This window comes from Mariniflexile sp., from assembly GCF_041583155.1.
Taxonomy (GTDB): Bacteria; Bacteroidota; Bacteroidia; order Flavobacteriales; family Flavobacteriaceae; genus Mariniflexile.
On sequence record NZ_JBFHGK010000032.1, the window covers coordinates 1 to 47,613 of the forward strand.

The 47,613-nt window shown below is 32.7% G+C and carries 45 protein-coding genes, 1 pseudogene and 1 riboswitch; of the genes and pseudogenes, 21 read left to right on the forward strand and 25 right to left on the reverse strand.

The window, feature by feature from the left end; translation table 11 throughout:
- On the reverse strand, nt 1-395 hold a 395-nt coding region (locus ABYI63_RS11965), incomplete at its 3' end, for a TonB-dependent receptor (protein ID WP_372756587.1).
- Nucleotides 396-424: 29 nt separating this feature from the next.
- Nucleotides 425-717, reverse strand: a riboswitch (cobalamin riboswitch).
- 207 nt (nt 718-924) lie between these two features.
- On the opposite strand from ABYI63_RS11965, the gene ABYI63_RS11970 reads away from it, so the two are divergent.
- The 7 genes from ABYI63_RS11970 to ABYI63_RS12000 all read left to right on the forward strand — a co-directional run bounded on the left by ABYI63_RS11970 (nt 925) and on the right by ABYI63_RS12000 (nt 7,439).
- On the forward strand, nt 925-2,073 hold the full coding sequence (locus tag ABYI63_RS11970; protein WP_372756588.1) for an ABC transporter substrate-binding protein: 1,149 nt from the start codon (nt 925-927) through the stop codon (nt 2,071-2,073).
- 45 nt (nt 2,074-2,118) lie between these two features.
- Nucleotides 2,119-3,105, forward strand: a complete 987-nt coding sequence (locus ABYI63_RS11975; protein ID WP_372756589.1) for a FecCD family ABC transporter permease — start codon at nt 2,119-2,121, stop codon at nt 3,103-3,105.
- A 47-nt stretch (nt 3,106-3,152) separates the two neighbouring features.
- Nucleotides 3,153-3,947: an ABC transporter ATP-binding protein gene (locus tag ABYI63_RS11980; protein WP_372756590.1), complete on the forward strand. Its 795-nt coding sequence runs from the start codon at nt 3,153-3,155 to the stop codon at nt 3,945-3,947.
- A 146-nt stretch (nt 3,948-4,093) separates the two neighbouring features.
- Entirely contained in the window at nt 4,094-5,476 is a 1,383-nt protein-coding gene (locus tag ABYI63_RS11985; protein WP_372756591.1) for a DNA recombination protein RmuC, read from the forward strand.
- Between the two features lie 100 nt (nt 5,477-5,576).
- Nucleotides 5,577-6,188, forward strand: coding sequence for a transcriptional regulator (locus tag ABYI63_RS11990; RefSeq protein ID WP_372756592.1), 612 nt, complete (start codon nt 5,577-5,579; stop codon nt 6,186-6,188).
- Complete coding sequence (locus tag ABYI63_RS11995) at nt 6,185-6,901, forward strand: DUF3307 domain-containing protein (RefSeq protein ID WP_372756593.1); 717 nt, start codon at nt 6,185-6,187, stop codon at nt 6,899-6,901. Before ABYI63_RS11990 ends, ABYI63_RS11995 begins: the two co-directional genes overlap by 4 nt.
- Entirely contained in the window at nt 6,894-7,439 is a 546-nt protein-coding gene (locus ABYI63_RS12000) for an acyl-CoA thioesterase (RefSeq protein ID WP_372756594.1), read from the forward strand. Before ABYI63_RS11995 ends, ABYI63_RS12000 begins: the two co-directional genes overlap by 8 nt.
- A 54-nt stretch (nt 7,440-7,493) precedes the next feature.
- On the opposite strand, the gene carB is transcribed toward ABYI63_RS12000, so the two are convergent.
- Both carB and rpmH read right to left on the reverse strand, forming a co-directional pair.
- Complete coding sequence (gene carB, locus ABYI63_RS12005) at nt 7,494-10,346, reverse strand: carbamoyl-phosphate synthase large subunit (RefSeq protein ID WP_372756595.1); 2,853 nt, start codon at nt 10,344-10,346, stop codon at nt 7,494-7,496.
- A gap of 111 nt (nt 10,347-10,457) precedes the next feature.
- Nucleotides 10,458-10,619 (reverse strand): 50S ribosomal protein L34, encoded by a 162-nt coding sequence (gene rpmH, locus ABYI63_RS12010; RefSeq protein WP_038527912.1) that lies wholly within the window; start codon nt 10,617-10,619, stop codon nt 10,458-10,460.
- 294 nt (nt 10,620-10,913) lie between these two features.
- Between rpmH and ABYI63_RS12015 the strand changes: the two genes are divergently transcribed.
- From ABYI63_RS12015 to ABYI63_RS12025, 3 genes are all read left to right on the forward strand, one after another.
- Nucleotides 10,914-11,489, forward strand: a complete 576-nt coding sequence (locus ABYI63_RS12015) for a DUF2892 domain-containing protein (RefSeq protein ID WP_372756596.1) — start codon at nt 10,914-10,916, stop codon at nt 11,487-11,489.
- Between the two features lie 274 nt (nt 11,490-11,763).
- On the forward strand, nt 11,764-14,142 hold the full coding sequence (locus ABYI63_RS12020; protein WP_372756597.1) for a TonB-dependent siderophore receptor: 2,379 nt from the start codon (nt 11,764-11,766) through the stop codon (nt 14,140-14,142).
- Between the two features lie 77 nt (nt 14,143-14,219).
- A complete protein-coding gene (locus tag ABYI63_RS12025; protein ID WP_372756598.1) occupies nt 14,220-15,347 on the forward strand; it encodes a PepSY-associated TM helix domain-containing protein in 1,128 nt (375 codons plus the stop codon).
- 73 nt (nt 15,348-15,420) lie between these two features.
- Here ABYI63_RS12025 and ABYI63_RS12030 read toward each other — a convergent pair whose 3' ends face one another.
- Together ABYI63_RS12030 and ABYI63_RS12035 are read right to left on the reverse strand one after the other, a co-directional pair.
- Nucleotides 15,421-16,347, reverse strand: coding sequence for a lytic transglycosylase domain-containing protein (locus tag ABYI63_RS12030; RefSeq protein WP_372756599.1), 927 nt, complete (start codon nt 16,345-16,347; stop codon nt 15,421-15,423).
- Between the two features lie 36 nt (nt 16,348-16,383).
- Entirely contained in the window at nt 16,384-17,049 is a 666-nt protein-coding gene (locus tag ABYI63_RS12035) for an alpha/beta hydrolase (RefSeq protein ID WP_372756600.1), read from the reverse strand.
- Between the two features lie 161 nt (nt 17,050-17,210).
- Here ABYI63_RS12035 and ABYI63_RS12040 point away from each other — a divergent pair, with 161 nt between their 5' ends.
- Complete coding sequence (locus tag ABYI63_RS12040) at nt 17,211-17,507, forward strand: N-acetyltransferase (RefSeq protein WP_372756601.1); 297 nt, start codon at nt 17,211-17,213, stop codon at nt 17,505-17,507.
- 76 nt (nt 17,508-17,583) lie between these two features.
- On the opposite strand, the gene ABYI63_RS12045 is transcribed toward ABYI63_RS12040, so the two are convergent.
- Entirely contained in the window at nt 17,584-18,084 is a 501-nt protein-coding gene (locus tag ABYI63_RS12045; protein WP_372756602.1) for a hypothetical protein, read from the reverse strand.
- Between the two features lie 112 nt (nt 18,085-18,196).
- A complete protein-coding gene (gene mtaB, locus ABYI63_RS12050; protein WP_372756603.1) occupies nt 18,197-19,525 on the reverse strand; it encodes a tRNA (N(6)-L-threonylcarbamoyladenosine(37)-C(2))-methylthiotransferase MtaB in 1,329 nt (442 codons plus the stop codon).
- Nucleotides 19,526-19,644: 119 nt separating this feature from the next.
- On the opposite strand from mtaB, the gene ABYI63_RS12055 reads away from it, so the two are divergent.
- Complete coding sequence (locus tag ABYI63_RS12055) at nt 19,645-21,264, forward strand: ABC transporter substrate-binding protein (RefSeq protein WP_372756604.1); 1,620 nt, start codon at nt 19,645-19,647, stop codon at nt 21,262-21,264.
- Here the strand turns inward: ABYI63_RS12055 and ABYI63_RS12060 are convergent.
- The 3 genes from ABYI63_RS12060 to ABYI63_RS12070 all read right to left on the reverse strand — a co-directional run bounded on the left by ABYI63_RS12060 (nt 21,261) and on the right by ABYI63_RS12070 (nt 23,936).
- Nucleotides 21,261-22,160, reverse strand: coding sequence for a TolB family protein (locus tag ABYI63_RS12060; RefSeq protein WP_372756605.1), 900 nt, complete (start codon nt 22,158-22,160; stop codon nt 21,261-21,263). The two genes, ABYI63_RS12055 and ABYI63_RS12060, sit on opposite strands and share 4 nt — an antisense overlap.
- A gap of 195 nt (nt 22,161-22,355) precedes the next feature.
- Nucleotides 22,356-23,531, reverse strand: a complete 1,176-nt coding sequence (locus ABYI63_RS12065) for a GlmU family protein (RefSeq protein WP_372756606.1) — start codon at nt 23,529-23,531, stop codon at nt 22,356-22,358.
- 153 nt (nt 23,532-23,684) lie between these two features.
- On the reverse strand, nt 23,685-23,936 hold the full coding sequence (locus ABYI63_RS12070; protein WP_372756607.1) for a type B 50S ribosomal protein L31: 252 nt from the start codon (nt 23,934-23,936) through the stop codon (nt 23,685-23,687).
- 158 nt (nt 23,937-24,094) lie between these two features.
- Here ABYI63_RS12070 and ABYI63_RS12075 point away from each other — a divergent pair, with 158 nt between their 5' ends.
- The 7 genes from ABYI63_RS12075 (at nt 24,095) to ABYI63_RS12105 (ending at nt 31,395) form a co-directional block, all read left to right on the forward strand.
- Nucleotides 24,095-24,628: a DUF4199 domain-containing protein gene (locus tag ABYI63_RS12075; protein WP_372756608.1), complete on the forward strand. Its 534-nt coding sequence runs from the start codon at nt 24,095-24,097 to the stop codon at nt 24,626-24,628.
- Nucleotides 24,629-24,669: 41 nt separating this feature from the next.
- The gene (locus ABYI63_RS12080; protein WP_372756609.1) at nt 24,670-25,620 is read left to right on the forward strand and encodes a glycosyltransferase family 2 protein; all 951 of its coding nucleotides are present in this window, start codon (nt 24,670-24,672) and stop codon (nt 25,618-25,620) included.
- Nucleotides 25,621-25,855: 235 nt separating this feature from the next.
- Entirely contained in the window at nt 25,856-27,586 is a 1,731-nt protein-coding gene (locus ABYI63_RS12085; protein WP_372756610.1) for a phospho-sugar mutase, read from the forward strand.
- An 80-nt stretch (nt 27,587-27,666) separates the two neighbouring features.
- Nucleotides 27,667-29,496 carry an ABC transporter ATP-binding protein gene (locus ABYI63_RS12090; RefSeq protein ID WP_372756611.1) on the forward strand — a complete coding sequence of 610 codons (1,830 nt, stop codon included), beginning with the start codon at nt 27,667-27,669 and terminating at the stop codon, nt 29,494-29,496.
- Nucleotides 29,497-29,799: 303 nt separating this feature from the next.
- A complete protein-coding gene (locus ABYI63_RS12095; protein ID WP_372756612.1) occupies nt 29,800-30,342 on the forward strand; it encodes an RNA polymerase sigma factor in 543 nt (180 codons plus the stop codon).
- A 33-nt stretch (nt 30,343-30,375) separates the two neighbouring features.
- A complete protein-coding gene (locus ABYI63_RS12100; protein WP_372756613.1) occupies nt 30,376-30,879 on the forward strand; it encodes a hypothetical protein in 504 nt (167 codons plus the stop codon).
- Nucleotides 30,880-30,972: 93 nt separating this feature from the next.
- Nucleotides 30,973-31,395, forward strand: a complete 423-nt coding sequence (locus tag ABYI63_RS12105; RefSeq protein ID WP_372756614.1) for a hypothetical protein — start codon at nt 30,973-30,975, stop codon at nt 31,393-31,395.
- Between the two features lie 52 nt (nt 31,396-31,447).
- Here ABYI63_RS12105 and ABYI63_RS12110 read toward each other — a convergent pair whose 3' ends face one another.
- The 15 genes from ABYI63_RS12110 to ABYI63_RS12180 all read right to left on the reverse strand — a co-directional run bounded on the left by ABYI63_RS12110 (nt 31,448) and on the right by ABYI63_RS12180 (nt 45,014).
- Nucleotides 31,448-32,497, reverse strand: coding sequence for a WD40/YVTN/BNR-like repeat-containing protein (locus tag ABYI63_RS12110; RefSeq protein ID WP_372756615.1), 1,050 nt, complete (start codon nt 32,495-32,497; stop codon nt 31,448-31,450).
- 79 nt (nt 32,498-32,576) lie between these two features.
- The gene (locus tag ABYI63_RS12115) at nt 32,577-33,278 is read right to left on the reverse strand and encodes an SCO family protein (protein WP_372756616.1); all 702 of its coding nucleotides are present in this window, start codon (nt 33,276-33,278) and stop codon (nt 32,577-32,579) included.
- Entirely contained in the window at nt 33,256-33,870 is a 615-nt protein-coding gene (locus tag ABYI63_RS12120; protein WP_372756617.1) for a toxin-antitoxin system YwqK family antitoxin, read from the reverse strand. The genes ABYI63_RS12115 and ABYI63_RS12120 overlap by 23 nt, the downstream gene beginning before the upstream one ends.
- Nucleotides 33,870-34,610 carry a YHYH protein gene (locus ABYI63_RS12125; protein ID WP_372756618.1) on the reverse strand — a complete coding sequence of 247 codons (741 nt, stop codon included), beginning with the start codon at nt 34,608-34,610 and terminating at the stop codon, nt 33,870-33,872. The genes ABYI63_RS12120 and ABYI63_RS12125 overlap by 1 nt, the downstream gene beginning before the upstream one ends.
- Nucleotides 34,611-34,779: 169 nt before the next feature.
- Nucleotides 34,780-36,108, reverse strand: a complete 1,329-nt coding sequence (locus ABYI63_RS12130; protein ID WP_372756619.1) for a DUF1566 domain-containing protein — start codon at nt 36,106-36,108, stop codon at nt 34,780-34,782.
- A gap of 254 nt (nt 36,109-36,362) precedes the next feature.
- Nucleotides 36,363-37,637 (reverse strand): arylsulfotransferase family protein, encoded by a 1,275-nt coding sequence (locus tag ABYI63_RS12135; RefSeq protein ID WP_372756620.1) that lies wholly within the window; start codon nt 37,635-37,637, stop codon nt 36,363-36,365.
- Nucleotides 37,638-37,813: 176 nt separating this feature from the next.
- Complete coding sequence (locus ABYI63_RS12140; protein WP_372756621.1) at nt 37,814-39,229, reverse strand: CotH kinase family protein; 1,416 nt, start codon at nt 39,227-39,229, stop codon at nt 37,814-37,816.
- A 17-nt stretch (nt 39,230-39,246) separates the two neighbouring features.
- Nucleotides 39,247-40,965: a carbohydrate-binding domain-containing protein gene (locus ABYI63_RS12145; protein ID WP_372756622.1), complete on the reverse strand. Its 1,719-nt coding sequence runs from the start codon at nt 40,963-40,965 to the stop codon at nt 39,247-39,249.
- Nucleotides 40,965-41,687, reverse strand: coding sequence for a DUF2490 domain-containing protein (locus ABYI63_RS12150; protein ID WP_372756623.1), 723 nt, complete (start codon nt 41,685-41,687; stop codon nt 40,965-40,967). Before ABYI63_RS12150 ends, ABYI63_RS12145 begins: the two co-directional genes overlap by 1 nt.
- 9 nt (nt 41,688-41,696) lie before the next feature.
- Nucleotides 41,697-42,314 carry a DUF4956 domain-containing protein gene (locus ABYI63_RS12155; protein WP_372756624.1) on the reverse strand — a complete coding sequence of 206 codons (618 nt, stop codon included), beginning with the start codon at nt 42,312-42,314 and terminating at the stop codon, nt 41,697-41,699.
- Between the two features lie 13 nt (nt 42,315-42,327).
- Nucleotides 42,328-43,077 carry a polyphosphate polymerase domain-containing protein gene (locus tag ABYI63_RS12160; protein ID WP_372756625.1) on the reverse strand — a complete coding sequence of 250 codons (750 nt, stop codon included), beginning with the start codon at nt 43,075-43,077 and terminating at the stop codon, nt 42,328-42,330.
- 52 nt (nt 43,078-43,129) lie between these two features.
- Nucleotides 43,130-43,414 (reverse strand): EF-hand domain-containing protein, encoded by a 285-nt coding sequence (locus tag ABYI63_RS12165; protein ID WP_372756626.1) that lies wholly within the window; start codon nt 43,412-43,414, stop codon nt 43,130-43,132.
- Nucleotides 43,415-43,533: 119 nt separating this feature from the next.
- Nucleotides 43,534-44,064 (reverse strand): Spy/CpxP family protein refolding chaperone, encoded by a 531-nt coding sequence (locus tag ABYI63_RS12170; protein WP_372756627.1) that lies wholly within the window; start codon nt 44,062-44,064, stop codon nt 43,534-43,536.
- 11 nt (nt 44,065-44,075) lie between these two features.
- Nucleotides 44,076-44,387 (reverse strand): hypothetical protein, encoded by a 312-nt coding sequence (locus tag ABYI63_RS12175; RefSeq protein ID WP_372756628.1) that lies wholly within the window; start codon nt 44,385-44,387, stop codon nt 44,076-44,078.
- A gap of 48 nt (nt 44,388-44,435) precedes the next feature.
- On the reverse strand, nt 44,436-45,014 hold the full coding sequence (locus ABYI63_RS12180; RefSeq protein ID WP_372756629.1) for an RNA polymerase sigma factor: 579 nt from the start codon (nt 45,012-45,014) through the stop codon (nt 44,436-44,438).
- Nucleotides 45,015-45,311: 297 nt separating this feature from the next.
- On the opposite strand from ABYI63_RS12180, the gene ABYI63_RS12185 reads away from it, so the two are divergent.
- Both ABYI63_RS12185 and ABYI63_RS12190 read left to right on the forward strand, forming a co-directional pair.
- Entirely contained in the window at nt 45,312-46,526 is a 1,215-nt protein-coding gene (locus ABYI63_RS12185) for an RsmB/NOP family class I SAM-dependent RNA methyltransferase (RefSeq protein ID WP_372756630.1), read from the forward strand.
- A gap of 138 nt (nt 46,527-46,664) precedes the next feature.
- Nucleotides 46,665-47,613 (forward strand): annotated as a pseudogene (locus tag ABYI63_RS12190) (phosphoribosylformylglycinamidine synthase); the annotation flags it as partial.

The window sequence follows — 47,613 nt, forward strand, 5'->3', positions numbered from 1 at the left end:
CCACCACTTCGAATGGAAATAGAATTGAAATTACTGGAACTTATGGTATTAAAATCTGTTTGACCGTTGAGTTGAGAATTGATATTAATACCATTCCAAATAACAGCGGTTTGTGAAGCATTGGTACCTCGAAACGATGGCGAAGACACCATACCATAGCCGTTTTCTTTAAAATACAAATTGCTGTTAAAAGCTAACAACGTTGTTAAGGATTTTGAATTTTGTTTTAAAACAGAATCATTTAAAACAGTCTGTTTTACTCCTGAAGCATAGTTAATTAGCTTACTATCGCTTAAAACTACTTCATCCAGTAGTTGCACGGTTTCTGTGATAGATTGTGAAAGCCCTGGCAACCAAGTAAAAATAAAACCAAAAATGAATACTATTTTTTTCATAAATCTTTAAGACTCTTTTCCCGAAAGTCGTATTAGATACTGAAAATGGCAGGTCTCCTGACTTGCGTCTTCATGTTCGTCTTCCCAAAGATTTCTCTTCAGTGACTTGAAGTATAACATGAAGCGTTATAGCTTACAGTTGCGGGAACAGTACAAGAATGAAGAAAAACGGGTACAGATTTTTGATTTCAGAATTTTTAATAAAACTCGTTAATCAATAAATATTTAATCGTGAATCTTTTCACTTGATTCCCTTTTAATCGACTCAAATTCCTAAACTTTTCAGGACTTTGATTGTCGAACCAAAATTCGATGTAAATGTAAATATTAACTTTAAAATTGCAACTAAAAACTTACTTTTTCTTAGTCATTTTATAAATCAAATAAATAAATCCAATTAAAAAATGTGCAATTATTACCCCGGCAATTATATATATTGTTAAATTTGAACCGTCGCGCATTGTTAATATTTTCGGCTAAAGTAGCACGCTTCAAAACATCTAAATATGACAATTGTCATCTTATTCGAATGAAATACAAATCACTACTAATTATTATTGCCTTAATTCTTTTTAACTGTAAAAGTGAATCTAAAAAACAAGATATTGAAGTTATAGAAGGCACTTCACTGGATTTAAAATATGCGAAAGGTTTTAAAGTTACAGATTTTGGTAGCTATAAAATATTAGAAATAATTAGTCCATGGCCAAAAGCCGATAAAAGCTATGAATTTGCACTTTTGAAGAAAGGTTACGATGAGTCTTTCTGGAGTACAGAACAAAAACGCTTTGAGGCAGCCATTGAAATCCCTATAAAAAAAATAGTGGTGACTTCAACCACGCACATTCCGGCTTTAGAATTATTAAACGAGGAACAAAATTTGGTTGGATTTCCGGGAACGGATTATATTTCTTTAGAAAAAACAAGAAAAAGGATTGACGAAAACCATGTTAGGGAATTGGGCAAAAATGAAGGTATTAATACAGAAGTTTTATTAGAATTAAAACCAGATGTAGTTGTTGGTTTTGGTATTGATGGTACGAATAGAACGTTTGAAACCATAAAAAAATCTGGAATTCCTGTTGTTTTTAATGGTGATTGGGTTGAAGAATCTCCTTTGGCAAAAGCCGAATGGATTAAGTTTTTTGGAGTCTTATTTAATAAGGAAAAAGAAGCCGACTCTATTTTTAATACGATTGAAAAAAATTATCTGGATGCAAAAGCGCTTGCTAAAAAAATAAAGAATAAGCCAACTATTTTAAGCGGCGCCATGCACAACGATGTTTGGTTTTTACCTAATGGCACCAGTACTGAAGCACAACTTTTAAAAGATGCTAATACCAATTATTTATGGAGCGACTCTCAAGGTACTGGTAGTTTATCACTTAACTTTGAAACAGTTTTCTCTAAGGCAAAAACTGCCGATATTTGGTTAAGTCCATCCAACTATACTAGTAAGGAGGCTCTTAAAAACAGTAATCTCCAACACGCTATGTTTGATGCTTTTAAAAACAACAATATCTATTCATCTATAAACACAAAGGGAGAATCTGGCGGCATTTTATACTTTGAGTTGGGAACCTCACGTCCCGATTTGGTTTTAAAGGATCTTATTAAAATTTGTCACCCAGAACTATTAAAAAATTATGATCTTTACTTTTTCAAACGCTTAAAATAGGTGCCAAATTCATCATCATACAATCTGTCATTTTTAATACTGTTCATGGTATTAATTGTTTGTTTTTTTGCTAATATCAGTTTAGGCTCTGTTTATATACCTATAAAAGAAGTGTTTTATGCTTTAATAGGAAATACCGTAGAACATGAAACCTGGCAACATATTATCCAAAATTATCGACTACCAAAAGCCTTCACAGCCATGTTGGTTGGCTCTGGTTTGGGTATTTCAGGGCTCTTAATGCAAACCCTATTTAAAAATCCTTTGGCAGGTCCGTTTGTTTTAGGTATTAGTTCAGGTGCCAGTTTGGGTGTTGCCCTAATTATTTTAGGCTCATCTGTTTTTGGCGGTGTTTTCGCTACTTTTTTAATTTCAAAGTGGAGTATTGTTATTGCAGCTAGTTTAGGTAGTTTTTTAGTATTACTTGCTGTATTAATGGTATCCATAAAAGTACGAGATACCATGGCTATCCTTATTATTGGACTCATGTTTGCAAGTATTACATCGGCTATTGTTAGTGTACTCTCCTATTTCGGTTCCGCTCAACAACTTCAGCAATACATTTTTTGGGGGTTTGGTAGTTTAGGAAACCTATCATGGGATGAATTATTTGTTTTCTTTATTATTTATGCCCTAGGAATCGTTATAAGTTTAGCGTCAGTAAAATCATTAAACACCTTACTTTTAGGTGATAATTATGCTAAAAGTTTAGGATTGAATATCAATAGAAGTCGCATTGCCATCATACTTTCTACAAGTTTATTGGCTGGAACCATTACGGCTTTTGCTGGCCCTATTGCCTTTATAGGTTTGGCTATCCCGCATTTAACACGACAAGTTTTTAATACTTCTAATCATAAAATATTATTACCAGCCGTATTTTTATTTGGTTCTATCGTCATGCTTATTTGCGATAGTATTGCGCAAATACCAAATAGCGATTATACACTTCCAATAAATGCTATTACCTCATTGGTTGGTGCGCCTGTAGTTATTTGGTTATTAGTACGAAAACGAAAAATGGTGTTTTAAAATCAATTATTTAAAAACATATTTCAAAACACAAGACAAGAATATTAGTGGAGAAAAACGACCAACATATTATTTTAAAAACCAAAGATTTATCTATTGGTTATAAAACTAAAAAAGCACAAAACTTAGTAGCTTCCAATATCAATATTGAATTACATAAGGGAGAATTGGTAGGACTTGTTGGCGGTAATGGTATTGGTAAATCGACACTTTTAAGAACCTTAACCAATGTTCAAAACCCATTAGGAGGCGAAATTATCATAGCCAATAAAAACATAAATCAATTTCCTGAACTAGACTTAGCCAAGGTAATGAGCCTGGTTTTAACCGAAAAGCTGATGTCGAAAAACTTATCGGTTTTTGAGCTAGTAGCTTTAGGAAGACAACCTTACACCAATTGGGTTGGAAACTTATCTGAAAACGACCTAAACATTATTAACCGAGCAATAACCCAAACAAATATTACAGATTTAAAGCTGAAAAAATGTTTTGAGTTAAGTGATGGTCAATTACAAAAAGTAATGATTGCACGTGCTTTGGCACAAGATACAGACCTGATTATACTAGATGAACCCACAACCCATTTGGATATGTATCACAAAGCTTATATTTTGAAACTACTTCAAAGATTAGCTAAAGAAACCAATAAAACAATTCTATTTTCATCTCACGAAGTCGATTTAGCCATCCAATTATGCGATAAATTAATTGTAATGACTAAAGAAAATGTAGTTTCTGATACGCCATGTAACCTAATTTCAAATGGTGTTTTTGACTCCCTTTTCCCTAAAGATTTAATTACATTCGATGTAAAAACGGGTACTTTTAGAGTAAAAAAATAGGGGCTATTTTCAAGTGTAGTTTCCGTTTTCAGCTTCACAATATTACACCAAATAGACGGTTTCAAATTCTGTTTGAATTTAAGAGATTATCAGGCTTCTGTCTTCCTTGCAAAACATTTATATTTGATAAATATCTTTCTAAAAAAATGAGCGACAACATCATACTATTTCTAGCTGTTTTAATCTCTGGAGGTATCGGTACCTTTATCGGGATGACTATTACTAATTTAAAAAATAGAAGTGAACAAAGTACTTTGGAAGAACGTAACTCCAATTTACACCAACAATTAATAGATTTCAAACAGTTTTCAGAATCTGAAAGCGCTAAACAAAATCAGGTTTTCAATACGCAGATTACCGATTTAAAAGATGTCATTTCCAAAATTGAAAGGGAACGAGAAGACATCCGTAGAGAAAAAGAGTTTCTAAATGCCGAATTAACACGTAAAATAACGGAATACAACCAATTACAACAAATAAGTTCTAAACGCGAACAAGAAATTGAAGAGCGCCAAGAACAATTACGTAAAGATTTTGAATTGTTGGCGAATAAGATTTTAGATGAAAAATCGGAAAAATTTACCAGCAAGAATAAAGAAAATTTAGATGCCATTTTAAAACCACTTCAAGAGAAAATAAAAATATTTGAAGATAAGGTAGATTTAACCCAAAAGGAAAGTATAAGTATGCATTCGGCCTTAAAAGAGCAGTTATTGGGTTTAAAAGATCTAAATCAACAAATGACTAAAGAAGCCACCAACCTAACCCGAGCGTTAAAAGGTGATAGTAAAATGCAAGGAAATTGGGGCGAATTGGTTTTAGAACGTGTGTTAGAAAAATCTGGTTTAGAAAAAGACAGAGAGTATTTTGTGCAACAAAGTTTTACACTTGCTAATGGTTCACGTGTGCTGCCAGATGTGGTATTACACCTTCCTGACGGCAAGAAAATGGTAATTGATAGCAAGGTTTCCTTAACCGATTATGAACGTTTGGTGAATGCCGATGACGATGATAAACCTCAATTTTTAAAAGCACATATAAACTCGGTAAGAAAGCACATTGACCAACTTTCGGAAAAAAATTATCAAGATTTATATGATATAGAATCCCCCGATTTTGTTTTAATGTTCATCCCAATAGAACCCGCTTTTGCAGTAGTGGTAAATGATGACAACAGTATTTATAACAAAGCTTTTGAAAAAAACATCGTAATTGTAACACCTTCTACCCTACTAGCTACACTTCGTACCATTGATAGCATGTGGAATAATGAAAAACAACAGCAAAATGCTATTGAAATTGCACGGCAGGCGGGAGCTCTTTATGATAAATTTGAAGGCTTAGTTAGCGATTTAACTGGTGTAGGCAAGAAAATAGATGCAGCAAAAAGTGATTATTCAGCTGCCATGAATAAGTTAGTTGAGGGTAAAGGCAATTTAATTTCTAGTGTTGAAAGATTGAAAAAAATGGGAGCTAAAGCAAAAAAAGCACTTCCTGAAGCCATTTTAAAACGTTCTGAAGAAGAATAAAAAGCCATAACATCACCTAACCTTGTGATAAATTTGTTTATCACTTAATTAAGTGATATATTTGTTTATCACTCAATAAAGTGATATAAAACAAAATATTATGACAAGCGTAATCACTGGAGATATTATCAATTCTAGAAAACAGAAAGAGCCCGATGTTTGGATAAACACCTTAAAAAGAGCCTTATCCTACTTAAGTCCAGATTCTAAATATTGGGAATTATACCGCGGAGATAGTTTTCAAATAGAAATACCAAATTTCACTACCAGTTTTACTGCTGCTATTTACATAAAAGCAAGCATAAAAATGGTAAAGGATTTAGATGTACGTTTAGCTATTGGGGTTGGCACTAAAACTTATGAAGGAAACGATGTAACAGAATCCAATGGAGAAGCTTTTGTGTTTTCTGGCGAGGTTCTAGAAACTTTAAAAAAAGAGAAACAAAACTTAAAGATTAAAACCAAACACAGTACCATAGATACCGAATTAAATTTATATTTTAAATTAGCACTAATAACTATGGATAATTGGAGTGTTAATTCAGCAGAAATTGTAAAATTAAGTATCGAGAATCCAAGCGCTTTACAAAGCGAATTGGGACAATTAATTGGTATTAACCAAAACGCCATAAGTAACCGTCAAAAACGTGCGCATTTAGAAGAAATATTAGAACTAGACCGTATGTACCGACATAAAATGAGTTTATTATGATGATTTTAATAAAACTGTTGTTAGCACATTTTATAGGTGACTTTTTTCTCCAACCCAAAAAATGGGTTAAAGAAAAAGAACAAAACAAGCTAAAATCAAATAAATTGTATCTACATGTTTTGATTCATGTAATACTCACAGGAATTTTACTTTGGGACTTTACGTTATGGGGTATAATTTTAACCATTGGAATCACACACTTTATAATTGATGCTGTAAAACTTATAATTCAAAAGAAAAAAAATAAACGTCTTTTATTTTTTATAGACCAATTAGTTCATATAATTATAATCTTCCTATGTTATTATATTTTTACTGAAAACACTTTCAACTTAGCAAATTACACCACGGAAACCAATTTATTACTCCTAATATGCTTGCTGTTTTTAACCGTTCCAACCTCAATAATTATGAAAACCATATTTTTGAAGTGGAATATTTCAAAACTCACTAAAAATAACAAGTCACTCGAGGATGCAGGGAAATATATTGGTATTTTAGAGCGCATTTTAGTGTTCATATTTATAATAGTGGGACACTGGGAAGCTGTTGGGTTTTTAATTACAGCTAAATCGGTTTTTAGGTTTGGTGATTTAAAAGAGTCAAAACACAGACAACTCACAGAATATATTTTAATAGGAACTTTAATAAGTTTCGGGATTGCGATAATAACAGGTATCATCTTTTCTAAATTAACTTTATTTTATGCTTAGAACAATTGAAGAATCTCAAGTAACAATTACACAATTAATGTTACCATCTAACTCCAATTTTAGTGGTAAAATTCATGGAGGGTATATTTTAAGTCTTATGGACCAAATAGCATTTGCATGTGCTTCTAAACATTCTAGAAATTACTGTGTAACGGCATCGGTAAATAAGGTAGATTTTTTAAATCCTATTGAAGTTGGCGAACTTGTTACGCTTAAAGCTTCCATTAATTATACAGGTAGAACCTCTATGGTTATTGGAGTTCGTGTTGAATCTGAAAATATTCAAACAGGCAAGAAAAAACATTGTAATTCATCTTATTTTACAATGGTTGCTAAAGATTCCGAGGGTAAGAATGCACAGGTACCCGGAATTATTTTAGATACTAAAGATAAGGTAAGACGTTTTGCTAGAAGTATTGCAAGACAAGAACAAGCAAAAAATAGAAGTACAGCCTTTAGAACCTCAGATTTTAAAATAGAATTGTATTTAGATTCTTTGAAAGATCAAAACGCAAAAATTGAATCCATACATTATTAATTTTACTTAATACAATGCTTAAAAAAAGGCCGCTGTAAGCGGCCTTTTCTGTTATTATTTATTCAAGTACATTTTTCGTCTTGAGTATAGTTCGTAAAAATTGTCGTCTTTCAAACTATCAATAAATAGGATGCTCTCTCCTGTACTTTTCATTTCCGGTCCTAATTTCTTATTCACATTATGAAATTTATTGAAAGAAAACACAGGTTGCTTGATGGCAAAGCCTTTTAATTGTGGATTAAAATTAAAATCTTTAACCTTTTTCTCTCCTAACATAACCTTTGTAGCATAGTTTACATAAGGCTCTCCATAAGCTTTCGCTATAAATGGTACGGTACGAGATGCTCTAGGGTTTGCTTCGATGATGTAAACAATATCATCTTTTATTGCAAACTGGATATTTATCAACCCAACTGTATTAAGTGCTAATGCAATTTTTTTAGTATGGTCTTTTATTTGTTGCATTACAAACTCACCTAAGTTGAATGGTGGCAACATAGAATTACTATCTCCAGAGTGGATTCCACATGGCTCAATATGCTCCATGATTCCAATAATATAAACATCCTCTCCATCACAAATGGCATCTGCCTCGGCTTCTATAGCTCCTTCCAAATAATGATCTAAAAGTAATTGGTTACCTGGCATTTGGCTTAACAAATCAACCACATGCTTTTCAAGTTCTGCTTTGTTAATTACAATTTTCATGCCTTGTCCCCCAAGTACATAAGATGGACGCACTAAGATTGGAAAATCTAACACATCAGCTATTGCAGAAGCCTCATCGGCCGTAGTTGCAATATCAAACTGAGGGTAAGGAATGTTATTTTCTTTCAGTAAGTTAGAAAACTGACCTCTATCTTCCGCTAAATCTAAAGATTCAAAACTAGTTCCTATAATTTTAACACCATATCTAGATAATTTTTCAGCAAGCTTTAATGCTGTTTGACCACCTAATTGCACAATAACACCTTCTGGTTTTTCGTGCTTGATGATATCGTAAATATGTTCCCAGAAAACTGGTTCGAAATATAATTTATCTGCAGTATCAAAATCTGTTGAAACTGTTTCTGGATTACAGTTAATCATGATCGTTTCATAACCACACTCAGAGGCTGCTAAAACACCATGCACACAGCAATAATCAAATTCAATTCCTTGTCCTATTCTATTCGGTCCGGAACCAAGAACAATTACTTTCTTTTTATCTGAAACAATACTTTCATTATCAGCATAACGGTTACCATCAGCCGTTTCCATATCACTTTCAAAAGTTGAATAATAATATGGTGTTTTTGCTTTAAACTCGGCAGCGCAAGTATCAACTAATTTGTAAACTCGGTTGATGCCAAATTCTTCACGTTTGCTGTACACCTGACTTTCCAAACAACCCAACATGTGAGCAATTTGTCTGTCTCCATAGCCTTTTTGCTTAGCTTCAAGTAATAATTCTTTTGGTAGTGTATCAATTTTGAAAGTAGAAATTTCCTTCTGCAGTAAAAATAGTTCTTCATACTGCTTCAAGAACCACATATCAATTTTTGTAATTTCATGAATTCTACTTAAAGGAATTCCCATCGCTATTGCATCGTAGATTATGAAAACACGATCCCAAGATGCGTAGGTAAGTTTCTCAATAATTTGATTATAATCTTTATTCTCCTTTCCATCTGCACCTAAACCATTTCGCTTAATTTCAAGAGATTGGGTAGCTTTGTGTAATGCTTCTTGAAACGAACGTCCGATACCCATAACTTCTCCAACCGATTTCATTTGAAGGCCTAAAGTTCTATCAGATCCTTCAAATTTATCAAAATTCCAACGTGGTATTTTAACGATTACATAATCTAAAGTCGGTTCAAATAAAGCTGAAGTAGATTTTGTAATTTGGTTTTGTAATTCATCTAAATGATACCCTAAGGCTAACTTAGCAGCTATTTTTGCAATTGGATACCCTGTAGCTTTACTAGCAAGTGCCGAAGAACGCGATACACGTGGGTTAATTTCAATGGCAATTATTTCTTCGTTTTCATCTGGACTTACCGCAAATTGCACATTACAACCTCCAGCAAAATCGCCTATACTACGCATCATATGGATTGCCATATCACGCATTTTTTGGAAAGTTTTATCGCTAAGGGTCATTGCTGGTGCCACTGTAATAGAATCACCTGTATGGATTCCTATCGGATCCATATTCTCTATAGAACAAATAATTACAACATTATCATTAGCATCACGAAGCAATTCTAACTCGTATTCTTTCCAACCAATTAAGGCCTTATCAATCATAACTTCATGAATTGGAGATACCTCTAATCCACGAGTTAACAATTCATCATAATCTTCTTCTTTATATACAAATGAAGCACCTTCTCCACCGAGAGTAAAAGATGCTCTAATAATTAAAGGAAAACCAAACTCCTGAGCAATTTCTTTTCCTTTTAAATAAGAGGTTGCAGTTGCTTGAGGCGCCATAGGAATCCCTATTTTAAGCATAAGCAATCTAAACTTCTCTCTATCTTCAGTGATATTTATGGCATCAATATCTACACCAATAATTTCAACATTGAAATCTTTCCAAATGCCTTTTTCATCAGCTTCAATACATAAATTCAATGCGGTTTGTCCTCCCATTGTAGGCAGCACAGCATCAATTTGCGGATGTTCCTTTAGTATTTTAATTATTGATTTTGTCGTTAGAGGTAACAAATACACATGATCGGCCATTGCTGGATCGGTCATGATAGTTGCTGGATTAGAATTGATAAGGATAGTTTCAATTCCATCTTCTCTTAAAGATCGTAAAGCTTGTGTTCCTGAATAATCAAATTCGCACGCTTGTCCTATAATAATAGGACCCGAGCCAATAATTAGAATGGATTTAAGTTTTGGATTTTTCGGCATTTTTACTGTTTAAATATTGTATTTTAATAAGTTACAAAAATAATCATTATAAGATATAAAAAAAGGCATTACACTTAAGTAACACCTTATTATATTAACAATTGTTAATCATTATTTTTTATGTCTCGATTCAGATGATACAGACAATTTCTTTCTTCCTTTAGCTCTTCTACGAGCAAGTACTTTTCTTCCATTAGCAGAAGCCATTCTTTCTCTAAAACCGTGTTTGTTTCTTCTTTTTCTTTTTGACGGCTGAAATGTTCTTTTACTCATTATCTTGTATCTTTAAAAACTGAATTGTACTTTATTATTAGTTATTTTGGCTTTCTCCAAAACTGAGCGCAAATATACAAAGACTTTTCAGATTGACAAATGTTATTTTAAAAATATTTCGATATTTTTTTTTCAATATTTATCCGTGTTTAAAACCTTGATTTTTTTGACTTTGATACCTGCTTTTTGTTTTTTATCTATTGGTTAATTTTGATAAAAATTTAGTTTCTTTGCATACTAAATTAAATGCTATGGGTATTAAAAAGCCTATTACAACAAATCAATTTATATAAAATGTTCAATAAAATTATAAAACTAATTATTGCTGCAGGTATTCTTGCCTTCGCTGTTTACCAATTTACCGAAGGAAATATAGGTAATGGTATTATGCTAATACTATTATCTTTAATATTTGTATTTCTGTATTTTAAAAATGAATTTATTTTGTTGGCATTTTTAAAATTGCGTAAGCAAGATTTTGAAGGAGCTAAAAAATGGCTTGACAAAATTAAAAACCCCGAAACCGCTTTAGTAGCCAAACAACAAGGCTACTATAATTATTTACACGGATTAATGGTATCACAATCTAATATGAATGAAGCTGAAAAATTCTTTAAAAAAGCTGTTGAACTAGGCTTGTCTATGGATCATGATATGGCAATGGCTAAATTAAATTTATCTGGAATCGCTTTTTCAAAAAGAAGAAAAATAGAAGCCGAGAGATTACTTGCTGAAGCTCAAAAATTAGATAAACAAGGCATGTTAACTGATCAAATAAAAATGATGAAAGAAAACATGAAACGTGCCCAAATGCCAAATCAACATTTTGGCGCTGGTGGTTCTATAAGAGCACAAAAACGCAGAGGATAACAGCCTTCTGTTTTCATAATACAACATCTAAAAAATCATATTATACTTGTTAAACCCAAGTTTAATATGATTTTTTTATTTTATTTAAGCGTTACTTTTTCTTACAATTCTTTCACCACCTCTACGTTACCAATTATTACTTTATTACCAAAATCTATCTTCCTAATTATCAATTAATAACAAATTTTATTTTTAATTAGTCTAAATAAGATTTGTATTTTAGTTTTTTGCTTATATATTTGCGCATCTATTTATAATCAATCTAAATAAAATCATGCGTAAAAAATTAACTTTATTACTAGTCTTAGCCATACAAGTTTCGTTTTCACAATCAAAGATTACAGGAACAGTATTCAATGAACAAAAAAAAGCAATTCCTTTTGCTAATATTTTAATTGAAGGTTCCACCAAAGGAACTTCAGCCAACGAAAATGGCTTATTTGAATTAACTCAAATTTCCGATGGCAACTACACCATTAAGGTTTCTGCAATAGGATTTAAATCGGTTAGTAAATCTATCTTCCTAAAAGCTAATGAATCCATTAACCTAACATTTCAATTAACTAGCGATTCTGAACTAGACCAAGTTGAACTTTTTGGAAACAGGAACAAACATCCAGATAAAATTGAAGCCCTTACCAGATTACCGTTAGCTCCTTATGAGCAGATTCAAAGTATCTCGATTATTTCAGAAAAATTAATTGAACAACAAGGGAATTTAACTATTTCAGATGCTACCAAGAACGTACCTGGTGTATATACTTTTGCAACTTACGGAAACAAACGCGAAAGTATGTCCTCTCGTGGATTTCGTGGAATTCCTATCCTAAAAAATGGGGTACGTGTTCATTCTGATTTTAGAGGAACAGGCATTTTAACTGATATGCAAGGTGTAGATAACATACAAGTGCTAAAAGGTGCCGCTTCTATTACACAAGGTGTAGCTACAGATTTAGGTAGTCCTGGAGGCGTTATTAATATTGTAACTAAAACTCCAAAATATTATTCCGGCGGTAATGCTTCATTACGTCTAGGTAGTTTTGGACAAGCACGCACAACCTTTGATGTTTATGGTCCTGTTGCAAAAACTGAAAATTTAGCTTTTAGAATTGATGGAGCCTTAGAACGTTCTGACAGCTATCGAGCAAATATTTCAACAGAGCGTTTTTACATAAATCCATCTTTAGAATGGAAACTGGACGATAAAACAAAAGTAACATTGGAAATGGACTATTTTGACGACAGCAGAACGCCTGATTTAGGTACTGTTAACCTAGGTGAAAATGACGTTAATGCCATTTACGACTTACCATATAATCAATTTTTAGGATTTGAAAATGATAAATCTCTAACGGAAAACACAACGTATTCTGTAAGATTCAATAGAGATTTAAACGATAAATTAAGTTTAAAAGCCGCCTTTTATAAATCAAATTTAGCTTTAGATGATAAGGGTGCCAGTCTAGGAGATGCTATAAACGATGTATCTGGAAATCCTATTTATAATCAAAGAAAACGTGGCTATTCTATAGCAACTCGAAATGATGACAATAGTGTTCTACAATTCGATTTAATTGGAGATGATTTAAAAACAGGTTCCATATCACATACCTTCCAAGTTGGTTTTGATTATAGAGCTACAAAATATAACACCACGAGTAAAAGTGTTTCAACCATAGATACCATTGATGTTTTCTCCAGTAACACACGTGAATTACCTAATACTCTTGCTTTTGGTTCAACCACCGAAGCAGGATCGCAATCTAGAGCATTGGGTGTGGTAGCTCAAGATGTTATTACATTTAATAATTGGTTAAAAACATTTTTAGGATTTAGATACAGTACAACCCAGTCGAACGAGTCGTTAGAAACTACAGAAAGTAACGCTTTTAACCCTTTAGCAGGTATTATTGTTACTCCTTTTGAAAACATCAACGTATTTGTATCTTACACCAATAGCTCGTACCCTAGAACAAGCACCCGATTAGATGTTAATGGTAACGAATTAGGCAATGAACGTTACGATCAATTTGAAACAGGCATTAAAACAAATTGGTTAGATAGTCGCTTACGTTTTAATTTTACCTTCTTCAAAATAAACAATAAAGACATTAATTTACCTGTTTATGATGAAAACTGGGTAGCAACTGGCTTCTATCAAAAAGGCGGAAATGATGAACGAAAAGGTATTGAAGTAGAACTTACAGGTCGAATTTTAGATAATTTAGAAGTTATTACCGGATATTCGTACATTGATGCTCAATATAAAGAACACACTTCTTATGTATACGGTTCAGCGCCATTAAACACACCAAAGCATACGTTTAACGCTTATGCAAATTATACCTTTTTGGGTAAATTAGAAGGTCTATCAGCCGGAGCGGGCATTTATTACACAGGTGAAAGACCTATAAACGATTGGAGTTCTGGAGCCGTAACGCATGAAGGTATCGTACCAAATCAAGAACCTTTTTATGTAGATGCCTTCGCCCAAACAAATATACAAGCAGCTTATAACTTTGATAAGCATTGGAATTTCAGATTCATATTAAATAATGTTTTTAATAAAATTGGATACAATGCGTACAGAACTAGCTATATAAACCAAACCGACCCAAGAAATTTTGCTGGTGTATTAACGTATAAGTTTTAATTGAATTAGTTTTACAAATTATTAATAAAAAGTACAACTGTAAAGGTTGTACTTTTTTTCAATCTATTATTATTTGAATGAAAAAGAAAACGTATAGTATTAGGAAATTTATAAACGATATTCATTTATGGTTGGGTTTAGGAAGCGGCATCATCCTATTTTTAGTATGCTTAAGTGGAACTGTTTTAGCTTTTGAAAAAGAAATAAAATCATTTTTTGCTGAAGAAGTAACTGTAAAGACAAGCCAACAAAAGGCAACCGTTGCAAGTTTAACTGAAACATTAAAAGCCTCTAACAATGGTTTTGTTATTGGAGTTACCATTCCTTCAACCAACCAAAAACCTTATGAGTTTTCAGTAAAAAAAGATTTAAAGGAACGCCGTGGCTCTCAAATTTTAGTAAACCCGTATACTGAAAGTATTCATAAAGTTGAAAAAACTAAAGCAGACGGATTTATGTTATCCATGTTTAAACTACACAGGTGGTTGCTATTGGACACCAATATAGGAAGACCAATTGTTGGTGTTGCAACCATTATCTTTTTAATTCTTGCTATTTCTGGTATCGTTTTATGGTTTCCTAAAAAAGTTAAATGGAAAAATCTTAAACAAGGTTTTAAAATCAAAACCGATGCTAATTGGAAACGTATTAATCACGATTTACATAATACGCTAGGTTTTTACGCTTGTATTCTTATACTTATAATGGGTATAACAGGATTATGTTGGTCTTTTGAAAGTTATAAAACAGGGTTAGGGAATTTAATTGGTGCTGAAATTTTTAATAGACCATCACCTGATTTTAAAGTAAGTCCAACGCATAACAACGAAGCCATTACTGTTGATGATGCCATAGTCTTAGCTAACAAAACCTTAAACTATAATGGAGAGCTTTCAATAACCTTCCCAAACAAAAAAAATAATTATTATTCCTTTAGAAAAACAAATGATTCTAATTGGTCGCCTATTACAACAGATAATTTATATATGGATACCTCGGGCACTATTCTAGCTGTAGAGTTATTTAATGAAAAACCATTAAACGTAAAAATAGCATCTTTAATTAAACCAATCCATACGGGAGAAATTTTCGGAAACCTCTCTAAATTTATTTACTTTTTGGCTTGTTTAATTGCTACAAGCTTACCAGTTACTGGTACTATTATTTGGTTAAACAAACTAAAAAAGAAACCGAAAAAGGCTTAAAATTTTAGATGTATGACTAATAAAAAAGGTAGTGAAAGTTATTCACTACCTTTTTTTCATTTTAAACAATTACCTATTGTACGCTGTAATAGCCCTTCTCGGGAATCTCAATAGCATAACTTTTTCTAGATTTATTATCTAATTTAGGCTCCCTTAACCAAGGATTGTGAATTTTTAATATTTTGTAGTTGATCCCGTAAGATTCTGCAAATTTTGTGAAATCAGTTATCGCAGTATCTACCATAACTTTACGAGTAGGTATATTAGTATACAAATCTTTTTCTCTAAAATTAAAACCATATTTTGATGGGTTAGATAAAATTTCTTTTAAAGCTACAATTCTAAAAATATAGCGTCCGGTTTCTTCACCTAGCAACAAATCATAATAATCATTTACATTTTGATCTCTTAAATATCTGGAAATTCCAGCATTACCGGCATTATACGCAGCAGCAGCTAATGTCCAAGACCCTAAATCTTCTTTGGATTTCAGCAAGTATTTGCATGCCACTTCAGTAGCTTTTTCTAAATGGTACCGTTCATCTACATTATCATTAACTTCCAAACCATTTTCGCGGCCTGTAGCCGGCATAATTTGCCATACACCACGAGCACCTGCGGGCGACACCGCATTGGTTAAACCACTTTCTATTACGGCTAAATATTTAAAATCGTCAGGAACACCGTTTTTAGCAAGAATTGGCTCTATAATGGGAAAATATTTTTTAGCACGTTTAAACATTAAAAGCCCATTGGATTGCCAATAGGTATTCACTAATAATTCCTTATCCATACGTTCATAAATGTCGGGATTATTTATTGGCATGGCCTCTCCTGCAAAATCTAAATTATCTGGTACTTGAAGCGCATAAACGTTGTAATCATTTATTACTTTCTTTTCAAAGTTTTTGTCGGTAGGCGCTTCTTGCATGGCATAAACAAATAAGGCACATAAACTTAGTAACCCCACAAACGCCAATAATTTCTGTATAGTCTTCATTTTTAACAAGTTTTACTTTAAAGATAAATGATTTGTTTAATTTTCTAAAATTATACTTGGTAAATTTTCGTTAAACCATTTATACTTATTTATAATCATAATATGTGTTCCTCCTTTAATAGTGGTACAGTTTTTAATATTTTTAATAGGAAACACAGCATCCTTTTCACCATGAATATGCACAATTTCTGGCATATAAGTTTCTTGATGCCAGCAAACCATTTCCTTAATAGCCCAGCTTAGATACTTACTATCATTAACAGATAAATATTTTTTATATAACTCTAAACGCTTTGTAATATTACTTCCAAATGCATATTTTGATAAAACATCTAGGTTATTCACCAATTGTGTTGGTAACAATTTATAAGCCATAGTCGCTTTTGCCAATATCATTCTTCTTGGCAACTCTGATGTTAACTTAACGCTGGAAACTATAATAAGCCTTCTTACGGTTAGATATTTACACATTTCCTGTACCAACACACCTCCAAAAGAAACTCCCAACAATACAATATTACTGTATTTAATATGCGTAGTCATCCGAAGTGCGTAATTACTTATCGTTTCTTGTTTTAAGGGCAACAACCATTCCAAATAATGAATTTCAAACTGATTCGCTGGTAATTTAATATTTTCAAAAATTTTAGGGCTTGCAGCCAAACCTGGCATTAAATAAACGTGAATAGTTTCTTTAGTCATGGTATTAATGTGAAAGAGTTAATGGCTCTAATACTTTATTTCATAAGGCATTAACCGTTAATTTACTTTTCAATAACAATTTTTTTACGTAATTTTGCGTAACAAAGTTATATAAATAGCACTCACTATTAATATTCTTCAAGAAATAAATAAAACTTACCATGATTGATGCTGCAGAATTAATAGATAATGATTTTTTACGCCAATTTGAACTAAAAATTGACAATCACTTAGCCAAAATAGAATACTCGCTTCAAGAACGAAAGATTTTTTTAACCAAACTTGTGATACCTGAAGAAATAGAAGACGCCGATTTTGCCAAAAAATTTTTAGCGGCCGTATTCGAACAGATTGAAGAACGCAATTTAAGTGTTGTACCAACAAGTCCTGAAATCGCTAAGTTTGTAAGGAGTAACAGAAAGTACAAACGTATGCTTCCTGTAGGCGTAAGAATATAATTTCCTTATTACAATTGATATTAAACATAGAATCCGCAGTATTTAACTTCGGATTTTTCTTGTAATACATTTGAAACTACCGATGGGTATAAACCAATATTAAATCTTTTGTTGCTACAACCTCCGTATAAGCTTCATTATATATTTTTATAGCATCTACAAATATGCAGGATAATGTATCTCCATTAAGAGTTGCTACACCATCATTAATTAAAACCTGATTTCCATTTATGGTAAACGTAGAGGCAAAACTAATGACACCTATTTCATCACATGCTACATCGAAAACATAGTCGTTTGAAGTCCCATTTAATAATGCAATAGTAATATTGGGATTAAATGTATTCTTTGAGGTCACTGTTCCATTGGATTCAAATACCAAAGTTTCATTATTCACACATTCAATTTCATTTAAAATATTTCTATTTGTAACACCATCTCCATCAATATCAAAACCCTCAGAAATATTCCATTCAGTTAAGGTCCATATTCCTTCAATGGTATTATCATCAGCATCCGTAGTACAACTAGTTACTAATAACGTAACCAAAGTAAATGCTAAAACTATTCTTTTCATATTTGGGGTGCACTAAGTAAGTAATCATAAAAGTATTAAGCCACAATGAATTAACAATACAAATACCGACAAACGGATTATATTACAGATAATTAGTAACCCATACTTAATTTTAATTAGAAATTACCGCAGAAAAATCAAATCTCACCAATCCATCTTCATCAATTTTGGTAAGTGTTACATCGTGCAACGTATTCACTAATTCTGGGTTCCAAGGCGCTTTTACCTTTACATAGTTTTCAGTAAATCCGTTTATATACCCTTCTTTATTTTCACTTTCAAATAATACTTTTCTATGAGTTCCTAACTGGCTTTCATAAAAGGCACGACGTTTTTTAACCGAAAGTCCTCGCAACATTTTACTACGTTTGTTTCTAACATTCATAGCAACAACACCATCCATATTTGCAGCTTCAGTATTATCGCGTTCGGAATAAGTAAATACGTGTAAATACGAAATATCTAATTCATTTAAAAAGTTATAGGTTTCTAAGAAATGTTCGTCAGTTTCCCCTGGAAAACCAACAATAACATCCACGCCTATACAGGCATGAGGCATCACTTCCTTTATTTTTGAAACGCGATCTACATATAACTCTCGCATATAACGACGTTTCATATTTTTAAGAACTTCATTACTCCCAGATTGTAATGGAATGTGAAAATGAGGAACGAAAGCTCTAGATTTTGACACTAAATCAATGGTTTCATTCTTTAAAAGATTCGGTTCTATGGATGAAATGCGTAACCGTTCAATCCCCTCAACCTTATCCAGTTCGGTAACTAAATCTAAAAAAGTGTGTTCGTGCTTTTTATTTCCGAACTCACCCTTACCATAATCTCCAATATTAACGCCTGTTAATACAATTTCTTTAATATTTTGAGCTGAAATTTCTCTGGCATTTTGCAATACATTTTCTACAGTATCACTTCGTGAAATACCTCGAGCCAACGGAATGGTGCAGTAAGTACACTTATAATCGCAACCATCTTGTACTTTTAAAAAAGCACGAGTTCTATCTCCTATTGAATAGCTTCCAACATAAAAATCAGCTTCTTCTATTTCACAAGAATGAACTTCACCGAAATCATTTTTTGTAAGATCGTTTAAATAATCGGTTATTTTAAATTTTTCGGTCGCACCTAACACTAAGTCTACACCATCAACATCTGCCAACTCCTGCGGCTTTAATTGTGCATAACAACCAACGGCAGCAACGAATGCGTTCGGATTTACTTTTTGAGCCTGTTTTACAATGCTTTTAAAACGTTTATCGGCATTTTCGGTTACCGAACACGTATTAATCACATAAATATCGGCATTTTCAGAAAAATCTACACGATCAAAACCCTCATCTGTAAAACTTCTTGCAATTGTTGAAGTTTCAGAAAAATTAAGTTTACAGCCTAAGGTATAAAATGCTACTTTTTTTTTGTTCATCCTTTTTTATTTCCTAAAAGACGGAAATTCTAATTTATTATTTTTTTTACATAGGTAGAAAACTCTTTATATTTACCTATTCGCTTTAAAAGCATGCAAATTTACAACTAATTAGTTATATGATAAAACCTATTTCGAAACAAATAATAAGCTATTTATCAATTAGTTGCATACTACTATTAATGCTTTCTTGTAAAAAGAACACAAAATCACATAACGAAAATTTAGTTTTCAGGTATAACGAGCATAAAAATATTGGTTCATTGGACCCTGCTTTTTCTAAAGACATAGCAGATATATGGGCCACAAATCAATTATTTAATGGTTTGGTACAGATGGACGAACAGCTAAATGTACAGCCATGTATTTCGAAAAGTTGGACTATTTCTGAGGATGCACTGACCTACTCATTTTTATTACGAAATGATGTTTATTTTCATAAAGATCCCTTATTTGGAAAAGACTCCACCCGCACCGTAACTGCTAACGATTTTCAATACAGTTTGAATCGCTTAATCGATAAACAAATTGCATCGCCAGGAAGTTGGGTTTTCGATAAAGTTGAAGGGTTTAAAGCAGTAAACGACACACTTTTTCAAATTCAACTAAAACAACCTTTTCCAGCATTTTTAGGCTTGCTTACTATGAAGTATTGTTCGGTAGTTCCAAAAGAAATTGTAGAACACTATGGCAGTGATTTTAGATCCCACCCTATTGGTACTGGACCATTTCAGTTTAAACGTTGGGAAGAAAACATTAAATTGGTTTTTAGAAAAAACCCAAACTATTTTGAAATCGATAAACAAGGCAAAAAACTACCCTATTTAGAGGCCGTTTCGGTTACATTTTTACCAGATAAACAAAGTGAATTTTTACAATTTGCGCAAGGTAATATCGATTTTGTATCAGGCTTAGACGCCTCCTACAAAGATGAAATTTTAACAGCAAACGGTCAACTTCGAGATTTATATAAAAATGAGGTTAATATGATCCGAGGTCCGTATTTAAACACAGAATATTTAGCTTTTTATTTAGATTCTGAAGTTTCTGAAATACAGTCGGAACTAATTAGAAAAGCCGTAAACTATGGATTTGACCGTAAAAAAATGATGATTTATTTACGAAATGGCGTGGGCATACCTGCTACTGGTGGATTTATCCCAAAGGGTTTACCTGGCTATAACGAAACTATTGGCTATAATTATCAACCAGAAAAAGCCAAACAATTAATATCCCAGTTTAAAAAGGAGACAGGTATTAAAAGCCCAGAAATATCTATTACAACTACCGGTAATTATTTAAGTTTTTGCGAATATATACAACGTGAACTCCAAAAAATGGGATTAATAGTAAATGTAGATGTTATACCAGCAGCTACTTTAAAAGATGCCAAAGCCAACGGAAAACTTAATTTGTTTAGAGCGAGTTGGGTTGCCGATTATCCAGATGCTGAAAATTATTTATCGCTTTATTACAGTAAAAACTTTGCCCCTAACGGCCCCAATTATTCCCATTTTAAGAATGCAGACTTCGATAAATGGTATGAAGAAGCCTTTACTATTACTGACACTAAAAAACGTGAAGTTTTATACGCCAAAATGGATAGCTTAGTTATGCAAAAAGCTCCAGTAGTGGTAATGTTTTATGATGAAGTAGTGCGTTTTACACGAAAAAACGTGAAGGGCCTAGGTATTAACCCTATTAATTTATTAGAGCTGAAGCAGGTTGAAAAAAATTAATGTCTCATAAAAAAATACACATCATCACTGCCTTTGCCCTTTTCTCGTTTAGACGAAAAGTAACCTGCTGTATTCTTTGAATTTATAACAAATGAAAAGTCGTCTTTATCACTATTTATGGGCTCCGGAAGTTTTTCAGCCTTTTCGAATGCTCCATGCGCATTCTTTTTGCATTTGTAAATATCATACCCGCCAAAACCATTTGGTCTGTTCGATGCAAAATACAAAGTACCATCGGTTGCCATGAAAGGAAACATTTCCCTACTATAAGAGTTCACTTTGCTTCCTAAATTTTGGGGCTCACTAAATGTATTGTCCCCCAAAACATCCACTTTAAAAATATCAGAGCCACCTCTAGTTGTTTCCTTTCCTCCACGAATATTAGATGTAAAATATAACGTTTTACCATCTGCACTTAATGAAGGGTGTGCATAAGAGTATTTAGGATTACAAAACGGTAAGGTTTTAAAATTTGTCCACCCCTTTCCCGATTTAAACTCTCCAACCTTTATTAGAAAATTATCTTCCGTTATGTTATTTTCATCAATTGTTGTGGTAATAAACAATTGCTTTCCATTAGAAGACATGGTTGCAGATGTGATATAATTTATTTTTTCATTTGAATCAATAACAATATCTTTTATGTTTAAAATACCGCCAAAACCATCAACATCGGATTCAAAAATGGCAAGAATCGGATTCCCTTCTAGGCGCTTTAATCTATCCTTTCTATCTAACAAATAAGTGGTAAAAATTAATTTAGAATCAGAAAGTAGCATCAACCCAAAATGAGGATATTCAGTGTTAATCTCATGGCTTTTAACCGTATAATTTTCAACTTGAGAAAAACCAATAAAACTTAACAGAAAGATGATAAAACAGAGTAATTTTGTCATTTAGTTTAAGTGTAACACTCAAATATACAAAACTTTAACTCATTTTAAAATAGATTTCATAAGCAGTAAGGTTGAAACACAAGGTTAGGTTTAACAAACAAACCAATAATCTTTAAGAGGTTCTATTCATTACAACCTTTATCTAAGCAACAAAATAAAAGGGAAACTTATTGAAAATCCTATAAAAAAAAATCACTACTCGCGTCTATACTTTTTTGTTTCCTCAAAAATATGTTCTAAAATTGCTTTGTCTTGATCCGTAAATTCTATATTTCGTCTCGCCATAACCACTTCAGCTACTTCAAATGCTTTTTTAGTTATAAATGGTGTAAAGCCACCACTACCACCCCAGCTAAAACTAGGAATAAAATTTCGAGGAAATCCACTTCCAAAGATATTTGAACTTACGCCAACAACAGTTCCAGTATTAAACATGGTATTAATTCCACACTTACTATGATCACCCATCATAAGTCCGCAAAACTGCAAACCAGTATTAGCAAAACGCTCGGTTTCATAATCCCATAATCGCACTTGAGCGTAATTATTCTTTAGATTTGACGTATTGGTATCAGCCCCCAAGTTACACCATTCTCCAATTACAGAGTTACCTAAATAGCCTTCATGCCCCTTGTTTGAATGGTCAAAAATAACCGAATTAGTGATTTCACCTCCTACTTTACAACCAGAACCCACCGTAGTTGGACCATATATCTTAGCCCCCATTTTCACTATCGAATCATCACCCAAAGCAAAAGGACCACGGATAAGGGTGCCTTCCATAATTTCTGCATTTTTGCCTATGTAAATTGGGCCATTACTAGCATTTAAGGTTACAAATTCTAACTTAGCTCCTTCTTCTATAAATATGTTCTGCGGAGCAATTGTATTATTGCTTGATGAAAGTGGAATAGATTCTCTTCCATTGGTAATTAAATTAAAATCTTCTTGCAGCGCTTCGCCATTTTTTAAAAATATATCCCAAGTATGTTCTATCTTAATAACCTCTTCGTTAAATTCAATAGCCTCATAGGTTTCAAAATTTACTTCTTCCTGCGAGTCTTTATGAAAAAAAGCAATAACATCTTCGTCTTTAAAAATAGCTTGGTTGTCTTGTAAGCCTTTAACCATTTCTACTAATTCCAAATTTGGCAAATAGGAGGCGTTAATCATTACATTCTCATCCATTTCTACCATGGGGTATTTATCGGACAAATAATCTTCGGTAACTGTTGTTGTTGTAGAATCTAAAAACATTTCCCATTTCTCTCTAATGGTTAATATTCCAATTCTTATATCGGCAACTGGCCTGGTAAATGTAAACGGTAACAAGCTATTTCTAGACGGACCGTCAAAAAGAATATAATTCATAACAAAGCTGGAAGTTTTTAAGTTAAAAGTTAAAAGTTGCTTTACTTAAAACTTAAACTTATTATTATCTATCCAAAAGTAGGATAATTGTACAAAATAAAAAAGCCTTCCATATTAAATATAGAAGGCTTTTTTTTATGTAATTGCTTGAGTTTATTTTGAAAACTTAGCGTATTTGCTTTTAAATTTATCAATACGACCAGCTGTGTCTATTAATTTAGATTTACCAGTGTAAAATGGGTGCGATGTTCTAGAAATCTCCATTTTGATTAGTGGATACTCAACACCATCAACTTCTAAAGTTTCACTTGTGTTAGCAGTAGATTTAGTTAAAAACACATCTTCGTTAGACATATCTTTAAATGCAACAATTCTATAATTTTCTGGATGTATATCTTTTTTCATCGCTTAAAGCTTTAATATTCTTTTCAATTTTGGATTGCAAAAATAATCATTTTTTACAATTCCACAATACTTTTTTGTATTTTTATTTTCAATAAAATTGTAACGTTTTTATATCTTTACTTACTAACTACTATAACCAACACAAAAATACATAAATTATGGAAAAATCATTAAAATCAATTGCTACAAATTACGGGCTTTATCTAGGCGTATTACTAGCATTAATAACCGTATTAGCCTATGCCATAAACCTAGATTTATACACGCAAGTTTGGTTTGGCCTAACAATTATAGCAATTATTATCATATTTGGAATTCTTTCGGTTATAGCCGTTAAAAAAACTAATGAAGGATTTCTTAGTTTCAAACATACCTTTTCCGCCTATTTTATAACCATTCTTATTGGTCTTTTAATTAGTGCCTTTGTTAGTGTTCTAATTTTTAATGTTGTTGATACAGAAGCTTCAAACATTTTACAAGAAAAAATAATTAATGCCCAAGTTGAAAGATTACAAAACTTTAATGTGCCTGCGGAAGTTGTTGCAGAAACTGTTGAAAAAATGGAAGCACAAGGAAACATGTATTCCCTTGGCAATGTTTTACAGTCTTTAGTTTGGCAATTGGTAGGGTTTAGCGTAGTTGGTTTGATAGTTGCCGCTGCTATGAAAAAAAAGAAACCCGACACCGAATAAATTCTGTATTTTTGAAGCATCAACTTTTTGAAAGCTTTTAAATGAATATATCAGTAGTTATCCCACTACTTAACGAACAAGAATCCATAAACGAATTACACGATTGGATTGTAAACGTGATGCAAACCAATCGTTTTTCTTATGAAATCCTTTTTATTGACGATGGTAGCACCGATGACTCTTGGAATGTAATTTCCAAAATTTCATCAATAAACCCCAATGTAAAAGGCATTAGATTTTTAAAAAACTTTGGAAAATCCCAAGCCCTTCATGCTGGGTTTGAAAAAGCTTCTGGAGATGTCGTAATAACCATGGATGCCGATTTACAAGACAACCCCGACGAAATTCCAGAACTTTACAAACTAATTGCCACCGATGGATACGATTTGGTTTCTGGATGGAAAAAGAAACGCTACGACTCCGTTCTTTCCAAAAATTTACCTTCAAAACTATTTAATTGGGCAGCTAGAAAAACATCAGGCGTAAAACTCAACGATTTTAATTGCGGTTTAAAAGCCTATAAACTGGACCTTGTTAAAAACATAGATGTTAATGGCGAAATGCATCGCTACATCCCTGTTTTAGCAAAAAATGCAGGTTTCATAAAAATTACCGAAAAAATTGTTCTGCACCAGGCCCGAAAATATGGCGAAACCAAATTCGGCATGAACCGATTTATTCATGGCTTCCTAGATTTAATAACCATTTGGTTCTTATCTCGTTTTGGCAAACAACCCATGCATTTATTTGGAGCACTAGGCTTCATCATGATAACTATTGGGTTCGCCTTCGCCATTTATTTAGGTATAGATAAACTATTTTTAAATCCTACAGGAAGATTAATAACCGAGCGTCCACAATTCTACTTATCGCTTTCAACCATGATAATTGGTACCCAATTTTTTGTAGCTGGGTTTTTAGGCGAAATCGTATTGCGAACCAAACAAGATAAAAAACGCTATCTAATTAAAGAAGAATTAAATTTGGAATAGCCATAGGGCGTTACCGCAAGGGTCGGGCTTTACGTTACAAGGCCTCGCTCCTGCGTCGCTGCGGGCTTTCCACTACAATCCCTAACGCAAAATAAACAACTTCAAACCTTAGTTTTTACAATAATGACAAAAAAATCACACTAAAACATTAACATTTCACTTCAAATTAGTAACTTTTGCCAAAATATTACCATACCCATTAATTATTTTTAAAACATATTATTTTTAAAAAATTATGATACACATTGAACCAAAAATTTTAGATCGAATTAACTCGTGGCTAACCCCAACTTTTGATGCCGAAACCCAGTCTATTATAAAAAATAGCATTGCTCACAACCCAAAAGACATTCAAGAAAGTTTTTATAAAGACCTAGAATTTGGTACTGGTGGTATGCGTGGTATTATGGGTGTAGGAACCAACCGTATTAACAAATATACTCTAGGAAAAAGCACACAAGGCTTAAGTAATTACCTAATTAAATCGTTTCCAAATGAAACGCCAAAAGCAGTAATAGCTTATGATTGCAGAAACAATAGTAAATCGCTTGCCAAAGTGGTAGCCGATGTGTTTTCTGCTAACGGAATTCAAGTATATTTATTTGAAGATCTTCGTCCTACACCAGAATTATCATTCGCTGTAAAACATTTAAACTGCCATTGTGGAATCGTTTTAACAGCATCTCACAACCCACCAGAATACAATGGTTATAAAGTTTATTGGCAAGATGGCGGACAATTAGTACCACCACAAGATGGCGAAATCATTAAAGTTATTGATAGTTTACAATATTCTGACATCAAATTTGAAGCCAACGATTCACTTATAGAATACATAGGAAAAGAAGTTGATGATGCCTTTATTACCGAATCTGTAAAAAATGCCAACTTTAATACTCCCAGCACTGCGAAAGACGATTTAACTATTGTTTTCACCTCGTTACACGGTACTTCAATCACAGCAGTTCCCGAAACTTTAAAACGTGCTGGATTTAAAAATGTACATATTGTAAAAGAACAAGAGGTTCCAGACGGTAATTTTCCAACAGTGGCTTCACCAAACCCAGAAGAACCTGCAGCCTTAAAAATGGCTTTAGAACTTGCCGAAAAAGTAAATGCAGATATCGTTATTGGTACCGACCCAGATTGCGACCGCCTAGGTGTGGCTGTGCGTAATTCAGAAAATAAACTACAATTACTTAACGGAAATCAAACCATGTTAATGATGACCGATTTCCTTTTAAAACAATGGAAAGCTGCAGATAAAATTAATGGTAACCAGTTTATCGCTTCAACAATTGTATCAACACCTATGCTGAACAAATTAGCTGATGCTTATAAAGTAGATAGCAAAATTGTTTTAACTGGTTTTAAATGGATTGCAAAACTGATTAAAGACTTCCCTGAACTTGATTTTATTGGTGGTGGTGAAGAAAGTTTTGGCTTTATGGTTGGTGATTTTGTTCGTGATAAAGACGCCGTTACCTCTACCCTACTTGCCTGCGAAATTGCTGCAGTAACAAAAGCTAATGGTAGTTCTTTTTACAACGAACTTTTAGACCTATATGTTGAGCACGGTTGCTATAAAGAAAAATTAGTATCCTTAACTAAAAAAGGTATTGAAGGTGCACAAGAAATTACACAAATGATGGTTGATGCACGTGAAAACCCTATTAAAATTGTAAATGGATCTAAAGTTTTAAAAATTGAAGATTATGATTTATCAGTTTCTAAAAATATGGTAACTGGTGAAACAGCTTCTATTGACATTCCAAAATCAAACGTAATTATTTACTATTTGGAGGATGGCAGTCAAGTAGCTTTAAGACCTAGTGGAACTGAACCAAAAATCAAATTTTACGTAAGCGTAAACACGAAATTAAATGCGGTTGCCGATTTTAGTAAAACCGAAACAGCACTTGATGCAAAAGCGGAAGCTATTTTAAAAGACATGAAATTAATATAATAACCCGTATATTTGCCAAAAATTTGCATGCTTTTATGGAAACATAAAAGCATGTTTTATAAACAGACAAATCTTATTTAATGAATCAATTTTTAAATATCCTAAAGTATGCTAAACCTTATAAAAAGTATGCGTTAGGCCATATTATATCAAACGTACTCTATGCCCTATTCGGTGCCTTATCGTTTGTAGCATTAATACCAATGCTAGATATTCTGTTTGAACAGAAAGATACAACAGAAGTTATGGTAAAACCTGTTTATAATGGTATTGCAAGCTTAAAGGACTATTACAAAGACTTTTTATCTTATCAGGTAAACTTATATGCTGAAAACGATCCGCAGAAGGCTTTACTTATGGTAGTCAGTTTAATAATTGCCTTGTTTTTATTAAAAAATATTTTTGGCTATTTAGCCAATTACTTCATGGTTTTCTTAAGAAATGGTGTAGTTCGCGATTTAAGAAATAAGGTTTATAAAAAAACAGTTGAGCTTCCCCTTTCTTTCTTCTCTGAACAGAAAAAAGGCGATATTATGTCTCGTGTTACCAATGATATTTCCACCTTGGAATACTCCATGTTACCCGTTTTAGAACTGATAGCAAGAGAGCCTTTATCCATTATTTTCACACTAACAATGATGGTTATTTTAAGTTTAAAACTAACCATTTTTGTATTTATTTTTATTCCTGTATCTGGTATTATAATATCTAGAATAGGAAAAAGTTTAAAACGAAAATCAGATCGTGTGCAAAAAGAACAAGGTGTAATTCTTTCAATTTTAGAAGAAACATTAACAGGATTACGTATCATAAAGGGATTTAACGCTGAAGATAAATTCAATAACAAATTTGAAGAATCTTCAAAACGCTCTTATAATTTTTCTAATAAATTATATAACCGTCAAAACTTAGCATCTCCAACCAGTGAGTTTTTAGGCATTTTGGTTATTTCTATTTTGTTATGGTATGGTGGTCAGTTAGTACTAGTGGATAATTCTTTAGATGGTAGTTCATTCATCGCCTATATGGGATTAGCCTACAACATTATGGTACCAGCCAAAGCCATTTCTAGAGGGCTTTACAACATCAAACAAGGTGATGCTGCCGCTGAACGTATTCAGGAAATTATTGATACTCCAAACCCTTTAAAAGATAAAAAAGATGCAATTACCAAAACTGGTTTCGACTCTGAAATTGTCTTTGAAAATATTTCATTTAAATATGAAAAAGAAAACGTTTTAAAGAATTTCTCATTAACCATTCCCAAAGGGAAAACCGTGGCATTGGTTGGGCAATCTGGAAGTGGAAAATCTACAATTGCCAATTTAATAACCCGTTTTTATGATGTTAATGAAGGCAGTATTTTAATTGACGGCATTAATATTAAAGATTTATCAACCAAATCATTACGTCAACAATTAGGCATTGTTACCCAAGATGCCATCTTGTTCAATGACAGTATAAAAAATAATTTAAAGCTCGGAAAAGACGATGCAACTGATGAAGAGGTAATTGAGGCTTTAAAAATAGCCAATGCATGGGAATTTGTAAGCCAACTACCAAATGGTATTGAAACTAATATTGGGGATGCTGGTAATAAGCTTTCAGGAGGCCAAAAGCAACGATTAAGTATTGCTCGTGCGGTATTAAAAAGTCCGCCGATAATGGTTTTGGACGAAGCTACATCAGCTCTTGATACAGAAAGCGAACGCCTGGTTCAAGTGGCTTTGGAAAATATGATGAAAAACAGAACATCCATCGTTATTGCTCATAGGCTTTCCACAATTCAAAATGCCGACGAAATTGTAGTATTGAATAAAGGTGAAATAGTAGAGAAAGGAAAACATTCCGATCTGATAATAAAAAATGGTGTTTACAAAAAGCTTGTAGAAATGCAAAGCTTTGAATAGATTTCCTATTTATCTCGTAACCTGATAAAAACTAAAAAAGGATAGAGATTTGGGCTTCTATCCTTTTTTTTGTTAAGTTAGACTTGGGGAAGACTAACATATAAGTAGGTTTCTGATACAAATTTAAAACAAAATAACTTATCCTACAAGAAAAAATGTATTTTATCGTATTTAATTTACACTTAGTCGGATTTTTTATTTTTAAACCACTGTTTTACAGCAAGTTAAAGATTCAATAAAAATTTAAATAAAATCATTTTAAACTTTTAATAGGTTTATAAGTCTAACTACTAAAGTATTTTTGTGATTGACGAAGTACAGTTAATAGAGCAATTAAAATCGGAAAGCCATAAAGAACAAGCCTTTAGAACGTTAATAACGTTATACAAAGAGCGGTTATATTGGCATATAAGAAACATTGTAAAAGATCATGACGACACTGACGATGTGCTACAGAACACCTTCATAAAAGTTTATAAAAATATTCATAACTTTAAGGGAGACAGTAAATTATTTTCATGGATGTACAGAATTGCTACTAATGAATCCATTTCATATATTAACCAAAATGCTAAAAAGTTACAAACAACAAACGAGGAGGTTCAATTACTCGCTCTAAATAATTTAAGTTCGGATGTTTATTTTGAAGGTGATGCTATTCAGCTTAAGTTACAAAAAGCAATCGCTACACTACCAGAAAAACAACAATTAGTGTTTAATATGAAATATTTTCAGGAATTAAAGTATTCTGAAATATCCGAAATATTAGAAACAAGTGAAGGCGCATTGAAGGCTTCTTATCACATTGCTGTAAAAAAAATCGAAGCATATTTAATTGAAAATTAAACCTTTTACAAAAAAACAAGTCTTATTACAAAGATGAGCACAAATAAATTACATAATATAAAAGATACTGGATTTAAGGTCCCAAAGGATTACTTTGCCTCGATTGAAGATACTATTTTAAGTGAGATTAAGCTACAGGAATCAGTTTCTAAAACAGGGTATAAAGTGCCTGAAAATTATTTTAGCACATTGGAAGATAAAATAATTAAAGCAGTAGAACCTAAAAAAGATACCAAAGTAATTAAATTAATTACATGGCGTAAAGCATCATACATTGCAGCTGTTGCAGCCAGTTTAATTCTATTTATCAACATTTTTGTGAATAACACAAAAGAAACTATTACTATTGAAACTGTAGATACTGCGAGCATTGAAAATTATTTTATTGATGAAGATTTAGAAGCAACCGAATTTGCTTCACTTTTTACAGATGAAGACTTAATGGATGTAAAATTGATACATGACGGTTATAGTTCAGAAATCATAGAAAACTATGTTTTTGATAACTTAGAAATTGAAGATATAATTACAAAGTAAAGCAACATGAAATTTCCACACTGAAGTATTGACCTTTAAAAAAAATAATTGAATGGAAATTCCATATGCCCAAAAAGCAATAAACACAAACACATGAAAACACTTACAAGCCTGCTATTCATATTAAGTTTTTCACTTATAACAATGGCACAATCCAATAGAGATAAGATAAAGACCTTAAAAATTGCATATATAACCGAGAAGTTAAATTTAACTGAAAAGGAAGCGCAACAATTTTGGCCTATTTATAACAATTTTGAAGATGAAAATTCAAAATTAAGAAAAGAGGAATACGAACTAAGAAAAAAAAATGTAGATGCTATCTCTGAAGAAGATGCTAGACAACTAATTAAAGAGCATCGACTAAACCAAACTAAAAAGAATAGCCTTGAAAATGAATACATTAACAATCTTATAAAAGCCATATCTGCCAAAAAAGTTATACTTTTATATAAAATTGAAGATGATTTTAAGCGTAAAATGTTTGATGAATATAAAAAAAGAGGGCGTTCTTAAAAAGATAAAAAATCAACAATAAAAAAAGAGGAATTAAATTCCTCTTTTTTTATTACCTAAAAGTAAGCTTAGAAATTCGTCCGGAACCCGCTGCATAAGCAATACTATCATTTACAAACCTAATAGTATAAAATCCTTCATCACTTAAATGCTTCCAGGTATCACCAGCATCATTACTAAAATCTATCCCTTTAAAACCAGTAGTAACAAGTTCATTTCCATTACTATTCGGAATGTATTGTACACAGCTTCTATAGCCAGGATTTTGATTTTTCCCTACTAAATTCCATGTTTTACCACCATCCGTCGTTTTTATTTTATTCGCCACATTGTAGTCCGGTTTAGTATAATCTCCACCAATAGCAAAACCATTTAATTCATCATAAAAATCAATTGAATAAATTCCCGATGTCTCTGAACCCTGAACCATTGGTGTTTTAAAAATTTGCCAAGTTTGCCCTTTATCTGGAGAATATAATACGCTGCTGGATGCCCCTCCCGTTGCAATCCAAGTGTGATGGCCAACTATGGCTATATTAGAATTACTTGCCGCAAAAGCAGCTTCTCCTACTTTCGTTTTTGGTAATTCGTTGCATGGTAATTTTTCCCAAGTAGTACCACCATCATGAGTTATAATAATACTCAAGCAACCATCAACAGGGTCACCCATAGCAATGCCATGTTGATTATCCCAAAATGCCATAGCATCATAAAACACGTCAGGGTGGTTTTCTCTATAAACTATTTCCATATGCCCGGTATTACCAGTTTTATATAACACAGCAGGACTTTCAATACTCAACATAAAAAAATCCGTTGCTGTATGAGCTACAGCTCTAAAATGCAGTTTAAGACTATCTAATTCTTGTACTGAAGTTACCCAGTTATCTTTTATTGGATTATAAAGTCCGAAAACACCATTATTTCCTGCAAATGCCAAACTACCATCATTCAATAATTCAATAGCACGGATACTTAATAGAGAATCTTGAAAAATGGTTTCTACTTCAACTTCTTTAAAATCTCTAGGTGAATACGTTTCTTTTTTTCCACATGAAAACATAAGAAACATACAAACAAGAATAGAATAATATTTTTCCATAAATTTCAATTTCGCATAAAAATAGAAAAGCTTCACGTAAAAACATGAAGCCTTTCTGCTAAAAATCAATTCAACTAATTCAAATTTCCTTTTTCAACGCTTTTATGTCTGTAACTAATTGCGCCATGGACGCTCTATTTAAACCATTATAAATTCCTCTAATATGTTTGTTCTTATCAATTAACAAAAAGTTTTCTGAGTGTAAAAAGTCGTTGATATCTTTAGGAGTTCCTAAGTCGTTTTCAACGAAATATTGGTTTCGTCCTAAATTATAAATTTCAGTTTTATTGCCTGTTACTAGATGCCATTTACCACTAATAACCCCGTTCTTTTCTGCATAAGTTTTCAATACTGGCACAGAATCTCTTGTGGGTGTAACGGTATGGGATAAAAACAAAACCTCAGCATCATGCTCGAACACCTCTTGTAATTTATACATACTACTTGTCATTTGCGGACAAATTCCAGGGCAACTAGCAAAAAAGAAGTCCGTAACATAGATTTTATTTTCAAAGGTCTTATGAGTTACGATTTCCCCTAATTGATTTGTTAAGTTAAACTCAGGAATTTTATGAAACGTTTTTTCTTCTTTACTATTTGGTGTGATCCAATGTGGGGTAAAAGACTCATCGTTATAGTATGGTAAGTACTCCACTCTGCTACTTTCTTGTCCCTTTACCTGTAATGCCACTTTTTTCACTTCTTTTTTACAACCGACGATAAGAATCACTAACATTACAAAAACCAAACTATTTACTTTATTCTCTAATAACCACTTCATCTTCTAGTTGATAACATAAATTAGACCTCAATAAACCAAAAACACGACCATTTTTAGCTTCATAATTAATATACATAGTGCCATTTTTTAACCAAGCTTGTTGCATGCCTTGTTCCGTTCCATCTACTAATCGACGTAATTTGGCTAACTGACCATTATCATACCATTGTTTTTCTTCACCTTGTTTAACACCATCAACATAAAAAGAAGCTTCTGACGGTTTTCCATTCTCCCAAAAGCCTTTATAGGTACCTACTAATTTATTTTGACGGTAGAAAGATTCCACTCTTAATACACCATTTTCCGACCATCTTTTTGCAACCCCCTCTCTTTTTCCATTATAGAAACCTAGTCTTTCTTCCAGTACACCATTAGAATAAAACTTTAAGGCATAGCCATTAAAAGGCTTGTTTTTATAGTACCACGTTCCCTCTAATTGGTTTAAAACCAATTGTATTTTAGCTACTTGAAAGGAATCTATAACAACAGTTGTGTTTTCATTAAAAACCACCTCCTTTTTTGAAGTTTCTTGGCATCCTGTAAACCAAACTACAGAAAAAAGCAACACTAAAAACTTTAGCTCAGTTTTCATTAGTAACCTCTATACGGACCAGCAAATGCGATGTACGATCCTGTTGTTGAATAAATTTCGTTTATAATATGATAATGATATTCCGCCTCTCCATCTGTATACTGAGTTGCAGAAGTATGACCACCAGAAGCATCTAAATTAGTTGGGTAAGTTCCTGTTGAACTACATTTTCTACCATATAGAAATACACCATCCTTTAAAATACCTACTAAGTTAGAATCATCATCTGTAAACGCCTTAGGCTCTAAATGGTAATGATATACACCCGGACCAATATGTGCCCCTGTCCAGTCTAGACTTGAAGCCGCATCATTTAATGCACCATTTCCTTCTTGGTCATTAAATATAGACGCTCCACTTACTGCAATTCCAATGGTATTTAAAGCTGTTGAAACTGTGTTTCCTGTTAGATTTGGAGTTGCATCAACTGTCATAGTCACAGCATTATTGTTACTCGTCATTATTGATGGTGTTAAATCCACATCGGGCTCAGCCATGTATAAACTACTATTTTTTCCCCAATAAACCGTTTTATGATTTGGCAAACCGGTTGTTTCTATTACAATATTGGATCCGGAAGCATAGATGGTTACGGCATCTGTATTAAAGGCCGAAAATGCGGCATGCAGTTCTGTTACTGCTTCCTCCTCCACCTCGCTAGAGGCATTTTCACCAGAACATGCTATAAAAGTGAATAGTATTAAATGATACACTACCGAGAATCTGAAAAACGTTTTCATTTGAGTCTTTTTTAGAATTACAGATTTTTAGATGATAAAAAAATTAAAAACTTGCGGTTTATTTTAATTCAATTTAAATAAAAGCCCCATAAAACTAATTATGAGGCTTTTAAAACCAATCAATAATAAATATAAAAAAAAAAACAGGAATAACTGTACCGTTTTAGGTTCAGTTTATATCCCTAACTAATCGAACATAATTATTAATTCTTATGACATCGCCTTGCGGACCACGACCCTGTGGATAATCGCTTGCATTGCCTTCTTTTGGATCACTCCTTTGAGAACCAGCTCCATGAACATCCATTAAGCTAATAGCGTTGGAACGAGGTGTTCTCATAAAACCTGGAGATTCACCAAAACAAACATAAATAGCAGTTTCACCGCCTCGTTGGTTTTCATGAGTTGTGGAAGTCCAGAAAAACGGAAAATCAGATTTTCCAACTTCATCCTTTATCTCGCTAATCTTGAAAATGGCATTAATTGCGGCTGAAGCTGTTTTTTGTGGGGATCTGCTATAATCTACAATACTTTGCAATTCTTTAGCATTGGGTAAACGCCAATCATTAAACCCTAAATAATTATCTTTATTTTTTTTCTGTACATATGCCAAAGCATCTTTCCAGTTCATACCTTTTTGACTATCATTTTGGCTCCACATTAAACCGGTAGCTAAATCGGAAATGGTACCATTGTTATTATTCTTGAAGTTATTTTTCCCGTATTCCGAATTTCCACAAACAAACCGAACGGTATATAATTTTTCTCCAGCAGGACCTCCCGGTCTTTCTCCTGATTTAATTTCATTTCTATTATTTGATCTTGCTGATGTATTCTTGTTCATGGCATCATTATTTCGTTTAAGACCTTCCATAGGATATCCTTTAATACGCCCGTCGGCTAGGTTTACCCCAAAAACCGTTTTTGCTCCTCCCATAGTAGTTCCCTGATATATTGTAGATGATAGTAATTGAACATCAATCACCCTATCTCCATTGGAGCCATATTCAAAATCAAAATAAGCTGTATCAATAAAAGGTTTCGCACTTTTAGGCAAGGAACTCATTTGATTACTGCTAACATCCACGCCATTAAATTGAATAAGTGAATAAGCTTCCTTTATACTTGGAATTCGCCAATCGGTTCTATTAGCAAGGTTAAAAGTTTTCACCTTCTCAATGGCTTCTGCATACGACATAACTTCAAAAGATTTTTGCCAAACAAGTCCAGTAACATTATCAGTAACAGTGCCATCTCCATTATCTGCATAAGACGGTTTATTTTTTCTATATTCGGCATCCTGACCATAAAAAGCTGCTCCCTCCTGAGGTCTTTCTATATCTGTTGTATTATTGAAATATTTTTCTTGATTGGTATCAACAATTTTGTACGCACCAATTAATACAGATTGTTGTTCTTCCTTTTTAGTGTTTTGAATTTGACTGAATACCGTAAAATGGATAACCAAAATGAACCCTAATGTTAAGTTAACCTTCATATATTTTAAAATTTTTATTTATAATAGACTTTTATTAAAGAATGTAAAGCCTTGTATTCCATCTTTAAACATTTAGATACTAAACCTTAAAAAAACTTGCGCTAATGCCATTAAAAAATTTAAAAAAATGGACCCAATAAAGAAAGGGTCCATCTAAAACTCACTATTTTTTTCTACTATCTAGTTTTTAACTAATTCAAATAAGTATTTTCTAGTTACTGTGAAATTATAAGTGTTTTTATTTATTATATAAATTACAACCCTAAAGCTGTTAAAGCAGGTGAATTAATTTCAATTGGGTAAGTTCTCCAAATATTCTTGAAATTTGCATTTTTCCAAAGTACCTCGCCACTATTGCTTACCTCCCAGATGGTTCCCGCTGTTCCTTCGCCTATTAAAGTATTTCCATTACTCATTCTACTGGCACTACTAGTGGTTAAGCTATACAAACTACTATCTGTAAACTCCCAAGTAACTGATGGTTCGTTATTTTTACCCGCAACAAGTTGATAAGGTGGACTCAACTCATATTCAATAACTGCTGATTGTCCATTATAAATATTATTTGAAAAAACCAACATTTTATTCGTCTCAAAAAGGTTCGGATAATGAACACGATTAAGCGTAACATCTCCAATATTGTCGTAAGTTAGTGGGTTTCCAAAACGATAAACCAAATCGCCTCCTAAATTATAATTGCCTCCAGAAGATGTTGCCGCCTCCGAAGTTGTTGTACTATGGTCTATTACCCATACTTCACTATAAAAATTAACTGTGATATATAGCAAATTATTGGTTTCATCAATAGTGATCCCATTAGCATGCATGATATCGCCATCAGATTGACTACTGTTATAATTTATATCTATTTTATTCGGGTTATCGGCAACGACACCGTAATTTTCTTTTGTGCTATCATAGTCTTGAATGAAGTGATCGGTAGCATGCCATTCCCAAACAACTTCACCAGTAAGTGGGTTCATCTCTACAATAGATTCAGGGTAAATCGCATTGCTTGCTGAAGATCCCATTTGAATTGCTTCACTAGCGCTAATTTTTTCCCACACAAGAAAAATGATATTCCCATTAGATAAATATTCCACATCATGATGCGCTCTGTAATTGGTGTCAGAATAACTTACTTCCCAATCAATCGTTTGGTCTGCATTTATTTTTTTAAACTTTCCACCATAGCCTCCAAATGTAATTTGAGAGTTAGACGATCTTAATGATAAAAGTAAACTCCCATCGCTTAAAAGTTGTGCATCATCTCCCAATTCATCTCCATCTAAATCCCATGTAAAGATTTCATCTCCATCATGGTTTATCAAATAAACACCTTCAAGTCCGTTATCTACAACTAAAATATAGGAATCTGTATCTATCGATGCGGTTGATTCCGTTGCTTCTTCTATTTCCTCATCTGTATAAGATTCGTCACTACATCCAGTTGCTAATGTGAATAATGATACTATAAGTAAAAATATTTTTGAATATTTTACTGTCTTTCTTAATCTAAAATTTTCCATACTATTACTATTTAACTATAATTAAAAATATTTTTTATGTTATATTTTTTTAGATGATGGTATGAATAAAAACTTGTTTCGAATAGTGTTAAATAATTCTAAAAAAAAAGACCCTGCTTTACAAGGTCTATTTTTTCTAAAAATTTTATGATTACGATTTTTTTAATACGATATCTTTATTTAAGATAGCTACTAACCGCAGAAGCTCTTGAACTTACATGCGATTTAAGGGTGCTAATTGCTGAAGTAAAGGAACTACTTGAATTTAAAAATGTATACCCACTAACCTCTGCAATTGCATAAGGCTGAACCAAGGCTCCATAACTGGTGTACAAAGCCTGCATAGTACTCACATTAAAAGGCCCATCTACTACTTCCTGCACATAATTATCGTACTTCGCTTTATAAACGGCATCCTGATACATATATCCTATTATTGGCCAACTAGTTGAGCTTAAACCTGAAAAATTTAAGGGCAAAGAGCCGCCTTGCTTACCGGTTTGTAATGATTCGTTATTGTCCCAAGGTATCCATGTTAATTTATTAGTAGCAGGATTGTTATACAAGTAATAATTATGTGTCATTCTACCATAGGTATCCCAGTTTTGAATTACAGTATTAACTGCCAGGTATTTTAAAAACACATCGGTATCAAAAACAGCATCTAAATTGGTTCTCCAGGTAGCGGGATCGGTTGTTCTTTTACTATCGTTTATAACTGTTAGTAAACTTTTTACATCTGAAAAGTCTGCTAAATCTTCATTTGTTTTCTTTTCATATTCACTTTCATCGTATGTACCATTTGCAAAACTTGCTGCATCGCCGTCTGGTTTATATAAATTTCCTTCGTCGCTCAAAAATTGAGTTTCTATAACCGTATCATCAACCTCTTCAACTAAAGTATAAACTCCAAAATACTGAGGGCCATTACCGCTATCAACATAAACCGTGTAAAATGCAGTATGGGAACCCGCTAAACCAAAATTCTTAAACACATCCATGGCTACTTTTTCGCGAAGCATCGAATCATCATCATAATTATTTTTCAGACTTAATTTTTTAAATCCATAAAAACGTTGATTTTTAATTTGTGGATAATCATCTTCAAATTCATCAAAATCTAATTTAAACGAGAGTTTTAAAACTCCGGCTTGCCATGCACTTTGCAAACTAGAATTACCTTTAAATCGGACACCTACTCTATACCATTCTTTCCCATTATAGAAAACTTCGGCCGGTACCATGATGGGGTCTTCTTCAGAAAAACTGGAATTACCGCCTCCAGACCGACCGAAAGTTCCGTACAAACTCGTCATGTTACTCAACATCGAGGCCCAGCGTGTTGAACTAATAACGATATCTAACCTTTTTACAGTATTATCTTCAAATACTTCATCAAAATTAGGATCGGCATCATTTGAATGCGTTTCCGTTGTCCAATCTGTGGCCTCAAAGTCTGCATCATCGGAAGTAATAACCTCTTCATATTCATCTTCGGTTACAGACTCTTTGGTAGAACATCCTACTAATATATAGGTTACTAAAAACGTGATGGATAATAGTGCTGAAAGTTTTAAAATTAGTGTTTTCATAATCTTAGTTTTTGTTTTTAGTTTACTGTTGTTACTTTGTTTGAAATTGTAAAACTTTTGTAAAGACTTCCAGGTGAATAGGTTCCATTTTCATATAGCCCATTTATTTCGCTTCCTGTTGAACTTCCTCCTAAATAAATTTTATATGTGCTGCCACTACTTAACTTAGAAGAAGAGAAGACAATAGATTGGTATTTTTTTGCAGGTTTAAATGTTACGATATTCTCACCAGAACTATCTTCAATATGAAATAAATTACCAGCAGATTGTGCTGAAGTCAATTTTACAATTAATGAATATTGGTTTGATGTGGTACTTCCTATTTCTTCCATATTGGAAGCATATCCTGTTCCAATTATATAACCTCCATTTAAATTAAAGGTTCCGTCGTAATCTAATGTGCTATTATTAGCAGCGGTTGGTCCATTTATTATTACGGTACCTGCGGTCATTTCAATATTTCCATTAGAATCTAAACCATCACCCGAACAGGTTAAAACAATGTATCCTCCGTTTATATACAAATAATTTGTTGAATTTCCGGCGGCATTAATAGCATCATCACTAGTTACAATATTAATTTCTCCATCGTTTATGGTAATACTTGGACTTTCAATACCTTCATCGCTGTTAATATTTATGGCACCACCATTTATAATAATTACTCCATCAGAATGTATAGCGTCATCACCTGAAGCTAATTCAAAAGTTCCTGATTCAATTGTAATTTCGTTACCAGAATGTATTGTATCATCGGCAGAATTGATATTAAAAACACCATCTTCAATTATTATATCTAAATCTGCTTTGATGCCTTTTGCGGAAATACTTGAACTTAGAGAACTGCTGCTTCCGCCACCAGATTTAATAGTAAAATCACCAGTAGTTATTTGCACATTGGATGCCGCTGAAATAGCATCACCTCCACTGGTAATATTAAAAGTACCAGATTCAATAATTATATATCCATTATTAGCATCATCACCATTATCAGATTTAAAACCATCGCCTCCAGCAGTTATAGTTATGTTACCATCCATAATATATAGATAGTCTTTTCCTCTAATACCATCGTCTACCGAGGTTATATTAATGGTTCCGCTTTTAATAAGTAAGCCGTCTTTACTGGTAATGGCATCGTTATAATTCGAGTCAATTATTAATGTCCCTTCTCCATATATTGTTAAATCATCGGCACTATACAGTGTCGCATTTGGTTCATCTTCCCCTGATGCAAACACATAACTACTCGCATCGGTTAAATAATTAGTTGTGTTTTCAGTTAATATTACTATTGTTTTTTCTGAATTTGCAATATTTATAGGGGCATTACTCGTATTTGTAACATTAATGCCATTAAAAATAAGTCGAACGATTTCATCATCATCCGTATCAACTATTATTTGTCCGTTATTTAATGTTCCTGTAATTTCATAGTTGCCCGCGGCAGTTATGGTTACAGTTGCTCCATTAACCGTTGCCCCATCACCATTTACTGAAATGGAAGAGCCGTTTAGCACAATACCAACTACAGAGGCACTATCCCAAACATAATCGGCTGCCTCCTCATGGTTTTCTCCTATTACCGTAACTTTTGAATCGTCTTCGGTTGAAGTAACATCATCATCATCAACTAAATCTACAGTATCCTTATCTACTGAACAACTCACGAATAATATGGTTACTAAGGAAAAAACGCTCAAAATCGATTTCCAATTGATACGTATTCTATTCATTATTTTTTATTTTTAATAGTGTATTTGTAGGATAACCCAATAATTTTAGTTGTTTCTGGTAAATCAACATTTAACTCCTTCTCAAATCGATAGAAAACATTTATTTTACCATAATCTTTCATATCATAATCGGTTCCAAATGTTAAACGGTATTTATTAAAGCCATTTTCTTCTCCTTTTTCGAAGTGATTAAAAATTTCGGCAGAAAACTGAGGGTCTAGTTTCCAGTTTTTAATATTGTATTCAACATCGGTTTTAAAACGGATGTGCTGATTGGCATAATCACCATCTTCGATTGAAACCGACATGTCATCTTTATTTTGATATCTCAAGCGATAATCCAATTTAAAATTGTTGATTTTGTGCTTGTATTTAGCGTCGAATTGAAACCTGAAATGGTTCTCATAACCTTGAATATTACCTTCGGTATCGTTTTGTCTACTGAATCTAGCTCCTCCAGCCAAACTAAAGTTTTTATTAAACGAATATTCGGCTTGTAATTCGGTAAAATACTTATCAACTAACGACAAATTCTCTTTCAACCTAAGTTGCTCTGCTAAGGAGAAACTCCATTTTTTGTTAAGTTTATATTCAATTTCAATGGTAGTCCACGCATTTAAATTTTTAGAATCACTTGTTTGAGCAATTATCTTGTTTGTAAACACAAAGCCAAATAGTAACATTAATAAACAGACATGTTTATAGTTCTTCACTTCTCTCATAATCACATTTTAATTGTTTATTTCTTGATGGCCGTTAAAGTAGAAAATGGTAATGTTTGCCGTATCTCTTAAGAAGTTTACTTCACCCACAGTAATTCGATTGATTATTAAACCCGTTCTATTTTCCAAATCGCTTTTTAAAATGGCATAGTTTTCTGGTTTAATATTTTCAATGTTTTCGTAAATAATAGATTTTGATACCTCTTGTTTTAATGACCAGTATTTTTCAATAAGTACCAAAACAAAAATAATAATGACATTACACCCAAGAATCTCTGCATAGCTCATTTTTTTATTTGCTAAGGCGTTTATTACAGACATACCTATAACCACAAATAAATAGGTTATTTCTTTTTGAGATATGGCATCCGTTCTATACCGAAGAATACCAAAAATGGCAAATAAACCAAGTGCCATACCAAGGTCCATTTCAAACTTTTTAAGTGCGAAACATAAAAAAAACACGATAAGACTGATTAGGTAATAGGTAAATACAAAATCTTTACGTTTTGAAATTGGATAGTAAATAAATCTGATTATGATTGTTAAAAACGTTAGGTTGATGAACAACCTGAACATCATTTTATAAAAATCATCGTTAAATATTGGGATATCTAGAAACTCCATAAGATGCTATTAATTAAGCTGTTATTTTATTAATCTTTAATTGTTTTTGTTTGAAATTATTGTATTTCAAATCTTTATACAAACTTGCCATTCCTATACAGTATTTACTAAGGCTATAAGGCATTACGCCATGGTTTCTTAAGGCAGTTACGATGGGAGAGTTTCGGTTAAACCGTTCTTGTTTCACCTCAATTATTACCAATTTACTGTATTCCTTGGTGTTAGCTTCGTTTTTAAAAGACAGGTTTAAATCGATGGTTAACCTTTCTTTGGCTGTATTATTAACAAGTGTTATTCTATTAAACCTGTTCCAAATAATGGGTTTTAAATCAAAAGAAGTTTTAGTTACTTTTTCGATAAATTTTACTGAATTTTCAGAAAGGGAAGGTTCAAACCCTTCAAGTGGTACTCTAGATTTATTAGTCTTCCCTTTTCCGTCTTTCTGCTTAACTTCAAGAAAAAAGATATTAGATTCTACATACTTTCGAATTCTAATTTTTGTTCTCTTAATTTTTCCGTTATGATGGTCATTATAAAATTTAGTAGAATTCGTATCAAAATATAATGAAGAATAAGTCATAATCCTATCATCATTAATTTGTAAAACTTTGTATTCGTTTTTTATAATTTCCAAAACAGAAAGCAATTGGTTTTCATGAATTACAAACTTAGTATCCGTTCTTTTCATTAACGAAACACCGTCCATTTCTTGTAACGAAATGGGTGAGAGACCTTCTATAATTTGAACAATGTTTGTTTTCAATTTTTAATATTTAGAATATAATTAATGAAATCCGTGTTTTTTCAAGTATGAACTACTTTCTTTCCTTACGTTCTGGTTTTGGTGCTTTATCTAATTCTTCTTTAGACAAGAATCCATCTTCATTGGTATCAATTTTTGTAAAACTTTCTTTTAAAGGTCCTTTTACTTCCTCCAATGATAATTTACCATCTTCATTGGCATCCATCTGCTTAATAAGTTCTGCTGTTGTTGGTGGTTTTTGCTGTTTTTTATCAGAAGATTGAGCATTTGAAGTCATGGTAAATAAAAATGCCATCATTCCTAAAATAATACCTGCTTTTAATTTGTTACTTTTCATTATCTATTTTTTAAGTTATATGTATTTAGATGCACGTAATTCTAAAAACTTGTACCACTTATGTTAAAAAAATCAAAAAAAAAGACCCTTAAAGTTTAAGGGTCTTATAATACGTTTATTTAGGGTCTAGGCGGAGGGCCATCTCGCATTTCACCGTCTCGTGGAGGTCGAGGGCCATTTCTTTCCATACCTTGCTGCGGAGGTCGGTTTTCACCACCATTCCCAAGAGCTTGATTTATTATAGTTTTAAATTTAGCTTTTTGTTTATCATTACATAATTCATGAATACTTCTAAAATGATAAAAAACTTCTTTTTCTTTTTCCGATTCTTTTAGGGCAATTCGGCTAATAATTGAATCGACTTCCTTTTTATTCAAAGTTTCAACTGATATATTACTAAAGAGCGCATCCTTTAAACCCCGAATCTCATTACTAAAACCCTTCATTTTTTCATGATGTTTATCATCTATACCTTCTAATTGCTTTATCTGATCTTCATTAAAATCCAATTGTTTAATAACAAAATTCATTCCTTTACTAGATTCCTCTCCAGTTATAACATTTGGCTTTCCTAAATAATTATACAAGAAAAATCCATTCACAATTATTAAAAACACAAGTAAGATATAGAGAAGTAAGTTCTTTTTCATAGTCTATAATTTTAATTTAATATGGAACTGTCCGTACTAACAGACAATCCATAAGTTTCTGCAAAATCATTAATATTTTCATCATAATTAGACTTACTAATCTCACTAAATGCAATAATATTCAATACAATAACACACACCAATGTCGCTAATTGCAATTTAGGGCTAAACCAAGACCATGTAGTTACTGGTTCATCTTTTTCCGCAAATAAACGTTGCATCGTTTTATCCTTAAAAAAAGGAGACACATTAACGGATTCAATAGCATCTATAGCATTTAACGTGCTATCAATTTTATTCTGTAAATCTTTATTTGTTTCCATAATTCTCAATTGTAATAGTTTAGATGCAATAACTTTTAAAAACTTGCGTTACAAATCGTTTTTATAAAAATCACCTAATATATCCTGTAAATTTTTCTTAGCTCGAAACATTAATGATTCAACGGACGAGATACTTTTCTCAGTAATTTCACTAATTTCCTCGTAACTTTTGCCATCAATCTTACAAAGTGTAAATACCACACTTTGCGCTTCTGGTAATTTATTAATTGCCTTAAATAAAGTTTCGGTTTTCTCTTTATTTTCAAGCAAAATACCCGGGTGGTTCATTTCTGTAAAATACGAAGTCTTATCAAACGGAATATCGTTCCCCGTGATGGATTGTAAAAACCCAAAACGTTTTTTTGTGCTTTTCTTTCTAATAAATTCCAAACACTTATTGGTAGTAATCCTATAAATCCAGGTAGAAAGTTTGGAGTTCCCTTTAAACTTACCAATAGAATTAAAAACCTCAACAAAAACCTCCTGAGCAATATCCTCTGCATCCTCTCTATTCGGAACAAACGAAATGCAAGTTGCAAATACTTTTTGCTGAAAATCATCAATAAGTTTTGCATAAGCCTTTTGGCTATGGTTTCTCAATTCCGCTATAAATTCATTTTCAGTCAAAAAAAAACTTTAATACAAACCTAATTAATTTTAGGACTGCAAGGTAAAAAAAACTTCAGTATTACATTTAGTTTTGGCATTACCCGCCAAAAAGCGGGTCGGGTTTTTCTCTTCAAGTCCTCGCTCCTGCGTCGCTGTGGGCTTTCCGCTTCAACCCCTAATGCAACCCCATCAGCAAAGATCAATATTAATCCTAACCATATTTTTTACCTACCAAAAACAACAATACAGCAATAAAATAAAAACATTCGTGAAATCGTAGCAATTAACGTAACTTTGCGCACTTATTTAAACAACATGCGATTACACAGAAATTTATGCTTTTCGGTTATTGATGGTTTAACTTTAATTTTCAACGAAGGAAACTATGCCGATAAAGTAATTCAACAATTATTAAAACGAGATAAACGTTGGGGCGCAAGAGACAGAGCTTTTGTTGCCGAAACGACCTATGATATAGTACGCTGGAAACGACTTTACGCAGAAATTGCCGAAGTAAAAGAACCATTTGATCGTGATAACCTATGGCGAATGTTTGCCGTTTGGGCAACATTAAAAGGTATTAAATTACCAGATTGGTCTTATTTTGAAAACACACCTACACGTAAAATTAAAGGTCGTTTCGATGAACTTTCTAAAATTAGAAAATTCAAAGAATCTATTCCAGATTGGATGGATGAAATTGGCGAAAAAGAATTAGGCAACGAAATTTGGACTAAGGAGATTGCTGCCCTAAACGAACAAGCCGATGTAATTTTAAGAGTGAATACCTTAAAAACTACTAAAGAAAAATTACAAGCCGAATTATTTGATTTAGATATAGAGTCTGAATTCATCAAAGACTATCCTGATGCTTTAAAACTAAAAGAACGCGCTAACGTTTTTACTACTGAAGCGTTTAAAAATGGATTTTTCGAGGTTCAAGATGCTTCTTCACAATTAGTGGCGCAGTTCTTAAATGTACAACCGGGTATGCGTGTTATTGACACCTGTGCGGGTGCGGGCGGAAAAACATTGCATATTGCTTCCTTAATGGAAAACAAAGGGCAAATAATTGCACTAGATATTTACGCAAACAAACTGCACGAATTAAAGCGTCGTGCCAAACGTAATGGCGCTCACAATATAGAACAACGCCCAATCGACTCTACAAAAGTTATTAAAAAATTGTACGATAAAGCAGATCGAGTTTTAATTGATGCACCATGTTCCGGTTTAGGTGTTTTACGCAGGAATCCAGATGCCAAGTGGAAATTACAACCAGAATTCATAGAAAAAATAAAAATCACGCAACAAGAAATTTTGCAACAATATTCTAGAATGGTAAAAGTTGGCGGGCAATTAGTTTATGCTACCTGTTCAGTTTTACCATCTGAAAATCAAAATCAAGTTAAAACATTCTTAGCATCAGAAGCTGGAAAAAACTTCACTTTTTTAAAAGAAAACAAGGTGCTGTCCCATAAGTCCGGTTATGACGGATTTTACATGGCACTACTTGAAAGAAAAGCTTAACAAAACCAAGCGACTTATTAAAGTCGCTTTTTTTATGTTCAAAACTCTTGAATAACTCGAGATATTCCTAAAAATAATTAAATGGATATACGCCGAAAAAAAGTAAATTTGCACTTTTAATAAACAAATCAACATATAATGATTCATTTCTTTGGAAACGTAACCAGCAAGGTATTTGCTGTTCAAACAACAAAAGAATTATCTACCGAAACCATTGCTAAGTTAGTATGGTTATTTGGCAACCACCCAAAAATAGAACAAGCATCACTTGATGCTTTTTTTGTTGGACCTCGTGCTGCCATGATAACACCTTGGAGCACCAATGCGGTTGAAATTACTCAAAATATGGGTATTTCAGATATCATCCGTATTGAAGAGTTTCAAGCTGTTGCTGAAGACTTTAAAGATTTCGACCCAATGATTTCTGAAAAATTCAAAGGTTTAAATCAAGAATCATTCACCATAAATATTAAACCTGAACCAATCTTAAACATTGAAGATATAGCGGCTTACAACCAAAAAGAAGGTTTATCATTAAGTGATGAAGAAGTTGCGTATTTAGAAGGTGTTTCCAAAAAAATTGGTCGTCCGTTAACAGATTCTGAAGTGTTTGGGTTTTCACAAGTGAATTCAGAACACTGTCGCCATAAAATTTTCAATGGCACATTTGTGATAGATGGTGAAGAAAAACCAACATCGCTTTTTAAATTAATTAGAAAAACATCTGAAACACATCCAAACAGTATTGTTTCAGCATATAAAGATAATGTGGCTTTTGTTGAAGGCCCAAAAGTGGAGCAGTTTGCGCCAAAAACAGCCGACAAACCAGATTTCTACGAAACCAAAGATTTTGAGTCGGTTATTTCATTAAAAGCCGAAACGCATAATTTCCCAACAACCGTAGAGCCTTTTAATGGCGCTGCAACCGGTTCGGGAGGTGAAATTCGCGATAGACTTGCAGGTGGAAAAGGCTCACTTCCATTAGCAGGAACCGCGGTGTACATGACCTCGTATTCTCGCTTAGAAGAAAACCGTCCTTGGGAAAAAGCATTTCCAGAACGCAAATGGTTGTACCAAACCCCAATGG

Bases quoted from the DNA above. Each gene is read 5' to 3' on its own strand.
- ABYI63_RS11970 (WP_372756588.1), top strand. From the start codon at position 925: ATGAAATACAAATCACTACTAATTATTATTGCCTTAATTCTTTTTAAC.
- ABYI63_RS11975 (WP_372756589.1), top strand. From the start codon at position 2,119: ATGGTATTAATTGTTTGTTTTTTTGCTAATATCAGTTTAGGCTCTGTT.
- ABYI63_RS11985 (WP_372756591.1), top strand. From the start codon at position 4,094: ATGAGCGACAACATCATACTATTTCTAGCTGTTTTAATCTCTGGAGGT.
- ABYI63_RS11990 (WP_372756592.1), top strand. From the start codon at position 5,577: ATGACAAGCGTAATCACTGGAGATATTATCAATTCTAGAAAACAGAAA.
- ABYI63_RS11995 (WP_372756593.1), top strand. From the start codon at position 6,185: ATGATGATTTTAATAAAACTGTTGTTAGCACATTTTATAGGTGACTTT.
- ABYI63_RS12000 (WP_372756594.1), top strand. From the start codon at position 6,894: ATGCTTAGAACAATTGAAGAATCTCAAGTAACAATTACACAATTAATG.
- carB (WP_372756595.1), bottom strand. From the start codon at position 10,346: ATGCCGAAAAATCCAAAACTTAAATCCATTCTAATTATTGGCTCGGGT.
- rpmH (WP_038527912.1), bottom strand. From the start codon at position 10,619: ATGAGTAAAAGAACATTTCAGCCGTCAAAAAGAAAAAGAAGAAACAAA.
- ABYI63_RS12015 (WP_372756596.1), top strand. From the start codon at position 10,914: ATGTTCAATAAAATTATAAAACTAATTATTGCTGCAGGTATTCTTGCC.
- ABYI63_RS12020 (WP_372756597.1), top strand. From the start codon at position 11,764: ATGCGTAAAAAATTAACTTTATTACTAGTCTTAGCCATACAAGTTTCG.
- ABYI63_RS12025 (WP_372756598.1), top strand. From the start codon at position 14,220: ATGAAAAAGAAAACGTATAGTATTAGGAAATTTATAAACGATATTCAT.
- ABYI63_RS12030 (WP_372756599.1), bottom strand. From the start codon at position 16,347: ATGAAGACTATACAGAAATTATTGGCGTTTGTGGGGTTACTAAGTTTA.
- ABYI63_RS12035 (WP_372756600.1), bottom strand. From the start codon at position 17,049: ATGACTAAAGAAACTATTCACGTTTATTTAATGCCAGGTTTGGCTGCA.
- ABYI63_RS12040 (WP_372756601.1), top strand. From the start codon at position 17,211: ATGATTGATGCTGCAGAATTAATAGATAATGATTTTTTACGCCAATTT.
- ABYI63_RS12045 (WP_372756602.1), bottom strand. From the start codon at position 18,084: ATGAAAAGAATAGTTTTAGCATTTACTTTGGTTACGTTATTAGTAACT.
- mtaB (WP_372756603.1), bottom strand. From the start codon at position 19,525: ATGAACAAAAAAAAAGTAGCATTTTATACCTTAGGCTGTAAACTTAAT.
- ABYI63_RS12055 (WP_372756604.1), top strand. From the start codon at position 19,645: ATGATAAAACCTATTTCGAAACAAATAATAAGCTATTTATCAATTAGT.
- ABYI63_RS12060 (WP_372756605.1), bottom strand. From the start codon at position 22,160: ATGACAAAATTACTCTGTTTTATCATCTTTCTGTTAAGTTTTATTGGT.
- ABYI63_RS12065 (WP_372756606.1), bottom strand. From the start codon at position 23,531: ATGAATTATATTCTTTTTGACGGTCCGTCTAGAAATAGCTTGTTACCG.
- ABYI63_RS12070 (WP_372756607.1), bottom strand. From the start codon at position 23,936: ATGAAAAAAGATATACATCCAGAAAATTATAGAATTGTTGCATTTAAA.
- ABYI63_RS12075 (WP_372756608.1), top strand. From the start codon at position 24,095: ATGGAAAAATCATTAAAATCAATTGCTACAAATTACGGGCTTTATCTA.
- ABYI63_RS12080 (WP_372756609.1), top strand. From the start codon at position 24,670: ATGAATATATCAGTAGTTATCCCACTACTTAACGAACAAGAATCCATA.
- ABYI63_RS12085 (WP_372756610.1), top strand. From the start codon at position 25,856: ATGATACACATTGAACCAAAAATTTTAGATCGAATTAACTCGTGGCTA.
- ABYI63_RS12090 (WP_372756611.1), top strand. From the start codon at position 27,667: ATGAATCAATTTTTAAATATCCTAAAGTATGCTAAACCTTATAAAAAG.
- ABYI63_RS12100 (WP_372756613.1), top strand. From the start codon at position 30,376: ATGAGCACAAATAAATTACATAATATAAAAGATACTGGATTTAAGGTC.
- ABYI63_RS12105 (WP_372756614.1), top strand. From the start codon at position 30,973: ATGAAAACACTTACAAGCCTGCTATTCATATTAAGTTTTTCACTTATA.
- ABYI63_RS12110 (WP_372756615.1), bottom strand. From the start codon at position 32,497: ATGGAAAAATATTATTCTATTCTTGTTTGTATGTTTCTTATGTTTTCA.
- ABYI63_RS12115 (WP_372756616.1), bottom strand. From the start codon at position 33,278: ATGAAGTGGTTATTAGAGAATAAAGTAAATAGTTTGGTTTTTGTAATG.
- ABYI63_RS12120 (WP_372756617.1), bottom strand. From the start codon at position 33,870: ATGAAAACTGAGCTAAAGTTTTTAGTGTTGCTTTTTTCTGTAGTTTGG.
- ABYI63_RS12125 (WP_372756618.1), bottom strand. From the start codon at position 34,610: ATGAAAACGTTTTTCAGATTCTCGGTAGTGTATCATTTAATACTATTC.
- ABYI63_RS12130 (WP_372756619.1), bottom strand. From the start codon at position 36,108: ATGAAGGTTAACTTAACATTAGGGTTCATTTTGGTTATCCATTTTACG.
- ABYI63_RS12135 (WP_372756620.1), bottom strand. From the start codon at position 37,637: ATGGAAAATTTTAGATTAAGAAAGACAGTAAAATATTCAAAAATATTT.
- ABYI63_RS12140 (WP_372756621.1), bottom strand. From the start codon at position 39,229: ATGAAAACACTAATTTTAAAACTTTCAGCACTATTATCCATCACGTTT.
- ABYI63_RS12145 (WP_372756622.1), bottom strand. From the start codon at position 40,965: ATGAATAGAATACGTATCAATTGGAAATCGATTTTGAGCGTTTTTTCC.
- ABYI63_RS12150 (WP_372756623.1), bottom strand. From the start codon at position 41,687: ATGAGAGAAGTGAAGAACTATAAACATGTCTGTTTATTAATGTTACTA.
- ABYI63_RS12155 (WP_372756624.1), bottom strand. From the start codon at position 42,314: ATGGAGTTTCTAGATATCCCAATATTTAACGATGATTTTTATAAAATG.
- ABYI63_RS12165 (WP_372756626.1), bottom strand. From the start codon at position 43,414: ATGAAAAGTAACAAATTAAAAGCAGGTATTATTTTAGGAATGATGGCA.
- ABYI63_RS12170 (WP_372756627.1), bottom strand. From the start codon at position 44,064: ATGAAAAAGAACTTACTTCTCTATATCTTACTTGTGTTTTTAATAATT.
- ABYI63_RS12175 (WP_372756628.1), bottom strand. From the start codon at position 44,387: ATGGAAACAAATAAAGATTTACAGAATAAAATTGATAGCACGTTAAAT.
- ABYI63_RS12185 (WP_372756630.1), top strand. From the start codon at position 45,312: ATGCGATTACACAGAAATTTATGCTTTTCGGTTATTGATGGTTTAACT.